The sequence below is a fragment of the Streptomyces sp. NPDC006393 genome (genome assembly GCF_040628575.1).
In the GTDB taxonomy this organism is placed as follows: Bacteria; Actinomycetota; Actinomycetes; order Streptomycetales; family Streptomycetaceae; genus Streptomyces.
In genome coordinates, this window is record NZ_JBEXZD010000006.1 from 57,025 (window position 1) to 113,870 (window position 56,846).

Genomic DNA, 56,846 nt, shown 5'->3' on the forward strand with positions numbered 1-56,846 from the left:
GGACCCCGCGCTGTGGCCCCGCGAGAGGTGAAGGGCATCCGCCCGTTCGGGTAACGTCGGAAGGACGAACCGTAGTCAGGAGTCCGCTATGAGCAGCGAAGAGCGCCCACCCTCCGACGCCGCTCGGGACGACGTCGCTCAGGAGCAGACCGCCGGGCAGACCGCCGAGCAGACCGCCGACGGGGCGCGGCACGCCGGTGACACCGACGCGTGGGCCACGGCCTGCGCCGAGGACCTCGCGGCGGAGCAGGCCCGGCGCCGCGCGCAGTACGGCCCGCCGCCGGGTTCGGCCGCCGAGGAGCTGCGCAAGTTCGTCGACACGGTGGCCGACAGGCTGTCCTCGTTGCAGGCGCCGCTGTTCGGCGCGGTCGCCGGCCCCGCCGCCCAGCAGGTGGTGCGGCAGGTCGTGCAGCAGGCGAAGGCGGCCGTGGAACCCGTCATCGAGCGCAACCCGGACGTCTTCGACCACCTGGCGGCGGCCGGCGGCGAGCTCCTCGCCGCCTACCGCTCGGCCGTCGAGGCCCAGGAGCGCCGCTGGACGTCCCGTGCGAGCGGCCTGGACGACGACCTGAGGGACGGCCTGCGCGACCGCGACGACCGCCGTGACGGGGACGAGGGCACCGGCGGCGGCGAGCGCATCGACCTGGACTGACCGTCCCGCCGTGCGGGACCGGCCGTCCCGCGGACCCGGGCCGGCCGTCCTGGCGTCGTGGACGGGGCGTCCCGTGCTTCCCGGACCGGTCGTCCTGCCGTGCGGGACCGGGCGTCCCGCGGACCCGGGCCGGTCGTCCTGGCGTCGTGGACGGGGCGTCCCGTGCTTCCCGGACCGGTCGTCCTGCCGTGCGGGACCGGGCGTCCTGCGGACCCGGGCCGGTCGTCCTGGCGTCGTGGACGGGGCGTCCCGTGCTTCCCGGGCCGGTCGTCCTGCCGTGCGGGACCGGGCGTCCCGCCGTCGTGGACCGGGCGTCCCGTCCTTTCCGGACCGGGCGATCTGCGGACTCGGGGCAGGCGTCCTGCCATGCGAGACCAGCATCCTGCCATCCTGGACCGGCTGTCCTGCCGTCCAGGGCCGTGCGTCCCGCGCTCGCGGGCCTGGCGTCCTGCGCTCGCGGGCCTGGCGTCCCGCCGTCCCGGGCCTGGCGTCCCGCCGTCCCGGGCCGGGCGTCCTGCCGTCCCGGGCCGGGCGTCCTGCGCTCGCGGGCCGGGCGTCCTGCGCTCCCGGGCCGGCCCCCCCTGCCGCGTCGTCCCGCCTGCCCAGCGGGTGGACGAGGCGAATCCGACGGCAGGGCCTCGGGTACGGTTGGCCGTAGCGGGGCTCGACCGAAACTGAGGGATTCATGGGACTCACCATCGGCGTCGACATCGGCGGCACGAAGATCGCGGCCGGCGTGGTCGACGAGGAAGGCAACATCCTCTCGACCTTCAAGGTGCCGACCCCCACCACACCCGAGGGCATCGTGGACGCCATCGCCTCGGCGGTGGAGGGCGCACGCGCGGGACACGAGATCGTCGGCGTGGGCATCGGCGCCGCCGGCTACGTCAACCGGCAGCGCTCGACGGTCTACTTCGCGCCCAACATCCACTGGCGCAACGAACCGCTCAAGGAGAAGGTCGAGGCGCGCGTCGGCCTCCCGGTCGTCGTGGAGAACGACGCGAACGCCGCGGCCTGGGGCGAGTACAAGTTCGGCGCCGGCAAGGGCCACCGCAACGTCATCTGCATCACGCTCGGCACCGGCCTCGGCGGCGGCATCATCATCGGCAACAAGCTGCGCCGCGGCCACTTCGGCGTGGCCGCCGAGTTCGGGCACATCCGGATGGTCCCGGACGGCCTGCTGTGCGGCTGCGGCTCGCAGGGCTGCTGGGAGCAGTACGCCTCCGGCCGCGCGCTCGTGCGGTACGCCAAGCAGCGCGCCAACGCCACCCCGGAGAGCGCCCAGGTGCTGCTGGCCCTCGGCAACGGCACCCCCGAGGGCATCGAGGGCAAGCACATCTCGATGGCCGCCCGCCAGGGCTGCCCCGTCGCCGTCGACTCCTACCGCGAGCTGGCCCGCTGGGTCGGCGCCGGCCTCGCCGACCTGGCCTCCCTCTTCGACCCGTCGGCCTTCATCGTCGGCGGCGGCCTGTCCGACGAGGGCGAGCTGGTCCTGGACCCGATCCGCAAGTCCTACAAGCGCTGGCTGGTGGGCGGGAACTGGCGCCCGGTCGCCGACGTGCTCGCCGCCCAGCTCGGCAACAAGGCCGGCCTGGTGGGCGCGGCCGACCTCGCCCGGGAGCCCGACCCGATCATGTGAGACGCCCGTGCGGTACAGGGGCGCGGGGAGCGGCGCGACGGGCCACGACGGACCGGTGGTCGCCCACGGACCTCGCGCCCCGGTCCTGGGCGTACATTGATCCACATGGCGCTGCTTCCCAACTCCCGCACGGAACCCGACGGTTCCGCCGTCATCCGCGTCCTGACCTACAACATCCGGTCCCTGCGGGACGACACCGACGCCCTCGCCCGGGTGATCAGGGCCTGCGCGCCCGACCTCGTCCTGCTTCAGGAGGCGCCCCGGTTCTTCCGCTGGCGCAAGAAGCTGGCACGGCTGGCACGGACGTCGGATCTGGTGGTCCTCACCGGCGGCGCCACGGCCGCGGGTCCGGCGCTGCTGTGCTCGTTGCGGGCCACCGTCGAGCGGACCGAGGACGTGCTGCTGCCGCTCACCCCGGGGATGCACCGCAGGGGCCTGGCCACGGCGGTCGTCCGGTTCGGCGGTGCCCGGCTCGGCGTGCTCGGCTGCCACCTCTCGCTCGACCGCGACGAGCGCTACGAGCAGGGCGGCATGCTCCTGGACCGGCTGGCCGGGATGGGCGTCGAGCACGCGATCGCGGGCGGCGACATCAACGAGGGACCGGACGGCCCCACGTTCCGCCGCCTGGCCGCCACCCTCCAGGACGCCCGGGCCACGGCCCCCTGGGGCGGCGAACTCACCTGGAACGCCACCGGCCCCGACCGCCGCATCGACGCGATCTTCGCCACCCCCGGCGTCGAGGTCCTCGCCTGCGGCGTCCCCCACGACCACCCCGGAGTGACCGAACAGGACCTCCGGTCCGCCACGGACCACCTCCCGGTCCTGGCCGCCCTCAAGATCCCGGCGACCACCTAGGGGGTGTCTACACCACCGCCCCGCGGCCCGGGTCGTCCTCGTCCTCGTCGCCGGGCTTCATGCGGGCCACCAGGGTCACGATGCCGCCGAGGAAGCCGCCGATGCTGAGGGTGGTCAGCCACCAGGTCATGTCCCAGCCGAGCAGCACGGCCAGCAGGAGCAGCACCGGGCCGCCGGTCACGCCCAGCCACGCGAACTTGGCGGTCGCGTCCGCGTCGGGCAGCGGCGGCGGCTCCGGCGGCACGAAGTGGCCCTCGTCGTCCTCGCCGAAGTCGTCGTCGGACGGCTCGCGCGGCGAGTAGTCGCGCGGGCCCGCGACGCCCGGCGCGAAGGAGACGGAGCTGCCGAGCGGCGGGCCGGCCGGGGCCGGCTTCGCCTCTGGCTCCTTCGGCCGCTCCGGCCGGGGAGGATCGTCGTCCTCGCCCGGCATGTCCGGCAGAACCAGGTCCTCGATCGGCCGGAACGGCCGCGCACCCGGCGGGTCCGGCGGCTCCTCGCCGTACCCGGCGACGATCGCCGCCCAGGCGGCCTCCTCGTCGATGGGCGTGCCGCCTTCCTGCCCGCCGGGCTCGTCGGATCCGGCCGCATCGGCCGCCGGCTTCACCGGCTCGACCGGCTCGCGGTTCTCGCGGCCCTCGCGGTCGGAGTCGTGCTCAGCCACCTGCCGCCGTCCCTTCCTTGCCGACACTGGGTGCGATCCGGCCGATGAAGCCGAAGCTCTCCCCGAAGATCCGGTCCGCGTCGTTGTCCAACGTCGCGACGTGGTAGCTGTGTTCCAGCAGCACCTCGGTGACGTCCACGGACGAGACGCGGCTGAGGATCCGCGCCGAGTCTGCCGGCGGCACCACATGGTCCTGGGGGCTGCGCAGCAGCAGCGGCTGCGTGACCTGCGGAAGCTCGCCGTCGACCAAACGGAAGAAGGCCCTGAGCGAGTGCGCACAGTGCAGCGGCACCCGGTCGTAGCCCAGTTCCGCGCTGTCCGCCTTGGCGATGTCGCTGGCGATGCCCTTCGTGGTGCGCACCAGGTGCCGGGCCACGGGCAGGGCGTACGCGGACAGGCCGTGCACCTTGTTCGCCGGGTTGACCACCACGACCCCGGCGACCGAGTCCCCGTGCCGCGCCGCCAGCCGGAGCGCCAGCGCGCCGCCCATGGACAGCCCGGCCACGAACACGTGCGCGCACCGCTCGCGCAGTGCGCGCAGTTCGCGGTCCACCTCCGCGTACCAGTCCTGCCACCCGGTGATCGCCATGTCCTCCCAGCGCGTCCCGTGCCCGGGCAGCAGCGGGAGCGAGACCGTCAGGCCGCGCTCGGCGAGATACTCGGCCCAGGAACGCAGCGACTGGGGGGAACCGGTGAAGCCGTGGCAGAGGAGGACGCCGACCTCCCCGCCCTCATGGCGGAACGGCTCGGCTCCGGGGAGGACCGGCACGTCGGTCTCCTGTTCGTGGAATCGGCTCAGCACGTCGATGACAGGTACTTCACCGTACGCGACGGCATTGACACCGACCAGGGTCGTCGGCTCCTTCGGCACCACTTGGGGTTATGGTCTGATCGACACACACAGGAGGCAGTCGGTTGTTCTACGGCACGATGAAGGTCGCCATCGGGGGACCGCTGAAGCTCGCCTTCAGGCCCTGGGTGGAGGGCCTGGAGAACATCCCGGCCGAGGGTCCCGCCATTCTGGCGAGCAATCACCTGTCGTTCTCGGACTCGTTCTTCCTGCCCGTGGTCCTCGACCGCAAGGTCACCTTCATCGCGAAGGCCGAGTACTTCACCACTCCCGGAGTGAAGGGCCGGCTGACCGCCGCGTTCTTCAAGGGCGTCGGCCAGCTCCCCGTGGACCGCTCCGGCGCGCGCGGCGCGGGCGAGGCGGCGATCAAGAGCGGCATCGAGGTGCTGGAGCGCGGCGAGCTGTTCGGCATCTACCCCGAGGGCACCCGCTCGCCCGACGGCCGTCTGTACCGCGGCAAGCCGGGCGGTCTGGCCCGCGTGGCGCTGGCCACCGGTGCGCCCGTCATCCCGGTCGCCATGATCGACACGGAGAAGATCCAGCCGCCCGGCAAGGTCGTCCCCAAGCTGATGCGTCCGGGCATCCGGATCGGCAGGCCGCTGGACTTCACCCGCTACCAGGGCATGGAGCAGGACCGCTTCATGCTGCGCGCGCTGACCGACGAGGTCATGTACGAGATCATGAAGCTGTCGGGGCAGGAGTACGTCGACATCTACGCGACCGCCGCCAAGCGGCAGATCGCGGAGGCGGCCAAGGCCGAGAAGGAGGCGGAGAAGGCGGCCAAGGCCGCCCTCGCCCAGGCCACGAAGGACCAGGCCGACAAGGAGAAGGCCGAGAGGGAGAAGGCCGAGAGGGAGAAGAAGGCGCAGTGACGCGGTAGGGGAGGAACGCGCAGAAGGGGACGGGCGGACCGCACAGCCGGCGGTCCGGGACCAAGGGGGGACATGCCCAGGCGCGAGCGTGTCATGAGGATGTCGGTCGAGCTGCCGCTGTGGCGTGCGCTCGCCGGCTACCGGGTGCTGACCATGCTCTACGCGGTCGGCCTGTTCGCCACCGCCTACGACCGCTTCCCGCGCCCCTGGGTCGCCGTCGCCTACTACTGCGTGCTGTGCGTGTGGACCCTCGCCACCCTGCCCAGGGTCGCGAACGCCGCGGGCTGCACCAAGCGGTTCCTCGCCGTCGACCTCGCCCTGGCGGTGACCGGCATCCTCCTCACGCCCCTGGCCGACACGCAGGCGCGGATCGCGGACGACGGTCCGACCCTGCCGTCGATCTGGACCGCCGGCTCCGTCCTCGCCTTCGCCCTCAAGGGCGGCTGGCGCTGGGCCGCCCTCGCCTCCACCCCGGTCGCCGTCGCCAATCTGATCGAGCGCGGCAGCCCCGCCCGCGACACCGTGCACAACGTGATCCTGGTCTGGGTCGCCTCGATCGCCATCGGCTACGTCGTCGAGGTCGCCCGCGCCTCCGAGCGCACCCTCGCCCGCGCCCTGGAGATCGAGGCCGCGACCCGCGAGCGGGAGCGGCTGGCCCGGGACATCCACGACGGCGTGCTTCAGGTGCTCGCCATGGTGCAGCGGCGCGGCGCGGTCATCGGCGGCGAGGCCGCGGCACTGGGCCGGCTGGCGGGGGAGCAGGAGGTGGCGCTGCGCACGCTGGTCTCCGGCGGGCTGGTTCCGCTCTCCCGGGTCTCGCAGGACGCGGCCGACGGCGCGGTCGTACGGATCGTGGACGACGAGGAGCACGACCGGATCGGCCCCGTCGACCTGCGCTCCCTGCTGGCCCGCTGGGCCGGCTCCCGGGTCAGCCTCGCCGAGCCCGGCGCCCCGGTCCTGCTGCCGCCCGCGGTCGCCCGGGAGCTGGCCGCGGCCGTCGGCGCCGCGCTGGACAACGTCCGCAGGCACGCGGGCGAGGACGCCCGGGCCTGGATCCTCGTCGAGGACGAACCGGAGTGCGTGCTCGTGACCGTACGGGACGACGGGCCCGGCATCCCCGAGGGCCGGCTCGCCCAGGCCGAGGGCGAGGGCAGGCTCGGCGTCGCCCAGTCGATCAAGGGCCGGCTGCGTGACATCGGCGGCACCGCCGAGCTGGTCTCGGTGCCCGGCCAGGGCACGGAGGTCGAGCTGAAGGTGCCCAGGAACCCGAAGAAGACGAGAGCGGAGAGCAGATGAGCGCACAGCAGGACCCGATCAAGGTGATGGTGGTCGACGACCACCCCATGTGGCGGGACGCCGTCGCCCGCGACCTGACCGAGTCCGGCTTCGAGGTGGTCGCCACCGCGGGCGACGGCGAGCAGGCGGTGCGCCGCGCCCGGGCCGCCGCGCCCGACGTGCTCGTCCTGGACCTCAACCTGCCCGCCAAGCCCGGCGTCCAGGTCTGCAAGGAACTCGTCGCGGTCAACCCGGCGCTGCGGGTCCTGGTGCTGTCCGCGAGCGGCGAGCACGCCGATGTGCTGGAGGCCGTGAAGTCGGGGGCCACGGGCTACCTGCTGAAGTCGGCCTCCACGGAGGAGCTGCTGGACGCGGTGCGCCGTACCGCGGTGGGGGACCCGGTGTTCACCCCCGGTCTGGCCGGACTGGTCCTCGGCGAGTACCGCCGGCTGGCCGCCGAGCCGGCCCCCGCCCCCGGGTCCGGTGCCGACGAGCCGAAGGCGCCCCGGCTCACCGAGCGCGAGACCGAGGTGCTGCGCCTGGTCGCCAAGGGCCTGAGCTACAAGCAGATCGCCGAGCGCCTGGTCATCTCCCACCGCACGGTCCAGAACCACGTCCAGAACACCCTCGGCAAGCTCCAGCTGCACAACCGTGTCGAGCTGGTCCGCTACGCCATCGAGCGGGGGCTCGACGGCGACTGAGGGCGCCGTCGAGGGACCTCGCCCAGCGATCCCGCCGAGCGGTCCCGCCGAGCGCTCGCGTCAAGCCGCGTACGCGGCTCATCCGCTCTTTCGGGTGGATTTGCCGTGATCAACTACCGGACATTTCACCGGAATTGGCTGTCCCACCCATGCCGAAGTGACGTGCGTCACCATTAGCGTGACCTTCACCAGGCAACCGCGGCGAAGGGACATTTCCATGCGGGTCGGAGTACTGACCGGAGGCGGCGACTGCCCCGGGCTCAACGCCGTCATCCGGGGCGTCGTCCGCAAGGGCGTGCAGGAGTACGGCTACGAATTCGTCGGCTTCCGGGACGGCTGGCGGGGGCCCCTGGAGAACGACACCGTCCGCCTCGACATCCCCGCGGTGCGCGGCATCCTGCCCCGCGGCGGCACCATCCTCGGCTCCTCGCGCACCAACCCGCTCAAGCAGGAGGACGGGATCCGGCGCATCAAGGACAACCTCGCCAAGCAGGAGGTGGAGGCGCTCATCGCGATCGGCGGCGAGGACACCCTGGGCGTCGCCGCCCGGCTGAGCGACGAGTACGGCATGCCCTGCGTCGGCGTCCCCAAGACCATCGACAACGACCTGTCGGCCACCGACTACACCTTCGGCTTCGACACCGCGGTCGGGATCGCCACCGAGGCCATCGACCGGCTGCACACCACCGCCGAGTCCCACATGCGGGTGCTGGTCTGCGAGGTGATGGGCCGGCACGCCGGCTGGATCGCCCTGCACTCCGGACTCGCCGGCGGCGCCAACGTCATCCTCATCCCCGAACAGCGCTTCGACCTCGACCAGGTGTGCGCCTGGATCACCTCCCGCTTCAAGGCGTCGTACGCCCCGATCGTGGTCGTCGCGGAAGGCGCCATGCCCAAGGACGGCCAGATGGTCCTCAAGGACGGGTCGCTGGACTCCTTCGGGCACGTCCGGCTGTCCGGGGTGGGCGAGTGGCTGGCCAAGGAGATCGAGAGGCGCACCGGAAAGGAGGCGCGGACCACCGTCCTCGGCCACATCCAGCGCGGCGGCACCCCCAGCGCCTTCGACCGCTGGCTGGCCACCCGCTTCGGGCTGCACGCCATCGACTGCGTCCACGACGGCGACTTCGGCAAGATGGTCGCCCTGCGCGGCACGGACATCATCCGCGTCCCGATCGCCGAGGCCACCGCCAGGCTGAAGACGGTCGACCCGAAGCTGTACGAGGAGGTCGGGGTCTTCTTCGGCTGACGGCGGCCCCGGACGGCTACACGGTCGTGCGGCGCAGCTGACCGATCAGCTCCCGCACGACCGCGGCCCCGTTCAGGCTCAGCACCGACTCCGGGTGGAACTGGACACCGGCGAAGCCCGGTCCACGTACGGCGTGCACCTCACCGTTCTCCGCCCGGCTCACCTCCACCCCGTGCGCGGCCAGCTCCCGTGCCGCCTCCTCGTCGCAGCGGGCCACGAAGCTGTTGTAGAAGCCGACGGTCTCCGCCCGCCCGAACAGGTCGACCTCCGTCTGCGCGCCCTGGTACGGCACTTCCTTCCGTACGATCTCGAGGCCGAGCTCCGCCGCGATCAGCTCGTGCCCCAGGCACACCCCGAGCACGCCGTGCCGGTGCTGCCGGATCACCTGGGCGGCCAGTTCCCGCAGGAACCGCATCTTCGGGTCGGCGAGGTCCGAGGGGTCGCCCGGACCGGGGCCGAGCACGACCGGTCCCTCGTGCGCGAGGACGGTCTCCCGCAGTCCCGGCTCGTCGAAGCGCCGTACGGTCACCTCCAGGCCGGCCGAGCGCAGCACGTGCGCCAGCATCGCCGTGAAGGTGTCCTCGCCGTCGACCACCAGGGCGTGCCCCTCGAGGGAGTCGGACCGCTCCTGCATCCGCAGCCAGAACGGCGCCAGCGAGGCCCGGCGCCCGTCCAGCGCCGCCCGCACCCGCGGGTCGTCGGCGAGGCGGGGCAGCGCCCGCTCCGCGCGCGGCCGGCCGGGACGTACGCCCAGCGCCGCCAGCACGCCCGCCGCCTTCGCGTGCGTCTCGGCGACCTCGCTCGCCGGGTCCGAGCCGCGCACCAGCGTCGCGCCGACCGGGACGCGCAGCCGTCCGCCCGCGTCGATGTCGGCGGTGCGGATCAGGATGGGGGAGTCCAGGGTCTGGGCGCCGCCGGAGTCCCGGCCGAGCAGGGCCAGCGCACCCGCGTAGTAACCCCGCCCGCCGACCTCGTGACGTTCGATGACCCGGCAGGCGTTCTGCACCGGCGAGCCGGTGACCGTCGCCGCGAACATCGTCTCCCGCAGCACCTCCCGCGCATCCAGCGAGGACCGCCCGCGCAGCTCGTACTCGGTGTGCGCGAGGTGCGCCATCTCCTTCAGCCGCGGCCCCACCACGACACCGCCCATGTCGCCGACGGTGCACATCATCTTGAGCTCCTCGTCGACGACCATCGACAGCTCCTCGATCTCCTTGCCGTCGGCGAGGAAGCCGAGCAGGTGCTCCGGGGTCGGGCCCTCGGCCGGGTAGCGGTACGTCCCGCTGATCGGGTTCATGACGACGGTCCCGCCGGACATCCGCACATGCACCTCGGGGCTCGCCCCGACCAGCGTCCGGTCGCCGGTGTGCACCACGAACGTCCAGTACGCCCCCCGCTCGCCCTCCAGCAGCCGCCGGAACAGCGCCAGCGCGTCGGACCTGCCGAAGCCGGGGATCCGGCCCTCGTACGTCCGCCGGATCACGAAGTTGGCGCCCTCGCCCGCGCCGATCTCGTCGCGCAGCACCCGCCCGACGATCTCCGCGTACTCCTCGTCGCCCACGTCGAAGCCGTCGCCCTCGACCCGGACCTCGTGCGCGGGCAGCTGCGCCAGCGCCTCGGCGATCGGGATCGCGTACGACTCCTCGGGCGCCAGCACCGTCAGCGGGGTGCCGTCGTCGCGGACGTCGAAGCCGCGCTCGCGGATCTGCCGGAACGGGACCAGCGCCAGGCCCTCCTCGGGCAGCTCGGCCAGGGTCTCCCGGGTGCTCACCGGGCCGAGCAGCAGCTCGACCAGATCGTGGTCGTGCCCTGGGGCACGGCGCCGGAGCAGGGCGAACGGGCGGGGATCGTGCAGCAGCTGTGCCAGGTCCATGGGGTCCTCTTCCGTCGGTGTCTGTCGGTGAGGAACGACCCGGGTGCCGCACACACCGAAGGCCGCCCCTCGGGCGGCCTTCGCGAAGTGTGGGATACGCGCAGTCAGCGGGCCGCCGGAGAAGCGGTCCACCACCAGTTCTGGTTCTGGGTCGAGTGCGCGAACATGCCCGGCACCCTACCGCACACCGTCCACGCCCGTGCGCCATCCGTCTCACTTGATGAGCGGATGAATGGCCCCGCGGAGCGACCCCGTAGTGTTGAGAAGGTGACCGTGAACGCTAAGACCAGCGCGAGCGCTGGCAACACCTGGCGAAACCTGCCCGCGGCGCAGCAGCCCGAGTACCCCGACCCCGAGGCTCTGCGCGCAGTGATCGCGGACCTCGAGTCGTATCCGCCGCTCGTCTTCGCGGGCGAGTGCGACCAGCTGCGCGCCCGGATGGGAGCCGTCGCCAGGGGCGAGGCGTTCCTGCTCCAGGGCGGCGACTGCGCGGAGGCCTTCGACGCGGTGTCCGCCGACCACATCCGCAACAAGCTCAAGACGCTGCTCCAGATGGGCGCCGTGCTCACGTACGCCGCCTCGGTGCCGGTGGTGAAGGTCGGCCGGATCGCCGGCCAGTACTCCAAGCCGCGCTCCAAGCCGACCGAGACCCGCGACGGCGTGACGCTGCCGACCTACCGCGGCGACTCCGTCAACGGCTTCGAGTTCACCGAGGAGGCCCGCGTCCCGGACCCCGAGCGGCTGAAGCGGATGTACCACGCCTCCGCCTCCACGCTGAACCTGGTGCGCGCCTTCACCACCGGCGGCTACGCCGACCTGCGCCAGGTGCACGCCTGGAACCAGGACTTCGTGAAGTCCTCCCCGTCCGGCCAGCGCTACGAGCAGCTCGCCCGGGAGATCGACAACGCGCTGAACTTCATGCGGGCCTGCGGCACCGACCCGGAGGAGTTCAAGACCGTCGAGTTCTACGCCTCGCACGAGGCGCTGCTGCTGGACTACGAGTCGGCGCTGACCCGGGTCGACTCGCGCACCGGGCAGCTGTACGACGTCTCCGGGCACATGGTGTGGATCGGTGAGCGCACCCGGCAGCTGGACCACGCGCACATCGAGTTCGCCTCGAAGATCCGCAACCCGATCGGCGTCAAGCTCGGCCCGAGCACGACGGCCGAGGAGGCGTTGCAGTACATCGAGCGCCTCGACCCGGACCGTGAGCCGGGCCGGCTGACGTTCATCGTGCGGATGGGCGCGGACAAGGTGCGCGACCGGCTGCCCGAGCTGGTGGAGAAGGTCACCGCCTCCGGCGCGACCGTGGCCTGGGTGACCGATCCGATGCACGGCAACACCTTCGAGGCCGCCTCCGGGCACAAGACCCGCCGCTTCGACGACGTGCTCGACGAGGTCAAGGGCTTCTTCGAGGTGCACAAGGCGCTGGGCACCCACCCGGGCGGCATCCATGTGGAGCTGACCGGTGACGACGTCACCGAGTGCGTGGGCGGCGGCGACGAGATCTTCGTCGACGACCTGCACCAGCGCTACGAGACGGCCTGCGACCCGCGGCTCAACCGCAGCCAGTCGCTGGACCTCGCCTTCCTCGTCGCGGAGATGTACCGCGACCAGTGAGGCGGTCGCCCGCTGACGGCCGATGAGTGGGGCGCGGATCACAGACGGTCCGCGCCCCATCCTCTTTTGCCGGTCCGGAGCTGCGGGTAAGGTTAGGTTTGCCTCACCGAGCAAGTCGGGATGGCACTACTGATCGATCCCGGCGGGAGGTGAGCCGCGCGTGTACGTGTGCAGTTGCTTCGGCGTCACCGAGCAGCAGGTCCAGCAGCACGCGGAGAACGGCGCATGCACGCCCCGCCAGATCGCCTCCGCCTGCAAGGCGGGCACGGACTGCGGTGGCTGCGTCCGGCGCATCCAGGCACTGCTCGGCCGGGGCGCCTGCCCGCGCCGGGAACTGGCCGACCGCGGAGCCTCGCCGTTCCCCCGCCTGCCCCGGCCGACCCCGGCGACGGAACTCGGCGACGCCGCCTAGAGCCGCTCGGCGCAGCCTGGAGCCGCTCGGCGTCCTAGTGCGTCGAGAAGCCGTGTGTGCCCGGGCCCGAGGGGTCGGGCTGGCTCTGCTCGATCACCGTGGACAGGTAGAGGGCCTCGCCCAGCTTGTCCACCAGCTCCAGCTGGGTGTCCAGGTAGTCGATGTGGTGCTCCTCGTCGGCGAGGATCGCCTCGAAGATGTTCGCGGACGTGATGTCGCCCTTGTCGCGCATCACGTCGACGCCCCGGCGCAGCCGGTCGATGGCCTCGACCTCGATCTGCCGGTCGGCCCGGAACATCTCCGTCACCGTCTGCCCGACCTGCACATGGAAGAGCCGCTGGTAATTGGGCAGGCCGTCCAGCAGCAGGATGCGGTCGGTGAGGATCTCGGCGTGCCGCATCTCGTCGAAGGACTCGTCCCGGGTGTACTTGGCGAGCGTCGACCACCCCTTGTGGTCCTGCAGCTTCGAATGCAGGAAGTACTGGTTGATGGCGGTGAGCTCGGCGGTCAGCTGCTCGTTGAGCAGTTCGAGGACCTCGGGGTCGCCTTGCATGCTGCGGGCTCCTTCCGGACGAGTCTGGGCCGATAGCGCCGCATGATTGCACCGGCATACAGAGCCGTCCAGTAAGTGCACACTTAGTGCGAGCTGCCCGAATCATCCCCGGGCTGGTCATGTGCACCCCGTCCGGTCTGTCAGGATGGAGTCATGGGTCAGCCGGTGGAACGCGCATCTGGGGACGCGTCTGGAGCGAGTGCGAAAGGAGCGTCCGAAGCGGCGTACGGGGGAGCGGCACAGCCGGAGCTCCCGCCGGGGCAGCGGTTGCAGCGCGGCTGGCCGGTCACGCACTACGGGCCCGTGCCCAAGTTCCGGCCGGAGCGCTGGGAGTTCCGGGTCTTCGGCGCCACCGCCGACGGGGAGAAGCACTGCTGGACCCACGAGGAGTTCACGGCCCTGCCGTACACCACCGTGGTGGCCGACCTGCACTGCGTCACGAAGTACAGCATGCTCGGCGCCGAATGGGGCGGCATCCCGGCCCGGACGATCCTGGACCTCGCACCGCCCGCGCCGAACGTCACCCATGTGATGGTGTGGGCCGAGTACGGCTTCAGCTCCAACCTCCGCCTCGCCGACTTCAGCTCCGAGCGCGCCCTCTTCGCCACCCACAAGGACGGCGAGCTCCTCACCGCCGAGCACGGCTTCCCACTCCGGCTGATCGTCCCCCACCTGTACGCCTGGAAGGGCCCCAAGTGGGTGCGCGGCGTGGAGTACATGACCGCCGACCGCCGCGGCTTCTGGGAGGAACGCGGCTACCACAACCTCGGCGACCCCTGGAAGGAACAGCGCTACTCCTACCAGGAGGAACCGGGCGACGGGCCCGAGCTGTGAGGTCCTCCGCCCGGCTGCCGCTCGACCTGCCGCTCAGCCGTCCCTGAGCTTCTTCAGCCGTTCCACGTCCGCCGCGTGCCCCTCCTTGCCGCCGGGGGTCTCGATGATCAGGGGGACGCCCTCGGTGGCGGGGTGGGTCAGCAGGGCGCGGAAGGGGTCCTCGCCGATGTGGCCGGCGCCGATGTTCTCGTGCCGGTCCTTGTGGGCGCCCACCACGTCCTTGGAGTCGTTGGCGTGGATCAGCTTCAGCCGGCCGGCGCCGACCGTGTCCACCAGCAGGTCCAGGGTCTGGTGCATGCCGCTCGGGCCGGTCAGGTCGTGCCCGGCGGCGAAGACGTGGCAGGTGTCCAGGCACACGCCCAGCCTCGGATGGTTCTCCAGCGCCTCGAAGTACGGCCCGAAGTCCCAGGTCCGGGAGCAGAGCGAGGCGCCCTGGCCCGCGGTCGACTCCAGCAGCAGGTACGGGTCGTCGTCGTGGGTGAGTTCGTCCAGCAGCGGCAGCAGGTGCGCGCGCACCTGCTCCAGCGCCACGGCCCGGTCCCGGCCGCCGGTCGCGCTCCCCGTGTGCACGACGACGCCCAGCGCGCCGATCTCCCGGCCGCGCCGCAGCGAGTGCCGCAGCGACGCCACCGACCGCTCGACGGTCGCCTCGGTGTGCGAGCCGAAGTTGATCAGGTACGGCGCGTGGACGTACGCCGGTATCGACTCCGCCGCGCAGGCCGCGCGGAACTCCTCGTCCTGCCGCGCACTGCCCGCGGGCGTGGCCCAGCCACGCGGATTGGCGACGAAGACCTGCACGGTCTCGGCGCCCAGCGCACGGGCGTAGGACAGGCCCACGGAGTGCAGACCGCCCGCGACGGGGACATGGCTGCCCACGGGATTGCGGGAGCGGCCCGGCAGGGCCTCAAGGGCGCGGGGAGAGGGGGAGTGCTCACTGCTCACCCGTTCAGGGTGTCACGTGACCGGCGGGCGGCGGCCAGGGGCCGCCGTGATCCCGGTCTCCCCACCGCCGGCGATGACGGCCGTCACCTGATGGTGATCGTTATCGTCGAGCCCTTCGGCGCCCGCTCGCCGCCGTCCACCGACTGCTTCTTGACGGTGTCGCCGAACAGCCCGAGGATCCCGCGGTCCTCGTCGACCTTGAAGCCGGCGTCCTGAAGCGTCTTCTTCGCGTCGTCGACGCTGTCGCCCGTCACGTCCGGCACCTCGACCATCTCCGGGCCCTTGGACAGCGTCAGCGTGACCGTGTCACCCTCGGCGGCCTTGCCGCCGCCCGCCGGGGTCTGCGCGGCGACCTGCCCCTGGTCGTACTCGGAGTTGATCCGCTGCGGCGCGACCGTCACCTTCAGACCCGCCTCCTGAAGGTCGGACCTCGCCTCGTCCAGGTCCTCGCCGGTGACGTCCGGCACGTCCACCGGGCGGCCCTTGCTGACGACGAGCGCGATCGCCGAGCCGGCGTGCCGCTCCGTGCCCGCCTCGGGGTCCGTGCTGATTACCGAGCCCTTGGGGATGCCCTCGCTGAACGCCCGGCTCACCATGCCCGGCTCCAGCCCGGCCTTCTTCAGCAGGCCCTGCGCCTCACCCAGCGGGCGCCCCTTCAGGACGGGCACCTCGACCGTCTCCGGGCCGTCGGAGACGGTGAGCGTCACCGAGTCGTGGCTGCGGATCCGGGCGCCCGCCTCCGGGTCCGTGCTGATGACCGTGCCCCGCGCGACCGTGTCGCTGTAGGCGTGCTTGACGTCCTTGACCCCGAGACCGGCCTCGTCGAGCCGCTGCCGCGCCTGCGCCTCCGTCTTTGCCAGCAGCGGCGGGACCTTGGTGAACTGGCCGGAGTTGATGTACCACACGCCACCGCCGACCCCGAGGACCAGCAGGACGGCGGCGACCACGGTCAGCAGGACGCGCCGGGGCCGGCGGGCCGGACGCCGCGGCGCGGGGGGAGTCTCCAGGCGGCTGGTGCGATGGAGCGCCGCATGGTCCGCGGAGGTCTCGTCGTCCTCGTTCACGGGCAGGGGGCGCGGCACCGTCAGCGCCCGGGGTATGACGCTCGTACGGTCCTCGGCGTTGTCGTGGCCATCGGTGAGCGCCTGCGGCGGCACCGCGTCCAGCTGCTCCGCGCCGAGCGCCGAGCGGGCCTCGCGGACCCGCGCGAGCAGCGCCACCGCGTCGTGCGGCCGTACCTCCGGGTTGCGGGCGGTGGCCGTCGCCACGAGCTCGTCCAGCTCGTACGCGAGCCCCGGCACGGCGGCCGACGGCGCGGGCACGTCCTCGTGGAGGTGCTGGTAGAGCACCTGGGCGGGGCTCTCCCCCTGATGGGGCTTGCCACCGGTCAGCATCTCGTAGAGCACGACCCCGCACGCGTAGACGTCGACCCGGGGGTCGGCGGTGCCCTGTTCGATCTGCTCGGGGGCGAGGTAGGAGACGGTCCCGAGGACCGTGCCGGTGGTGTTCGTCACCGTGTTCACGGCCCGCACCAGACCGAAGTCGGCGACCTTGACCCGGCCGTCGTCCCCTATCAGGACGTTCTCCGGCTTCATGTCGCGGTGCACGAACCCGGCGCGGTGCGCGGCGCCGAGCGCGGCGAGCACCGGCTCCAGGATGTCCAGAGCGGCGCGCGGCTGGAGCGCCCCGCGCTCGCGCAGCACGTCGCGCAGGGTGCAGCCGGAGATGTACTCCATGGCGAGGTAGACGTACGACCCGTCGGTGCCCTGGTCGAAGACCTGCACGACGTTGGGGTGGTCCAGGCGGGCCGCCGACTTGGCCTCCCGTATGAACCGTTCCACGAAGGAGCCGTCGGCCGCGAGCGAGGGGTGCATCACCTTCAGGGCGAGGACGCGGTCCAGGCGGGTGTCCAGGCCCCGGTAGACCGTGGCCATCCCGCCGACGGCGATCCGCGCGTCGACGCGATAACGGCCGTCGAGCACCTGCCCGACCAATGGGTCCTGAAGGGTCGTATCCACGCAGGCGAGTGTACGAGCCACGACGGACACCCACCCCTCCCAGCCGGGTTCGGCAGCGCGACTGAAGCCGACCTGTGACGGTGCCGCCGCCGTCTGCGGGCAGTCGTGCGCCACGGAGCCTGCGGGCAGTCCTGCCGCACGCCAGCCTGCGGGCAGTCGTGCCGCAGGGCGGCACGGGTGAGCGCAGGGCGGCACCCACCCGAGCGGCAAGCGAACGACGCACCGCAACCCCACGAGCACCTAGAAAGCCGGCCGCTCCGGATCCAGCACGGCCAAGCCCTCCGCAGGAGAGGACGCCTCGGCGAAGTGCCGCTTGGGGATCCGCCCCGCCAGCCGCGCCATCCGCCCCGCCGCCACCGCGTGCCGCATCGCCTCGGCCATCACCGCCGGCTCCTGCGCCCGCGTCACCGCGGAGGCGAGCATCACCCCCGCACACCCCAGCTCCATGGCCAGCGCCACGTCCGAGGCCGTGCCGGCGCCCGCGTCCAGGATCACCGGCACGCGCGCGTGCTCGACGATCAGCTGGAAGTTGTGCGGGTTGCGGATGCCAAGACCGGACCCGATCGGCGAGCCCAGCGGCATGATCGCCGCACAGCCCACGTCCTCCAGCTTTCGCGCCAGCACCGGGTCGTCGTTGGTGTACGGCAGCACCGTGAAGCCGTCGTCGACCAGCGTCTCCGCCGCGTCCAGCAGTTCGATCGGGTCCGGCAGCAGCGTCCGCTCGTCGGCGATGACCTCCAGCTTGATCAGGTCGGTGCCCAGCGCCTCGCGCGCGAGACGGGCCGTGAGCACCGCCTCGCCCGCCGTGAAGCAGCCCGCCGTGTTGGGCAGCACCCGGATGCCCAGCTTCTCCAGCACCGACAGCACGGAGCCGTGCACCGAGGGGTTCACCCGGCGCATGGCGACCGTGGTCAGTTCCGTGCCGGACGCCACCAGGGCCCGCTCCAGCACGTCCAGGCTGGGCGCACCGCCCGTGCCCATGATCAGCCGGGACGCGAAGGACGTGGCACCGAGGACAAGGGGATCGTCGGCCATGGGTCAGCCTCCCTGCACCGCGGTCAGCACTTCGACGCGGTCGCCCTCGCTCAGGGTCGTGGACGGCCACTGCGCGCGCGGGACGACGGTCTCGTTGAGGGCGGCGGCCACCCCGGAGGGCGCCGCGGTCAGGCTCCGCACGACGGTGTCCAGAGCGGTGCCGGGCGAGAACCGGTGGGGCTCGCCGTTGACGGAGATGTTCATGCGGGCTGCTCCGTGAGGGCGGCGGCGAAGCGCCGCGGGGTGAAGGGACGGGCCTCGTCCGGGAGTTCGCCGGTGGCCAGGGCGTGCGCCATGGCGTCACCGGTGACCGGGGTGAGCAGCACGCCGTTGCGGTAGTGGCCGGTGGCCAGCAGCAGCCCGTCCAGCTCGGTCGGGCCGAGCAGCGGCGCGTTGTCGGGTGAGCCGGGGCGAAGCCCGGCCCGGGTCTCGGTCAGCGGCAGCTCGGTGATCCCGGGGACCAGTTCGTGGGCGTCGCGCAGCAGTTCGTACACCCCGCCGGCCGTCACCGTCGTGTCCCAGCCCAGCTCCTCGCTGGTGGCGCCGACGACCAGCTCGCCGCTCACCCGCGGCACCAGGTAGACGTGGCTGCCGCGCACCACGGCCCGCACCGTGCGGCTCAGGAACGGCGCGTACCGCTTCGGCACGGTCAGCCGCAGGACCTGCCCCTTGACCGGCCGCACCGGTGGCAGCACCTCGTCCGGCACCCCGGCCAGCTGCCCGCTGCGGCTGCCCGCGGCGAGCACCACCTGTCCCGCGCCGAGCTCCGTGCCGTCGCGCAGCACACAGCCGGCGGCCCGGTCCCCGCGCACGGTGAGCCGCTCGGCCCACGCGCGGTGGACGACCACCCCGGCCCGCTCGCACGCGGCCACCAGGGCGGCGGCGAGCCGTCGCGGGTCGATCTGGTGGTCGCCGTCGACCCGCAGCCCGCCGCGCACGCCCGGCGCGAGCATCGGCTCCAGGCGCCGGCAGTCCCGCCCGGACAGCCACTCCGACTCCAGGCCCGAGGCGCGCTGGAGGTCGTGCAGTTCCCGCAGGTGGGCGCGGTCGTCGGCGTCCAGCGCCACGGCGAGCGTGCCGCAGCGGCGGTAGCCGAGGTCGTGGCCGGTCAGCTCGGTCAGCTCGGCCGCGAAGTCCGGGTAGCGGCGGGCCGAGGCGAGGTTCAGCCCGAGCAGCGTCTGCTCGCCGTAGTGCAGTTCCGTGACGGCGGCCAGCATTCCGGCCGCGACCTGCGCGGCCCCACCGCCCGGTTCGGGGTCCACCACGGCCGTGGTGAACCCGCGCTGCGCGGCCCGCCAGGCCGTCACGAGTCCGATGATCCCGCCCCCGATGACGAGGACGTCTGACGTACGTGGCAACGACATGGGCGTCCAGCCCCTCCCTTCGCCGGCATGACCCGGATCAGGTTCGTACGGTCGGAGGCCGCCAGCCTCCCTCTCAGCCCGGTGCGTCCGGGCTCCCGCGAGTGCTTGTCGGAGGCCACCCTAGCCCCTGGGGCGGAGCACTCGTAAGGGAGCCTCTCGCATGCCCCCTGACCGACCGAACCGTCGGTGACTATGGTGATCAGGTGAGCGAGCAGACGCAGGAACAGGGCATGTCACAGCCGCGGCGGGTGGTCGTCGTCGGTGCGGGCATGGCCGGTGTGCAGACCGCGGTCGCCCTGCGCGAGCAGGGCTTCACCGGCACCGTCACGCTGATCGGCGCCGAACCCCACCAGCCCTACGACCGGCCGCCGCTGTCCAAGGCGGTGCTGCTCGGCAAGGCCGAGGGCTCGGCCTTCGACGTCGACTTCGAGTCGCTCGCCCTCGAACTGCGGCTCGGCTGCGAGGCGCTCGCCGTCCGCCCCGAGGCCCATGTGCTCGACACCTCCGAGGGGCCGGTGCCCTACGACGTCCTCGTCGTGGCCACCGGCGCCGAACCGGTCCGGCTGCCCGGCGCCGAGGGCGTCCCCGGCGTCCATCTGCTGCGCACCCTCGACGACGCCGAACGGCTGCGGCCCGTGCTCGCCGAGCAGCACGACATCGTGGTCGTCGGCGCGGGCTGGATCGGCGCCGAGTTCGCCACCGCCGCCCGCGAGGCGGGCTGCGCGGTGACCGTCGTGGAGGCGGCGGACCGGCCGCTCGCCGGGGCCCTGCCCGCCGAGGTGGCCGCGCCGATGACCACCTGGTACGCCGACAGCGGGGCCGAGCTGCGCACGCACGCGCGCGTGGAGCACGTCGAGCCCGGTGCGGTGGTGCTCGACGACGGCTCACGGCTGCCCGCGGGCGCCGTCGTGGTCGGCATCGGCGCACGCCCCGCGACCGCCTGGCTCGCCGGTTCCGGCATCGCGCTGGGGGAGCAGGGGGAGGTGCTCGCCGACGACCGTCTGCGCACGTCCGTGGCGGACGTGTACGCGGTCGGGGACTGCGCCTCCTTCCCCTCCGGGCGGTACGGCGAGCGGCTGCTCGTCCACCACTGGGACAACGCGCTCCAGGGTCCGCGCACGGTCGCCGCCAACATCATCGGCCTGACGCCCGCCGTCTACGACCCGGTGCCGTACTTCTGGTCCGAGCAGTTCGGCCGTTTCGTGCAGTACGCCGGTCACCACACGTCCGCCGACGCCACCGTCTGGCGCGGCGAGCCGTCCGGCCCGGCGTGGACGGTCTGCTGGCTGCGCGGGGACCGGCTGGTCGCCCTGCTGGCGGTCGGCCGGCCGCGGGACCTGGCACAGGGCAGACGGCTGATCGAGGCCGGCACGCCGATGGACCCGGAGCTGCTGGCGGACCCGGCCAGGCCGCTGAAGGCGGCCACGGCGTAGCGCCGCGGGGCGCGCCACGGGGCGTGTCGCGGGGTTTCGCGGGGGCGTCGCAGGGCGCCGTACGTGCGATGTTCTCCCGCGGGTTCTCCCAGGTGGACGGGCCTGACTTCCGACTGTCAGTGGCGGATGGCAGGCTTGGATCCGTGACCGAGATTGACGCGAAGATCGATGCTCTCGTCCCCGACTGGCTCACCCTGCCCGAGATCGCCGAGATGTTCGGCGTCGAGGTGACGAGGGTGCGGCAGCTGGTGAAGGAGGGCCAGCTCATCGCCGTACGCCGTGGTGAGAACCGCGCACTGCACGTCCCCGCCGCCTTCATCGACGGGGACAAGGTCGTCAAGGGCCTGTCCGGGACCCTGACGCTCCTGCGGGACGACGGTTTCACGGTCGAAGAGATGATCGAGTGGCTCTTCACCCCCGACCCGAGCCTGCCCGGCACCCCCGCGCAGGCCCTGAGCGAGAATCGCGGCACGGAGGTGAAGCGCCGCGCCCAGGCGCTCGCCGTCTGACCGGTACCGCCTGAACAACCCGATCCGGCGTACGGGCCACGGCCGGGCGGCCACGGCCGCTTCGCCACAGCCGCCCCGCCGCGGCCCGTACGCCCTCGACACACCGCGCCGACAACGCAGCACCGCACCCAACCGGGGGGATCCACCCATGCCCGTGCCCGCCACCGACACCGCCGCAGTCGCAGCCACCGCCCGTGACCGGCTCGCCGGCGCGCGCCTGTACCTGTGCACGGACGCCCGCACCCGCCAGGGCGACCTGCCCGAGTTCCTCGACGCGGTGCTGGCCGGCGGGGTCGACATCGTGCAGCTGCGCGACAAGGGCATGGAGGCGGGCGAGGAGCTGGAGCACCTCCAGGTGTTCGCCGACGCCTGCGCCCGCCACGGCAAGCTGCTCGCCGTCAACGACCGCGCCGACGTCGCCCACGCCGCCCGCGCGGACGTGCTGCACCTCGGCCAGGGCGATCTGCCGGTGCCCGCGGCCCGCGCGATACTCGGCGACGGTGTCCTGATCGGCCGCTCCACGCACGCCGAGTCCGAGGCCGCCGCGGCCGCCGTCCAGGACGGCGTGGACTACTTCTGCACGGGCCCCTGCTGGCCCACCCCCACCAAGCCCGGACGCCACGCGCCCGGCCTCGGCCTGGTCCGGTACACGGCGTCCCTCGGCACCGACCGCCCCTGGTTCGCCATCGGCGGCATCGATCTCGGCAATCTGGACGAGGTCCTCGACGCCGGCGCCCGCCGCGTCGTCGTGGTCCGGGCGATCACCGAGGCCGAGGACCCCGGCGCGGCGGCGGCGGAGTTCGCCAAGCGGCTGCGGCAGGATCCGCCGGACACCCTCTAGCCAGAGGGGGTCGCCGCGGACGGACGGCGGGAGGAGTGGTTCCCGCCCTCTTGTCCGGTGGTTGTCCGATGGGTGGACAAGAATCCGGCAATTCCGGCAAATTCCCGGCGTTCGGTTGGGGGACCGCCGCCCCCTGGCTAACCTGCGAGTATGGCCCTCGGCACCGCATCCACCAGGTCGGACCACGCCCGCACCGTGCGCGACATGCTCGCGACGGGCAAGACGACGTATTCGTTCGAGTTCTACGCCCCCAAGACCCCGAAGGGCGAGCGGAACCTGTGGAACGCGCTGCGCCGGGTCGAGGCCGTGGCGCCCGACTTCGTCTCCGTGACCTACGGCGCGGGCGGCTCGACGCGCGCGGGCACGGTCAAGGCGACCGAGGCCATCGCCTCCGACACCACGCTCACCCCGATCGCCCACCTCACCGCCGTCGACCACTCGGTGGCCGACCTGCGCAACATCATCGGGCAGTACGCCGACGCCGGGATCCGCAACATGCTGGCGCTGCGCGGCGACCCGCCCGGTGACCCGATGGGCGACTGGGTGCCGCACCCCCGGGGCCTGACCTACGCCGCCGAACTCGTCGAACTGATCAAGACCTCCGGTGACTTCTGCGTCGGCGTCGCGGCCTTCCCCGCGATGCACCCGCGCTCCGACGACTGGGAGACCGACGTACGCCACTTCGTCGACAAGTGCCGCGCGGGCGCCGACTACGCCATCACGCAGATGTTCTTCCAGCCCGAGGACTATCTGCGGCTGCGCGACCGGGTCGCGGCCGCCGGCTGCGACACCCCGATCATCCCCGAGGTCATGCCGATCGCCAGTGCGAAGACCCTGGCGCGGATCCCGTCCCTCACCAACGCCGCCTTCCCGGCCGCCCTGAAAGAGCGGATCCTCACAGCACAAGACGATCCGACGGCGGTACGCTCCATGGGCATCGAGTTCGCCACGGAGTTCTGCGCGCGGCTGCTGGCCGAAGGGGTGCCCGGACTGCACTTCATCACGCTCAACAACTCCACGGCGACGCTGGAAATCTACGAGAACCTGGGCCTGCACCACCCGCCGCAGGCCTAGACCGGCCGTATCCGCGTACGACAGACTGCGAAGCGGCCACTGGGAGAGGGGCGTACATGGGCTGGACGGTCCTCTACATCGCGTTCGGCATCGTCGCGCTGTGGCTGCTCGGTGAGGTGCTGCTGCAGTACAAGGCGCGCCTGCGCTGGCGGTTGCTCGCCTTCGCCGGCTTCCTGTGTGTCGTGCTCGGTGTGCTGATGCCGTCCGTGGTGGTGATCGGCCTGGGCGCGGCCGCGTTCGCGGTCGGGCAGACGTACGTCACGCTGTCCTTCCGCCGCGGCTTCGCCGCCGGCTGGGCGGTCAGGCACCCGAGTGGCGAAGCGCCCAAGCGCCGCCGCGGCAAGGCCGAGCGTCAGGACCCGGCTCTGGAGGACTCCGGCCTCGAAGCCCCCGACGGCGGCCACATCGGTGACGACGGCCCCCACGGTCAGGAAGCCACGGACGGTGCGGACGGCATGGGCAGCCCGGCCGGCCGTGACGGACTGGCGTACGGGTCCGACGACTACGACCAGGACGACGTCTTCGCCCCCGCCCGCGCCGCCGACCCCACGGCCGCCGAGACCACCGCCGTGTACCAGCCGCAGCCCCTGCCCGACGACACCGGTTCCTACGGCGTCTACGGCGACTCCCCGCAGCCGGCCGGCCTGCCCCAGGACCAGTACGCCACCGCGGCCCAGGCCACCGACCAGGGCTACGGGTACGACTACTCCGGCTACGGGCAGCAGGCCTACGGCTACGACGGCTCCGGCCAGCAGGGCTACGCCGCCTACTCGGATCCGTACGCCGGCACCCAGACCTACGGCGGCGCCTCCTACGACACCACATACGGTGGCCAGCAGGGTTACGGGCAGCAGGGCTACGGCGTCCAGGACCCGTACGCCACGGGCGGCTACGGCGGCGAGACCCCGGCCGGCGGGGTATGGGTCCCGCAGCAGCGCACCGACGACTCCTACGGCGGCGAACTCCCGCCCGAGCAGTCCTACCCGTACCAGGGCGACGGCCAGGGCGGCCAGGGCTACGGACAGGCGCAGCAGGGCGCCGGTTTCGACGAGCAGTACCGTTTCTGAACCGGTCCGAACCGGTCCGAATCGGTCCCGGGATGCGGGCACGTCCGCGCCCCGGCTCACTGCGAGCCGCGGAACTCCGGCCCCTCCACGACGAGTCCGGCCACCAGCGCACCCGACATCCCGGCGTGCGGCAGCCCGCCCCCCGGGTGCGACCAGCCGCCCACGGTGAACAGGCCGTCGATTCCCGTCGAGTTCGCCGGATGCAGCAGCCGGCCCCCCGCCGCGGCCAGCGACGGCGCGGGAACGGCCCCGCCCGCCGCGCCCGTTGCCCCGGCGATGTCGGCCGGGGTGCGGGTCTCGCGCCACAGGACGCGGTCGCGAAGCCCCGGCACGGCCCGTTCCGCGACGGTGATCATACGATCGGCCTGCGCCTCCAGGGCCTCCCCGCCGGCCTGTTCGCCCACCCCGGGCAGCAGCGCGGGAACCGTGGCCGTGAGGGTGATCGCCTCGTGCTCCCCGTCCGGGACCAGGGCCGGATCGCCGGGGCGCAGCACCGTGACCGTGGGCCGCGCGGGCATGCCCGGGGCCGTACCGAACAGGGCGTCCAGCTCCGGCTCGCGGTCCTCGGTGTGCACCACGGTGCGATGGGCCGTCCCCTCCGGGCGCCCGCCGCGCAGCGCCAGCAGCACGGTCAGGCGGCTAGGCAGGCCATGCCGGGCGGGCACCTGGCCCTCGCCGCGCAGGGTCGCGTCCCCCACGAAGCCGCTCAGCGTCTCCGGCGCCACACCGGCGACCACGAACTCCGCCTGAGCGGCGCCGCCTTCGGCGAACTCCACCCCCGTCGCCCGGCCGTCCTTCTCGACGATCCGCGCCACCTCGGTGCCGAAGACGAACTCGACCCTGCGGGCCACACACCGCTCGTACACCGCGCGCGCCAGTTCGCGCAGGCCGCCGCGGACGTACCAGATGCCGAAGGCGTGCTCCATGTACGGCAGCACGGCCGCGCTCGCCGGAGCGGTGCGCGGATCGAGGCCGTGGGCGAGCGCATGGCTCTCCAGGAGCGCGGCGAGACGCGGATCGCGCAGCTCCCAGGCGCCGACCTCGGCGAGCGTGCCGGCCCGCCGGGTGCGCAGCAGACGCTTGTGCGGAACCGCCGGATAGGGCTCGCGCTCGGCCAGCACGGACCAGTTGGGCCACAGCGGCTCCTCCAGGAGCGGCCGGCGGGTGCGGTCCCAGGCCTCGCGCGCCCGCACCAGGAAGTCGCCCCAGCGCTGCCCGGCGCCCGGCCCGAGTGCCGCGTCCAGGGCCGTGACGACGCCCGCGCGGGAGGCGTTGGGCAGCGACACCTCGGTGCCGTCCGCGAACAGGTGCCGCGCCGCCGGGTCGACCTGGACGAGTCCGACGCGGTCCTCCAGCGGTTCCTTGCCGGTCTTGACGAACAGATCGCGGTAGACCGCGGGCAGCGGGAGCAGCCCGGGCCCGGTGTCGAAGGCGAAACCGTCCCGCTCGAGGCGGCGCACCGCCCCGCCGTACGTCTCCGTACGCTCGTACACCGTCACCCGGTGGCCCGCGACGGCCAGCCGGGCGGCGGCCGCCATCGCGCCCATCCCGGCGCCGATCACCGCAATCCGTGCCATGCCCGCGACTTTATCGACCACCGCCGACAACGCCCGCTCCGGGGCGATGACCAGCGCCTTTCCGGTCGGTGGCGTGCCGCCCCCGGGTGCGGGCGCGCAGGGCTGAGTACAGGTACTCAGGCGAGGAGATGAGTACGCGCGCGGATGGGGTCCCACCTGCGTGAACGAGAGAGTGGAGGCACGGGACGGGGCACGGCGCCGGCACCGCCGACACGGGGCGGCGGAACGGCGCCGCCCTGGACCGCTCCTTCCGCCGGCCCGCGTCGGCGGGAGCGAGCCACGGGGGAACCCGGGGAACGACCACACGGGGGCCACCAGGGGGCGGGGGACCGGGGAAACGGGGAAACGGGGAAGCGGAGAGGCGGGGCGAGGGGATACGGGGGAGCGGAGAAAGCGCCGGTGCGCGGTGGCCCGGGGGACGTGGCCACGGCGGACCGGCGCTTTCCCGTGCGAGCCCCGCCATGAGCCATGCCCTTGCCCTGCCCTTGCCCTTGCCCTGCCCTGTCCTGCTCTGCCCTGCCCTGCCCTGTCCTCGGGACGTCCTCGGCCGCGCGCGCCCCCGCGAGCGGCCTCAGCGGGTGCCGCTCACCCGGCCCTGGAGGAGCCGCGACAGCGCCGCGTGGACGTCGTCCAGGGAGCGCTCCGGCTGGAACGACTTCCAGTCGAGGGCGGCCACCAGCACCATGCCCACCAGCGCGGACGCGGTCAGCGGCACATCGATCTCCTCGCTGAACTCGCCGCCCGCCACGCCCTCGCGCAGTACGCCCTCGACGACCGCGACCGCCTGCTGCCGGACCACCATCAGCGTGGACTGCCAGGCGCGGTTGGTGCGCCACAGCTCGGCCACGTACAGCTGGGTGAAGGCCGGGTAGCGGTCGATGAAGACCAGTCCGGCCCGGATCATCGCGTCCAGGGCGTCGACCCGGCTGCCGCCCTCCCGGTCCGTCCGCTCGGCCGCCTCCCGCAGGGAGGCGGCGAGGAGGCCCACACCGTGCCGCAGCAGCTCCTCGAAGAGGTCCGACTTGCTGGCGAAGTTGTAGTAGACCGTGCCCTTGGCGACCCCGGCCCGCTCGGCGATCTCGTCCACGGTGGTGGCGGAGAAGCCCTGCTCGGCGATGAGCGTGACGGCGGCCTCGTAGAGCTTCTGCCGGGTGACCTCGCGGCGGGTCCGGCCGCCCGGCGTGGTGCTGCTGCTTTCCATGGCCCTGATTCTCACAGGAACGGCGTCCGGCTCCTCGGCCGGTACGGCCGCCGGGGCGGGTGGCGGCGGCGTCGGCGGTACCGGTGATGCGGGTGGCGGCGGCGCGGGGGGTGGCGCCGGTGGCGCGGGCGGTGACGGGCTCACAGGGTCAGCTCCGGGTGCAGCCGGTCCAGGGTCCACACCTGCCGGCGCCGGGCCGCCACGGCGGTCAGCGCGAGCGCGGCGGCGGTGAAGCCCGCCAGCACCGCGCAGGCCGTCCAGACCGGGGCGAGACCGCCGCCCGTGATCAGCCTTCTGAGGGCGTCGACGACGTAACTCATCGGCAGGAACGGGTGGAGCGCGTTGAAGAAACCCGGACTGGTCTGCACGGGATAGGTGCCGCCGGCGGACGTCAGCTGGAGCATCAGCAGGGCGAGGACGAGGATCCGGCCCGCGGGACCGAACCGCGCGTTCAGCCACTGCACGATCGCCGCGAAGCACGCCGCCACCAGGAACAGGAAGGCGATCGTGCCGCCCGCGCGGGCCGACTCCAGGCCGATCGCCCAGTGCAGCACCGCCATCAGGGCCGCCGTCTGGAGCAGCCCGACCGCGGCCACCGGCAGCCAGCCCGCCAGCGCGATCCGCCACGAGGAGGCGCCCACCGCGAGCGCGCGCCGGTTCATCGGCGGGATGAGCATGTACGCCACCATGGCGCCCACCCACAGGGACAACGGGATGAAGTAGGGGGCGAAGCCGGTGCCGTAGTTGGGCGCGTGGTGCAGGTCCTGCGCGGCCAGCCGCACCGGGTCGGCCATGACGCCGGTGCGCCGGTCGCGGTCCTTCTTGTCGTAGTCCGGGATCCGTTCCGCTCCGTCGTGCAGCCCGCCGGCGAGCTTGCCGGAGCCGTCGACCAGCTTGTAGATGCCCCCGTTGAGATCCTCGGCGCCCGTCTTCAGCGTGCCGACGCCCTTGTCGAGGCCCGCCGCTCCGGACTTGGCCGTGCCGAGCCCGGTGTGCAGCTTCTTCGCGCCCGCGGCGACCTTGCCGGCGCCCTCGTTCAGCTTGTTGATCCTCTTCACGGCGTCGTCGACGTCCTCGGAGAGGTGGGGTGCGCGGTCGGCGAGGGCCTGGGCCTGCTTCTGGAGGCCGGCGAGGTTCGTGTCGAGCTTCTTCAGGTCGCCGTCGTTGTCCGCGATCAGTGTGTTGACGTCGTCGGCGATGCCCGCCACGTCGGCCGCGGCCTCCTTGGCCTTCTTCAGGTCGGGGCAGGCGGGGTCGGGCAGGACGGCGGCCCGCGCGCAGCGCCGCGCGTAGACGTCGTCCAGGACGGTGGAGGCCGCGTGGGCTCCCTTCGCGGCGCCCGGAGCGCTCTTCACCAGCGTGTCGAGGTTGTGGCGGATCGCCTTGGCCGAGTCGGCGACCAGCCGGGCGGAGTCGCCGATCGTCTTCTCGTTGTCCTTCAGGAAGGGGCCCACCGTGCCGTGCACGGTGTTGACCCGGTCGGCCAGGGTCCGCGTGCCGTCGGCCACCTGCCGGGAGCCGTCCTCCAGGTCGTCCGCCCCGGTGTCGAGCTTCTTCAGGCCCTTGGACAGCTTGCCGCTGCCCTTCTTGGCGTCGGCCAGCCCGTCGGCGAGGTCCTTGGAGCCCTTCTCCGCCTTGCCGATGCCGCCGCTGAGCTTGTCGGCGCCCTTCGCGGCCTTCACCGTCTCGCCGTGGATGCCGGAGAAGGAGACGAAGATCCGGTCCAGGAAGGTGCGCGAGGCCTTGGTGGAGGCGGCCGCGCGCACCTCGTTGAACACCGTCCTGGAGATCTGCCCGACGATGTAGTTGTTGGCGTCGTTCGTACGGACCTGGAGGGCGCCGGTCTCTGGGGAGTCGCCCGCGCTGGAGGCGATGCGCCTGCTGAAGTCGGCGGGCACGGTCAGCGACAGGTAGTAGGTGCCGTCCTCCACGCCCCGGCGGGCCTCGTCGGCGCTCACCCGGTGCCAGTCGAAGACCTCGCTCCTCAGCAGCCCCTCGGCCAGGTCGTCGCCGGCCGTGATCCTCCGGCCGCCGGCGGTGGCCCCCTGATCGTCGTCGACGAGGGCCACGGGGACGCGGTCCAGGTGGCCGTACGGGTCCCAGAAGGACCACAGGTACAGGGCGCCGTACAGCAGCGGCAGCACCAGGAGCGCGACCAGCGCGGCGCGCGGCAGCCTGCCGCGGCCGAACCGCCTCAGCTCAAGAGCGGCCAGTCTCGGCGGGCGCATCGGCCGCCTCCTTCTTCTTCCGGGACGTCCCGGTGGAGACGGTCCGTGTCCCCTCCGGTGCCGCCGCGCAGACCGCGAGTACGGTCGTCCCGGACTCGGCGAGGGACCCCAACAGCGCCCAGGTCTCGGACTGTTCGGACGGCCGGAGCTTGTAGTCGGTGTCGTCGACGGCGAGCAGTCGCGGTCCGGACATCAGCGCGAGTGCGACGGACAGGCGCAGCGTCTGAGCGCGCTCCAGGTCGCGTACGGCGGTGCGGGCGCCCTTGGGCAGTGTCCCCACGTCGAGACGGGCGGCGTCCAGCGCGGTGTCGATCAGCCGCTTCCCCTCGGCCTGCCGCCGGCCGGGCGAGCGCAGCAGCGCGCGCGGAGCGGAGCCGAACGCGCCCCGCAGCAGCGCCCGTTCACGCAGGTGCTCCCCGACCGTCAGGGCGGGTTCCAGGTCGGTGACACCGGAGACGTTGGCGAGCGCGCTGACCCGGCGCAGGGCGGACATGTGCCGGGGCGGCCTGAAGCCGCCCACCTCGGCCACCCCGTCCGTGGGCCTCATCCGCCCCGTGAGCGCGAGCAGCAGGCAGGTACGGCCGGAGCCCGACGGGCCCTCCACCGCGATCAGCGAGCCGGGCTCCGCGTCGAGGTCCACGTCGCGGAACGCCCAGCCGCGGGGCCCGCGCAGTCCGAAGCCGCGGGCCCTGACCCCCAGGCCGTGCGCCGTGTCGTCCACGGCTCCCCCTCCCCGAGTTTTTGAACTGACTGGTCAGTGCAAAAAGCTATACCGAATGTGCGATCGAAGCAAAAGCCCAGGTCAGAACGGATTGTCAGTGGCATACCTCACGATGGGCACATACGGCACCCGTGCCGTCACCCAGACGACAGGAGGTTCGTCATGGCCAACCCGTCCGCAGCCGCCGCCCGCCGGCGCCGCGCCGCCGGCCCTGCCCCCTCACTGACCGGCCCGGCGAGCGACGTGCACCCCGTGCTCCGCCGGGCGACGGCCCCGCCCGCCGCTCTCGATCTGCTCGCCAAGGCCCGCGCGGGGCTGGAAGAGGCCGCCGTCCTGGAAACACCCAACGAGCGCTACGCGACCGCGCACCTGGCCGCCCTGCGCACCGCCGCCGCCGTGCTCGCCGCCCGGGCGCGCCCCGAGCCCACACCCCGGCGCCGGGCGCGCATCCGCAGCGCCTGGGAAGTGCTCCCCGAGATCGCACCCGAACTCACCGAGTGGAGCGCGCTGTTCGCCGCGGGCGCGCGCCGCCGCGCCCTGGCCGAGGCCGGGGTCCATGGCGCGGCCGGCCGGCGCGACGCCGACGACCTGATACGGGACGTGGCGATGTTCATCCGCATCGTCGAGCGGATGCTGGTCCTCCAGCCGGTGCTGCCCCAGCCGCGCCAGGACGCCGCCGAGCCCGGCACGGCCCGCCCCGCGCACGACCCCCGGCAGGACATGCCGGACGCGGGCTGAGCCGTCCGCGGGCCGCGGGGTCACCGGAGCCGGCAGGGCGCACGCGGCGGGCGGACAGGGCGCCGGAGGCAATGGGCGTACAGGGCGTCGGAGGCAATAGGGTGGAAGACGCCTGAAGCCTCCCGCCTCCCGTGCCCCGGGCGGAGGGGGCAGCCCGATCGCCCCGCCGTGCAAGAGGCGGTGCCGCCTCGAGGAGTCAACTGCCGTGTCGGACCCGATGCGCCCTCCCGTCTCCCACCACCACCCCCAATCGGCGTCGCTGCGCTCCGACCCCTCCCGGACCCGCGCCTCGCTGCGTACCGCCGTGGTCTGGGAGGTCCTGCGGGAGGCCCTCGACCGGCTGGTCAAGGCCACGGGCCGGGAGTCGCTGGACGTCCTCGACACCGGCGGCGGCAGCGGCAACTTCGCCGTGCCCGTCGCCCGCCTCGGCCACCGGGTCACCGTCGTCGACCCCAGCCCCAACGCGCTGTTCGCGCTGGAGCGCCGCGCCGCCGAGGCGGACGTGGCCGACCGGGTGCGGGGCGTGCAGGGCGACGCCCACGGCCTCTTCGACGTGGTCGAGCGCGGCGGGTACGACGCCGTGCTCTGCCACGGGGTCCTGGAATACGTCGACGACCCCGCCGAGGGCGTGCGCAACGCGGTCGCCGCCCTGCGCGAGGAGGGGGTGCTCAGCCTGCTCGCGTCCGGTCTCGGCGGTGCCGTGCTCGCCCGCGCCCTGGCCGGCCACTTCACGGACGCCCGGCGGGCCCTCGCGGACCCCGACGGGCGCTGGGGGCAGGGCGACCCGATGCCGCGCCGCTTCACCGCCGAGCAGCTCACCGCCCTCGTCGAGGGCGCGGGCCTGCGCATCGGCGCGGTGCACGGCGTGCGGGTCTTCGCCGACCTGGTGCCCGGCGTGCTCGTGGACACCGAGCCCGCGGCGCTGGACGCGCTGCTGAAGCTGGAGGCGGCGGCGGCCGAGCTCCCCGCCTTCCACTCCGTGGCCACACAGCTCCACGTCCTCGGCGAGACCCGGGGCGCCACCGGGTCCTGAGCGGCCTCCGGGCGTCCCGAACCGGCTTTCGCGGTGGTCACCGCCGTGGTTCGGGGCGGGGACCGGGGCGCGGTCCGGGCGGGCATGGAGTCCGCCACAGGCCCCCCGATCCTGGCCTGTGCGCCGTATGATCGAGGGAGACCGCCCGGCATGACGGGTCGGCCGCCGGGGAATGGAAGCCTCAGCGAGCCGGGTCCGTCGTGGCGGGTGCGGTTGGCCAATTGGCGCAGAGGGGCGGGTTTCACGGGGGCGATTCCCTGCCTATCCTGAAGGGACCCCCCGGGTCGCCCCGGCGACTGCACGATGAGGAGGACTCCGTGCCGCTCTCGGAGCACGAGCAGCGCATGCTCGAGCAGATGGAGCGAGCGCTGTACGCCGAAGATCCCAAGTTCGCGTCGGCGCTCGAGGGAAGCGGGCTGCGTACGTACACCCGGCGGCGGGTCTACCAGGCGGTCGCGGGCTTCCTCGTGGGTATCGCGCTCCTCATGGCAGGCGTGATCGTCCCGTACTACTGGGTGAGCGTGGTGGGCTTCCTGGTGATGCTGGGCTGCGCCCTGCTGGCCGTGACCGGCTGGCGCAAGGCACCCAAGCCGGGCGAGCGGCCCGTCGGCGGCCCGCACGGCCGCGCTCAGGCCCGTCCGAAGCGCTCCATGATGGACCGTATCGAGGAGCGCTGGCAGCGCCGCCGCGACGAGCAGCAGGGGCACTGACCCCGCAGGCAGAACTCCAGCCGTGCCGGTGAGGGGCCGGCCACCGAGGGTGGCCGGCCCCTCACCCGTGTCCCGCCGTGGTCCGTCGTGTCCTACCGCCGTCCGTCGTGTTCCGCCGCGGTCTGTCGTGTTCCGCCCAGGTCCCTCCCACGGCTCTTCCACACATCCGCCCGGGGGCACCGGCCGGTGCCCCCGGACGCGCTCAGCCCCCGCGCGGTCAGCTCTGCTGGCCCGACGGCCGCCTGCGTGGGGTCGGGCGCAGGGCGGCGGCGCGGGACTTCACCGCGGCCCAGCGGGCCGAGAGGGTCCAGGCCAGGCGGGCGGCCGAGCGGGGAGCGAGGACGGCACGGAGCCTGGTGCCGCGGGAGGCCGTGGCGCGCAGGCCCGCGGTGACGCGGCGGACGTCCTCGGCGAGACCCGGGACCGGACGCGGACGCGGCGCGTAGAGGGCCTGTTCCACGGCAGCGGCCAGCCGGTGCACGGACTCGGCCGTCACCGGGTCGAGGCGCCCGAGACGGACGATCCGCGCGGCCGTCCTGCGCGGCGTCTGCGACTCGTCCGGCAGGATCCCGAAGTCCCAGGCGGTGTCGGTGAGTTCCTGCCAGACGGCCAGGGTGTGCGGCGCCGCGTCCGCCTCGCCCCGCCCGTGCGCGCCGAGCCGGACGGACCGCGCCCGTCTGCGCCAGAGCATCGGCGACAGCGGCAGCACGACGAGGAGCAGTCCGGCCAGCGCCCAGGCCGCGACCGCGCCCCACCCGGGGCCGCCGCGGTCGACGGGCAGCGCGGCCTGCGCCGACGGGCTCGGGCACTCTCCCAGCCGCTTCAGCTGCGGCGGGCAGCCCGCGCTCGCCGAGGGGGCGGCCGACGGTGCCGTGCTCGCCTGCTGGGACGGCTCCGCCGGGTTCGGCAGGGTCGTGCCCGGGGTGTCCGGCTGAGTGTAGGAGGGCATCGTGCCGCGGGTCGGAGTCGGCTCGAAACGGGTCCAGCCGACGCCCTCGAAGTACAGCTCGGGCCAGGCATGCGCGTCCTTCAGCCCCACCGCGATCGTGCCGTCGCCCTGCACCGAGCCGGGCGCGAAGCCGACCGCGACCCGGGCGGGAATGCCGAGCGTGCGGGCCATCGCGGCCATCGCGAAGGAGAAGTGCACGCAGAAGCCCCGCTTGGAGCTCAGGAACCGCGCGATCGCGTCGCGGCCGCTGCCCACGTCCACCTGGGTGTCGTACTGGAAGCCGCCGTCCACGGCGAACCACTGCTGGAGCTTGACCGCCTGCTCGTAGTGGTTGGCCGCCCCGTCGGTGACCGCCCGCGCGGTGCGGGCCACGATCCCCGGCAGTGTCCCGGGCACCTTGGTGTATTCGCGCCTCAGGGTCTCGGGCGGCTCCGGCGCCGCGGCCAGCTGCGCGGCCGTCGGCTGCACGTCCAGGCTTCTGACCTGGTACGACAGCCCGCGCGTGTTCTGTCCGTGGTCACCGACCAGGGTCATGCCCACGGGTTCGTAGCGCCAGCTTCCCTTGACCCGCACACCGCTGGGCGGATACGGCATCGGCAGCCAGTCCTGGGCGTACCAGTCCGCCGTGGAGACGGACGTGGTGATCTCCGACCGGCGGACGTCGCCGCCGAGCCCGGAGGGGGTGGGGAAGGGGTCGGGCACGCCGACGATGTGCCGCTGGGACGGCTTCCAGGTGGTGCCGTCGAAGTCGTCCAGGGACACGATCCGCAGATACAGGCCGGAGGAGTCCTCGGAGGTCGTGCGCAGGCTCAGGACCATGCGGTCCTCGTCCACGTTCAGGCTGTCCCGCAGCGACACCAGCGGGTTCACCGCCGAGATCGTGCCGCCGCCCCCGACGCCCGTGCCGACGCCGGTGCCCGCGGGGCCCAGCAGCCCGCCGCGCATGCCCGGCAGGGCGAGCGGCACCACCAGGGCGACGCCCAGCGCGACCGCGCCGATACGGCGCCCCGTGCGCACCGGTGCCGTCGCACCGCCCGGATCGCCGCCCGCCGCGCGGGACGCCCCGCTGAACACCCGGCCCCACTGCGAGAGCCGGTCCCGGCCCTCGGCCAGCAGCAGCATCAGATAGCCGGCGGCCGCGACCAGGAACCACAGCCAGTCCGTCCCGCCGTTGGACAGCCCCGCTGCCACGGAGTACAGCGCGAGCAGCGGCAGGCCGGCGGGGGCCGCGCTGCGCAGGGTCACCGCGACGGCGTCCACGATCAGCCCGATCAGCAGCACACCACCGACCAGCATCAGCCGGATACCGTCGCTCAGCGGTGCCGGGATCGCGTACCGGCTCACGTCGTCCCCGCCCTGCTGGAGCAGCGCGGCCAGGTGCCGGAAGGCGTCCGGCCCGGGGATCAGCCCGGCCACGGCCTGGGCCCGGGCGAAGACCAGGGTCAGCAGCAGCAGCGTGACCAGCGCCTGCGCCGCCACGGTGAGCGGCCGGGCCAACGGCACCCGCCGGGCCGCCGCGCCCACCGCCGACTGCACCGCCAGCAGCAGCGCGGCCTGCACCATCCACGCCACGGAGGAGACCAGCGGCAGCAGCGCGCACGCCGCCATCAACGTGGCCACCGCCGCGCACAACGCCAGCCGCGTCCGCCCGCTCACGCCCCTGCCCCCCACTCGCGCCAAGTCTCCGGTACGGCTCCTGCGGTCGTGCCGTTCATGACCGTCCCTCCCCGAGGGCCGCGCCCCGCGCCGCCGCGCCGAAGGCGGCCGCGCCCGCCGCGCCCACCCCCGGTGTGCTGATCAGGCCTGCGCTGGTGCGGTCGCGGTCCGCCTGGCGCCACACCTCGGTCAGCGAGGCGCCCCGGGGGACGCTCACGGCCGTCCAGCCGGCGTCGCGGAGCAGCCGGAGCCGCTCCTCGCCCGGCGCGGCCGGGCCGGGCACGTCGGCCGGCTCCCGCAGCCAGGTGTCGCTGTCCAGCAGGAAGGCCACCGCGCCGCCGCTGCGCTGCCGCATCTTGGCGGCCACCGCGGCCTGCGCCTCGTCGAGGTCTCCGAGGAAGGCGACCAGCAGCCCCTCGTTGCCGCCGCGCAGCACGTCGTAGGCGCGGGACAGACCCGCCCCGTCCGAGTGGTCGATCACCGCGAGGGTGTCCATCATCAGCCCGGCCGCGTCCGCCGACTCAGGCCCGGTGCCCGCGAACCCGTCGGAGCCCTCGCCCGGCACCGAGCTTCCGGTGTCCGTCAGCAGCCGTACCGAGAAGCCCCGCTCCAGCATGTGCACCAGGACGGAGGCGGCGCCGGACACCGCCCACTCGAAGGCCGAGTCGGGGCCGCCGCCCCGGAAGGCGATGGCCCGGGTGTCCAGCAGCACCGTGCAGCGGGCCCGCTGCGGCTGTTCCTCGCGGCGCACCATCAGCTCGCCGTAGCGCGCGGTGGACCGCCAGTGCACGCGGCGCAGGTCGTCGCCGTAGCGGTACCCGCGCGGGATCACGTCGTCCTCGCCCGCCAGCGCCAGCGAACGCTGCCGCCCGTCGCCGTACCCCTTGGCCTCACCGCTCAGGCGCACCGGCGGCAGCGGCTCCACGCGCGGGATCACCGTCAGGTTGTCGAACGTCGAGAAGGACCGGGTCAGCTCGCACATCCCGAACGGGTCGCTCAGCCGCAGCTGGAGCGGGCCCAGCGGATAGCGGCCGCGCAGGTCGGAACGGACCCGGTAGGACACCTCGCGGCGGCCGCCGGGCTCCACCCGGTCGAGCACGAAGCGGGGGCGCGGGCCGAGCACGTAGGGCACCCGGTCCTGGAGCATCAGCAGGCCCGTGGGCAGCCGGGAGACGTTGTCCATCCGCAGATGCACCCGCGCCTCGCCGCCCGCGGGCACGCGCGCGGGGGAGAGCCTGCGGTTGCCGGCGACCCGGTAGCGCGTGCGGTAGAGCACGGTCGCGCAGGCCAGCGGCAGCACGGCGAGCAGCAGCCCGACCCGCAGCAGGTCGGGCTGGCCGAGGACGTAGGCGCAGACCGCGGCCGCGACACCGGCGGCCAGGAAGGAGCGTCCGCGGGTGGTCAGACCGGCCAGCGCGGTGCGGACGCCGCCCCGCTCGCCCCGCTCGTCCTGCGCGCGCGGCGTCCCCGCGGTGCTCATCACAGCCTCCGCGGCTGCCGGCGGCCGAACTCGGGCGCGGTGCCGCCCAGGCCGAGGCCGCCGGCCTGCTGCGAGGTGGCGGGCACCGGCGTGTGCTGAAGGATCTCCTCGACGACCTGCTCGGCCGTACGCCGGTTGAGCTGGGCCTGCGCGGTGGGCAGCAGCCGGTGGGCCAGCACCGCCACGGCCAGTGCCTGGACGTCGTCCGGCAGCGCGTACTCCCGGCCGCTCAGGGCCGCGGACGCCTTCGCCGCGCGCAGCAGGTGCAGCGTCGCGCGCGGCGAGGCGCCGAGTCTGAGGTCGGGGTGGGCGCGGGTGGCGGCGACCAGGTCCACCGCGTAGCGCCGCACGGAGTCCGCCACGTGCACCCCGCGCACGGCCTCGATCAGCTTGACGACATCGTGCGCGTGCGCCACCGGCTGGAGGTCGTCCAGCGGGCTCACCCCGCCGTGCACGTCCAGCATCTGCAACTCGGCCTCCGGGCTCGGATAGCCGATGGAGACGCGCGCCATGAAGCGGTCGCGCTGTGCCTCGGGCAGCGGGTAGGTGCCCTCCATCTCGACCGGGTTCTGGGTGGCCACCACCATGAACGGGCTGGGCAGTTCATAGGTCTGCCCGTCGATGGTGACCTGGCGCTCCTCCATGGACTCCAGCAGCGCCGACTGGGTCTTGGGCGAGGCGCGGTTGATCTCGTCGCCGATCACGATCTGCGCGAAGACGGCGCCCGGCTTGAACTCGAAGTCACGCCGCTGCTGGTCCCAGATGGACACGCCGGTGATGTCCGACGGCAGCAGGTCGGGCGTGAACTGGATGCGCCGCACCGAGCAGTCGATGGACCGCGCCAGCGCCTTCGCCAGCATGGTCTTGCCCACCCCGGGAACATCCTCGATCAGAAGGTGCCCCTCGGCGAGCAGTACGGTCAGCGAGAGCCGTACGACCTCGGGCTTGCCCTCGATCACTCCCTCCACCGAACTGCGGACACGCTCCACAGTGGCGGTCAGATCAGTGAGGCTCGCTCGATCGTCATAGGTCGTCACCCGGCCCTCCTCGGCCCGTCCCCTGCCCTTGGAAGGACAGGGGATTCCCCAACTTTCCGGACCGACGCGCCGCTGAGCGGACCGGCCCACCCCGAACACGGACACCGCGCCGGAGAAGTTCCGCGCGACGTCACACCGGCATTCTTGCCGCCGTTACCGATTCGTGTCACTCGCCTGTGGACAACTGGCCGCGATATGTCGGGGCTTACGCCCTTTCGCGGTGCGGAACGGGCGCGGCGGCCCCAGGGGGTGTCTCCCCTGGGAACGGGCGGGCCGGTCAGGCGGCGGGGTCGATCTCGCGCAGCCGCCCCGTCCTGACGTCGAACACGAAGCCGCGCACGTCGTCGGTGTGCGGGAGGAACGGCGAGGTGCGCACGCGCTGCATCGACTGCCGTACGTCCTGGTCGACGTCCCGGAACGCCTCGACGGCCCACGCCGGGCGCTGCCCGACCTCCATCTCCAGTTCGTGCCGGAAGTCCTCGGTGATGGACTCCATGCCGCAGTTGGTGTGGTGGATGAGCACGACCCGGCGGGTGCCGAGCGCCCGCTGGCTGATGGCCAGCGAGCGGATCACGTCGTCGGTGACGACGCCGCCCGCGTTGCGGATGGTGTGGCAGTCGCCGAGCTTCAGGCCGAGCGCGGCGTGCAGGTCGAGACGGGCGTCCATGCAGGCCACCACCGCCACCTGGAGGACGGGGCGGGCGTCCATCCCAGGGTCGGTGAACGCGTCGGCGTAGGCCTCGTTGGCCGTCACGAGGCGGTCGGTGACGGCGCCCGGCGCTATGGCGCCCTCGGATCCGGCGGGAACTGATGCGGAAGTCGTCATACCTATGACGGTACTGGTCATGTGCGCTCCGGTCCTGCTGTGAGAAAGGACAAAGAACGCCACGGTGGCCTGTTGTGAGCGACTCCACACGCACCGCAGCGCACCTCCTTACGGATGAATCACGCCGCAATGCCGTGTCGCGGACACTCCGCCGGGCGACGCGCAGGCCGGTTGATTGACCGGGAGACAGGGTGGACTAAAGTGACGCGAAGCGGGAGGCGTGGCCTCCCGAACTGCATTCCCGGAGGCCTGGGCACACACCCGAACGGTCTCCCCGCGTGCGCGGCGCGTACGTACGGCTCGGCCTCCACCCGCTCCCGGTCGGCTGACGCTTTTGGCGCCGGCAGGACTTCTCGTCCGCGAGCGGTCGGGGACCCGGCGGTGCGTGCGGGGCGCGCCGGACCTGAGAGGGCCCCTTGAGCAACAGCCGACACGTCCCCGTGATGCTCCAGCGGTGCCTGGATCTGCTGGCGCCCGCCCTGGAGCGGCCGGGAGCGGTGGCCGTCGACTGCACCCTCGGCCTCGGCGGACACAGCGAGGCGCTGCTCACCCGGTTCCCCGAGGCCCGGCTCGTCGCCCTGGACCGCGACAAGGAGGCGCTGCGTATCGCCGGTGAGCGCCTCGCCCCGTTCGGCGAGCGGGCCACCCTGGTGCACGCCGTCTACGACGAGCTGCCCGACGTGCTTCAGCGGCTGGGCACCCCGCGCGTCCAGGGCGTCCTGTTCGACCTCGGCGTCTCCTCCATGCAGCTCGACGAGGCCGGCCGCGGCTTCGCCTACGCCCAGGACGCGCCCCTGGACATGCGCATGGACCAGTCCACCGGCATCAGCGCCGCCGAGGTCCTCAACACCTACCCGGCCGGCGAACTGGTGCGCATCCTGCGGGCGTACGGCGAGGAGAAGCAGGCCAAGCGGATCGTGGCCGCGATCGTGCGCGAACGCGAGAAGGAGCCGTTCACCACCAGCGCCCGGCTGGTGGAACTGATCCGCGACGCGCTGCCGCAGGCAGCCAAGCGCACCGGCGGCAACCCGGCCAAGCGCACCTTCCAGGCGCTGCGCATCGAGGTCAACGGCGAACTCGCCGTGCTGGAGCGGGCGATCCCGGCCGCGGTGCAGGCGCTCGCCCTGGGCGGCCGGATCGCCGTACTGTCGTACCACTCGCTCGAAGACCGTCTGGTCAAGCACGTGTTCGCGGCCGGAGCCGCCTCCACCGCGCCCCCCGGCCTGCCCGTCGTCCCCGAGCGCTACCAGCCCCGGCTCAAGCTGCTCACGCGCGGTGCCGAACTTCCCACCGAGGAAGAGATCGCCGAGAACCGGCGGGCGGCACCGGCCCGGCTGCGCGGGGCCGAGCGCATCAGGGAGTCCATCGAATGAGGGGCGTGAGGCATGCGAAGGGGGACAGTTGAGCAGGAAACCCGAACTGAGGGGCCGTGCCGCCCGGCTGGCGGGGCTCCTCCCGGAGGGCGGCCGGCAGGCCGCCCGCACGCCCTTCGTCCTCCTCGTCGTACTGCTCCTGGGCGGCGGCCTCATCGGGCTCCTGGTGCTGAACTCCGCGCTCAGCGAGGGCGCGTTCCAGCTGGACGACCTCCAGAAGGACACCAAGAACCTCACCGATGAGGAACAGGCCCTGCAACGGGACATCGACTCCTACTCCGCCCCCGACGCCCTTCAGCGCCGCGCCCGCGAACTCGGCATGGTGCCCGGCGGCGACCCCGCCTTCCTCGACCCCGGCGGCACCGTGAAGGGCGTCCCCTCCGCCGCACCCGCAGAACGGTCCTCCCTCCAGGACGAGCCGGTCTCCGTCGTGCCGCCCGAAGCCCTCCCCACCACACCGTCCGTACCGTCCCCCACGGACGGCCCCCTCCCGGCCGCCGGGCAGACCGTGCCGTCGCCCACGCCGCCGCAGAGCGCCCCGGTCACCGGCCCGGCCGGCTGGACCACCCCGCAGCCCGCCACGACCCCGACCCCCGGCAGGTGACGGAAGTGCCAGACACTTCTGGAGAAAGGCAACCGCCGCGCCGCCGTGTGCCCGGCCCCGCGCGGCCCGCCCGCCCCGGCAGCGGCAGCGGCCGCCCGCGCCCAGGCCCCGGCAGCCGCCCGGCCCGCCGCCCGAACTCCACCTGGCGGCCCCCGCCCGTGCGCGTCCTGCGCCTGGGCAGCCCCCGGCCACGGCTGCGCATGGTCGCCGTCGCGCTGACCCTGGTGATGCTCGTCTTCGTCCTGCGGCTGCTCCAGGTGCAGGCCGTCGACGCGAGCGCCTACGCAGCCAAGGCCGACGAGAACCGCTACGTCGTGCACACCATCGCCGCCGAGCGGGGCGGCATCACCGACCGCAACGGCGTGGCCCTGGCGGCCAGCGTGGACGCCGAGGACATCACGGCCGACCCCACCATGTTCACGCGCGAGCAGCTGAAGATCGGCGACGGCCCCGAGCGGGCCGCCGCGCTGCTCGCCCCGATCCTCGGCCAGGACCAGGCGCAGCTCGCCAGGAAACTCCGGACGCAGAACACCCGGTACGTGCTGCTGGCACGCCGGCAGACCCCGCAGGTCTGGAAGCAGATCAAGGACCTGAAGGCCGCCCTCACCAAGAAGGGCCAGGCCGACGGGACCACCGTCAACGTCCTCGCCGGGGTCTTCTCCTCGCCCAGCAGCAAGCGCGTGTACCCGGGCGGCGACCTGGCCGCCGGGATACTGGGCTGGGTCAGCGCCGACGGAAAGGGCGGCGGCGGCATCGAGCAGCAGCTGGACCGGCAGCTGTCCGGCAAGCCCGGCAAGGTCCGCTACGCCCAGTCCGGCGGCCGGGAGGTGCCCACCGCGGGCTCCGACGAGACACCGGCGGTACCCGGCTCCGACGTCGAGCTCACCATCGACCGGGACATCCAGTGGGCCGCCCAGAACGCCATCACCGAGCAGGTGCGCAAGTCCGAGGCGGACCGCGGTTACGTCATCGTGCAGGACACCCGGACCGGTGAGATCCTCGCCATGGCCGACTCCCCGGGCTTCGACCCCAACGACCTGGCCCACGCCGACCCGGCCGCGCTGGGCAACGCCGCGGTCCAGGACGCCTACGAGCCCGGCTCCACCGCCAAGGTCATGTCGATGGCCGCCGTACTGGAGGAGCACGCGGCCACGCCGCTCACCCATGTCGTCGTGCCCAACCGGCTGCACCGCGGCGACCGGCTCTTCCAGGACGACGTCGACCACGACACCTGGTACCTCACGCTCAACGGCGTGCTCGCCAAGTCCAGCAACATCGGCACCATCCTGGCCACCGGCCAGCTCGGCAGGACACAGCCCGAGGCCAACAAGGTGCTCTACTCGTACCTGCGCAAGTTCGGCATCGGCAGCTACACCGGCATCGGCTTCCCCGGCGAGACCAAGGGCATCCTCGCCCCCGCCGACAAGTGGTCCACCTCCCAGCAGTACACGATCCCCTTCGGCCAGGGCTTCTCCATCAACGCCTTGCAGGCCGCGTCCATCTACTCGACGATCGCCAACGGAGGGGTCCGGATCGAGCCGTCCCTGGTGCGCGGCACCAAGGACGCCGACGGCCGCTTCACGCCCGCCCCCAAGCCCGCGAAGAGCCGGGTCGTGAGCGCGAAGACGGCCAGGCAGGTGGCCCAGATGCTGGAGTCGGTCGTGGACGACGAACAGGGCACCGGCCTGAAGGCGCGCATCCCCGGCTACCGCGTCGCGGGCAAGACGGGCACCGCCAACCGGGTGGATCCGGCCACCGGCAGGTACCACGGCTACACCTCCTCCTTCGCCGGGTTCGCGCCCGCCGACAACCCCCGCATCACCGTCTACTGCGCGATCCAGAACGCCACCAAGGGCAGCTACTTCGGCGGCCAGATCTGCGGCCCGATCTACAAGCAGGTCATGGAGTTCGCGCTGAAGACGCTCCAGGTCCCGCCGACCGGGGCGCGGCCCGCGAACCTGCCCGTCGACTTCAAGCCGTGACACCCGCCCGAGCCTGAGCGTCCCGTCCGGCGCACCGCGCCCGCGTACGGGACCCGAACGACCGCCCCGTGGGATCCTTGCGCCCCGCAAGACCCCCAGGACCCGCAAGCCCGCAAGCCCGTACCACCGGAACAGAACCACCAGGACACAGCCCGTGACAACGATCACCCCGGATCCCGGGAACCATCACCCGCCCCGGCCCTCACTTCGCCCGCAGGCCGCTGCGCCCGGTACGCTCACGGCCGTGCCACACCCTGATCAGTCCCAAACCGCCCAGAAAGGCGCTTCCGTGACATACCCGGGACCGCCGCGACCGGTCCAGGTCTCCGCCACACCCCTCGCGGAGCTCGCCGATCAGCTGGGTGCCGCGCAGCCGGACGGCGCCGCCGAGGTCACGGGCATCACCCATGACTCGCGTGCCGTGCGCCCCGGCGACCTGTACGCCGCGCTGCCCGGAGCCCGTGCCCACGGTGCCGACTTCGTCGCCCAGGCGGCGAGCCTCGGCGCCCTCGCCGTGCTCACCGACCCGTCCGGCGCCGAGCGCGCCGCCGCGACCGGGCTGCCGGTCCTCGTGGTCGACGACCCGCGCGGGCGGATGGGCGAGCTGGCCGCCACGATCTACGGCCGCCCCGGCCGCGACCTGCTCCAGATCGGCATCACGGGCACCTCCGGCAAGACCACCACCGCCTACCTCGTCGAGGGCGGCCTGAAGACCGCGCGGTCCACCGGGCTGATCGGCACGGTGGAGATGCGCATCGGCGAGGAGCGCATCAAGTCCGAGCGCACCACCCCCGAGGCCACCGACCTCCAGGCCCTCTTCGCGGTCATGCGCGAGCGCGGTGTCGAGGCGGTCGCCATGGAGGTGTCCAGCCACGCCCTGGTGCTCGGCCGGGTGGACGGCTGCGTCTTCGACATCGCCGTCTTCACCAACCTCAGCCCGGAGCACATGGAGTTCCACTCCGACATGGAGGACTACTTCCGGGCCAAGGCGCAGCTGTTCACGCCGCGGCGCAGCAGGCTCGGGGTGATCAACCACGACGACGAGTACGGCCGCCGGCTCGCCAAGGAGGCCACCGTCCCGGTGGTCACCTTCTCCGCCGAGGGCGACCCCGACGCCGACTGGCGCGCCGAGGACGTCCAGGTCGGCCCGATGGACTCCACGTTCACCGTGATCGGCCCCGAGGGGCAGCGGATCGCCGCCAGGTCGCCGCTGCCCGGCCCGTTCAACGTGGCCAACACCCTCGCCGCCGTCGTCGCCCTGGCCGCCGCCGGCCTCGACGCTCAGGCCGCCGCCGACGGGGTGGCCGCCGTACCGGGCGTGCCCGGCCGGCTGGAGCGCGTCGACGCCGGGCAGCCGTACCTCGCGGTCGTCGACTACGCGCACAAGACGGACGCCGTCGAGTCGGTCCTCAAGGCGCTGCGCAAGGTCACCAAGGGCCGGCTGCACGTGGTGCTCGGCTGCGGCGGCGACCGCGACCGCACCAAGCGCGCCCCGATGGGCGCCGCCGCGGCCCGGCTCGCCGACACCGCCGTGCTGACCTCCGACAACCCCCGCTCCGAGGACCCGCTCGCGATCCTCGCGACCATGCTCGAGGGCGCCGCCTCGGTGCCCGCGCACGAGCGCGGCGAGGTGCTCCTGTTCGAGGACCGGGCCGCCGCGATCGCCGCCGCCGTGGGCCGCGCGCAGGCCGGGGACACCGTGCTGGTCGCGGGCAAGGGCCACGAGCAGGGCCAGGACATCGCCGGGGTGGTCCGTCCCTTCGACGACCGCCAGGTGCTTCACGAAGCAATCCGGAAAACCCAGGGATGAAAATCCAGAAGACCCAGGGGATGAACTTGTGATCGCCCTCTCCCTCGCCGAGATCGCAGCAGTCGTCGGCGGGCAGACGCACGACATACCGGATCCGTCCGCCCAGGTCACCGGACCCGTAGTCCGGGACTCCCGGGAGGCGGTCCCCGGCAGCCTCTTCGTCGCCTTCGCCGGCGAGCGGGTGGACGGCCACGACTTCGCGCAGGACGTCGTCGAGGCGGGCGCGGTCGCCGTACTGGCCTCCCGCCCCGTCGGCGTGCCCGCGATCGTCGTCGAGGACGTCCAGAGCGCCCTCGGCGCCCTCGCCCGCCATGTCGTGCGCCGGCTCGGCGCGACCCTCGTGGCACTGACCGGCTCCGCCGGCAAGACCAGCACCAAGGACCTGATCGCCCAGGTGCTCCAGCGCCAGGCGCCGACCGTGTTCACACCCGGCTCGCTCAACAACGAGATCGGGCTGCCGCTGACCGCCCTGAGCGCCACCGAGGAGACCAGGTTCCTCGTGCTGGAGATGGGCGCCCGCGGCATCGGCCACATCCGCTACCTCACCGAGCTGACCCCGCCGAAGGTCGGCCTCGTGCTCAACGTCGGCTCCGCCCACATCGGCGAGTTCGGCGGCCGGGAGCAGATCGCCCAGGCGAAGGGCGAGCTGGTGGAGAGCCTGCCACCGGCCGAGGAGGGCGGCGCCGCGATCCTCAACGCCGACGACCCGCTGGTGCGGGCCATGGCCTCCCGTACGAAGGCGAAGGTGGTCCTTTTCGGAGAGTCCGACGAAGCGGACGTACGCGCCGAGAACGTGAGACTCACGGACAGCGGACAGCCCGCATTCAGGCTTCACACACCCTCCGGTGCAGCCGATGTGACCATGCGCCTGTACGGTGAGCACCACGTGTCGAACGCGCTCGCCGCGGCCGCCGTCGCCCATGAGCTGGGCATGTCCGCGGAAGAGATCGCCACCGCGCTCTCCGAGGCGGGCTCCCTCTCCCGCTGGCGCATGGAGGTCACCGAGCGCCCGGACGGCGTGACCATCGTCAACGACGCCTACAACGCCAACCCCGAGTCCATGCGGGCCGCCCTGCGCGCGCTGGTGGCCATGGGCCGCGGGCGGCGGACCTGGGCGGTGCTCGGCAAGATGGCCGAGCTCGGGGACGAGGCGCTCGCCGAGCACGACGCGGTCGGACGGCTCGCCGTCCGGCTCAACGTCAGCAAGCTCGTCGCGGTCGGGGGCAGGGAAGCGTCCTGGCTGCAACTGGGCGCATACAACGAGGGTTCGTGGGGTGAGGAGTCGGTGCACGTGTCCGACGCACAGGCGGCGATCGACCTGTTGCGCAGCGAGTTGCGCCCGGGGGACGTGGTGCTCGTGAAGGCGTCCCGTTCGGTCGGTCTGGAGGGCATCGCCCAGGCGCTCCTCCAGGCCGGGACCGAGGGTGAGGTCGCCGCCCGATGATGAACCAGATCCTCTTCGCGGGCGTCATCGGCCTCTTCCTGACCCTGATCGGCACCCCCCTGCTGATCAAGCTCCTGGCCCGCAAGGGCTACGGTCAGTACATCCGCGACGACGGACCGCGCGAGCACGCCAGCAAGCGCGGTACGCCGACCATGGGCGGCATCGCGTTCATCCTGGCCACGGTCGCCGCCTACTTCCTGTCCAAGGTGATCACCGGCAAGCCCCCGACGTACTCGGGTCTGCTGGTGCTCGGCCTGATGGTGGGCATGGGCATGGTCGGCTTCCTCGACGACTACATCAAGATCGTCAAGCGTCGTTCGCTGGGCCTGCGCGCCAAGGCGAAGATGGCCGGCCAGCTGATCGTCGGCATCGCCTTCGCGGTGCTGTCGCTGCAGTTCTCCGACAACCGCGGCAACACCCCGGCCTCCACCAAGCTGTCGTTCATCACCGACTTCGGCTGGACGATCGGCCCGGTGCTGTTCGTGGTCTGGGCGCTGTTCATGATCCTGGCGATGTCGAACGGCGTGAACCTCACCGACGGTCTGGACGGTCTGGCCACGGGCGCCTCCGTCCTGGTCTTCGGCGCCTACACCTTCATCGGCGTCTGGCAGTACCAGGAGTCCTGCGCCAACGCCATGACGCTGACCAACCCGGGCGCCTGCTACGAGGTGCGCGACCCACTCGACCTCGCGGTCGTGGCCTCCGCGCTGATGGGCGCCTGCCTCGGCTTCCTGTGGTGGAACACCTCGCCGGCCAAGATCTTCATGGGCGACACCGGTTCGCTCGCGCTCGGCGGCGTCCTCGCCGGCCTCGCGATCTGCTCGCGCACCGAGCTGCTGATCGCGCTGCTGGGCGGCCTGTTCGTGCTGATCACCATGTCGGTGGTCATCCAGGTCGGCTCCTTCCGGCTCACCGGCAAGCGCGTCTTCCGGATGGCGCCACTCCAGCACCACTTCGAACTCAAGGGCTGGTCCGAAGTGCTCGTCGTGGTCCGTTTCTGGATCATTCAGGGCATCTGTGTCATCGTCGGACTCGGCCTCTTCTACGCGGGATGGGCAGCGGACAAGTGACCTCATCGGTGCCTTCTGAGTTCCAGGGCAAGCACGTCACCGTCGCCGGACTCGGCGTCTCCGGCGTCCCGGCGGCCAAGGTGCTGCACGGCCTCGGCGCGCATGTCACCGTCGTCAACGACGGCGACGACGAGCGTGCGCGGACGCAGGCGGCCGAGCTCGAGGCGCTCGGTGTCACCGTGCGCCTCGGCGACGGCGACACCCTCCCCGAGGGCACCGAGCTGATCGTCACCGCGCCCGGCTGGAAGCCCGGCAAGCCGCTGTTCCAGGCCGCCGAGAAGGCGGGTGTGCCGGTCTGGGGCGACGTGGAGCTCGCCTGGCGGCTGCGCGGCCCCGGCGCCGCCCCCTGGCTGTGCGTGACGGGCACCAACGGCAAGACCACGACCGTCCAGATGCTGGCGTCGATCCTGAAGGCGGCCGGGCTGCGCACCGCGGCCGTCGGCAACATCGGCGTCTCGCTGCTGGACGCCGTGCTCGGCGAGGAACGGTACGACGTGCTCGCCGTCGAACTCTCCAGCTACCAGCTGCACTGGGCGCCGTCCCTGCGAGCCCACTCCGCCGCGGTGCTCAACCTCGCCCCGGACCACCTCGACTGGCACGGCTCCATGGAGGCCTACGCCGCCGACAAGGGCCGCGTCTACGAGGGCAACCGCGTCGCCTGCGTCTACAACGCCGCCGACAAGGCCACCGAGGACCTGGTGCGCGAGGCGGACGTCGAAGAGGGGTGCCGGGCGATCGGGTTCACGCTGGGCGCGCCGGGGCCGTCCCAACTCGGCGTCGTGGACGGCATCCTGGTCGACCGCGCCTTCGTCGAGAACCGGCAGCGCAACGCCCAGGAACTCGCCGAGGTCTCCGACATCACCCCGGCCGCCCCGCACAACATCGCCAACGCCCTTGCCGCGGCGGCCCTCGCGCGCGCCTACGGCGTGCCCGCGGCGGCCGTCCGGGACGGTCTGCGGTCCTTCACCCCGGACGCCCACCGCATCGCGCACGTGGCGGACGTGGACGGCGTCGCCTACGTCGACGACTCCAAGGCCACCAACACCCACGCGGCCGAGGCGTCGTTGGCGGCATATGAGTCGATCGTATGGATTGCGGGCGGTCTGGCGAAGGGCGCGACCTTCGACGAACTGGTCGCGAAGTCGGCGCCGCGGCTGCGCGGTGCCGTGCTCATCGGCGCCGATCGCGCCCTGATCCGTGACGCCCTCGTGCGACACGCCCCCGAAGTCCCCGTCGTCGACCTCGACCGGACCGACACTGGGGCGATGCTCCAGGCTGTCCAGGAAGCGCGGCGGCTCGCACGGCCCGGTGACACGGTACTGCTGGCCCCGGCCTGCGCCTCCATGGACATGTTCACCAACTACAACAAGCGTGGTGACGCGTTCGCGGAGGCCGTTCGCGAACTCGGCGCCCGCTGACCCCGGCCGCCCCCGCCGCCGGGCGACCTCGGGAGGGACACGTGGGACCCGCGAGCCGAGTCAGTGCCTGTGCCTGCCCGGGCCCTCGCCCTGTGCGGCCGACGTACCGCGGAGGTGGAGATGGCCGCTAGCCCCGGCAGCCGCACCGGGCGGCCCCCCGTGCGGCGGACCGGCGCACGGCCCGCCGCCGGCCGGGGCGCGCCCGACAACCCCGTACGCCGGCTCGTCACGCGCGCCCGCAAGGCCTGGGACCGTCCGCTCACCGCGTACTACGTGATTCTCGGCGGCAGCTCGCTGATCACCGTGCTGGGTCTGGTGATGGTCTACTCGGCCTCCCAGATCACCGCGTTGCAGATGGCGCTGCCGGGGTCGTACTTCTTCCGCAAGCAGCTGCTGGCGGCCGCCATCGGCGGCGGGCTGCTGCTGGCCGCCGCCCGGATGCCGGTGAAGCTGCACCGGGCCCTGGCCTACCCGATCCTGGCGGGCGCGGTGTTCCTGATGGCACTGGTGCAGGTGCCCGGGATAGGGATGTCGGTCAACGGCAACCAGAACTGGATCGCGCTGGGCGGCTCCTTCCAGATCCAGCCCAGCGAGATCGGCAAGCTGGCGCTGGTGCTGTGGGGCGCCGACCTGATCGCGCGCAAGCAGGAGAAGCGGCTGCTGACCCAGTGGAAGCACATGCTGGTGCCGCTCGTCCCGGTCGCCTTCATGCTGCTCGGCCTGATCATGCTCGGCGGCGACATGGGCACCGCGATCATCCTCACCGCCATCCTGTTCGGCCTGCTGTGGCTCGCGGGCGCGCCCACCCGTCTCTTCGTCGGCGTCCTGTCGGTCGCCGCCCTGATCGGCCTGGTCCTCATCAAGACCAGCCCCAACCGCCTGGACCGGTTCGCCTGTGTGGGGTCCGGCGACGTCACCAAGTGCTGGCAGGCGGTGCACGGCATCTACGCCCTCGCCTCCGGCGGACTCTTCGGTTCCGGCCTCGGTGCGAGTGTGGAAAAATGGGGGCAACTCCCCGAGGCCCACACCGACTTCATCTTCGCCGTCACCGGTGAGGAACTGGGCCTGGCGGGGACGCTGTCGGTGCTCGCCCTGTTCGCGGCTCTAGGCTATGCGGGCATCCGCGTGGCCGGACGCACGGAGGACCCCTTCGTGAGGTACGCCGCGGGAGGAGTGACCACCTGGATCACCGCTCAGGCGGTGATCAACATCGGTGCGGTGCTCGGTCTGCTGCCGATCGCCGGCGTCCCCCTCCCGCTGTTCTCCTACGGGGGATCCGCCCTGCTGCCGACCATGTTCGCCATCGGGCTGCTGATCGCCTTCGCGCGGGACGAACCCGCTGCGCGGGCGGCGCTTGCCATGCGGCAGCCTCGCTTTGGTAGAAAGCGGGCGGGAGGCTCCGCGGCCGGCCGGAAGTCCGGACGCAAGCCCGACCGGAGTGCCGGCCGGAAACCCGGCCGTGGCTCCGGCCGGGAGCCCGGCGGGGGATCGGGCCGTGGCTCGGGCCGGGTGTCCGGTGCAGGATCGGGCCAGGGGTCCGGCCAGGGGCCTCGGAGATGGAACACGATGCGACGGCGTGCCTCGGCGGCGCGTCCGTCCGGAGAGCGGTGAATTTCGGTGCATGTCGTACTCGCCGGCGGAGGTACCGCGGGCCACATCGAGCCCGCGCTCGCCCTCGCGGACGCCCTGCGCAGGCAGGACCCGACCGTGGGAATCACGGCCCTGGGCACGGAGCGCGGCCTGGAGACCCGGCTCGTACCCGAGCGCGGCTACGAGCTCGCGCTGATCCCGGCGGTGCCGCTGCCGCGCAAGCCCACCCCTGAGCTGATCACCGTCCCGGGCCGGCTGCGCGGCACGATCAAGGCCGCCGAGCAGATCCTGGAGCGCACCAAGGCCGACGCCGTGGTCGGCTTCGGCGGCTATGTCGCCCTGCCCGGCTACCTCGCCGCGAAGCGGCTCGGCGTGCCCATCGTGATCCACGAGGCGAACGCCCGCCCCGGCCTGGCCAACAAGATCGGCTCGCGCTACGCCGCCCAGGTCGCCGTCTCCACCCCGGACAGCAAGCTGAGGAACGCCCGCTACATCGGTATCCCGCTGCGCCGCGCCATCGCCACCCTGGACCGGGCCGCCGTACGCCCCCAGGCGCGCGCCGCGTACGGCCTGGACCCCAACCTGCCCACACTGCTGGTCTCCGGCGGCTCCCAGGGCGCCCGCCGGCTCAACGAGGTGGTCCAGCAGGTCGCGCCCTGGCTCCAGCAGGCGGGCATCCAGATCCTGCACGCGGTCGGGCCGAAGAACGAACTGCCGCAGGTGCACCAGATGCCGGGGATGCCTCCCTACATCCCGGTAAGTTACCTGGACCGGATGGACCTCGCGTACGCCGCGGCCGACATGATGCTCTGCCGCGCCGGCGCGATGACCGTCGCCGAACTCTCCGCCGTCGGGCTCCCGGCCGCCTACGTCCCGCTGCCCATCGGCAACGGCGAACAGCGGCTGAACGCCCAGCCGGTGGTGAAGGCCGGCGGAGGACTCCTGGTCGACGACGCGGACCTCACCCCGGAGTGGGTGCAGCACAATGTCCTGCCCGTGCTGGCCGATCCGCACCGGCTGTACCAGATGTCCCGTGCCGCCGGGGAGTTCGGCCGCCGGGACGCCGACGACCTGCTCGTCGGCATGGTGTACGAGGCGATCGCCTCGCGCCGTTAGGACCATATGACCGAAGGGGCTTGAGAGCGTGGCCGGACCGACGACCGCCGAGCGCGGTGAACGCCAGCAGGAGTCGTCCGGCCCGCCCCTGGTCCGCCGGTTCAGGCCGCCGCGCCTTCGTACGATCGTCATCCTGGCTCTGGCCCTGCTGCTCCTCGCCGCCGGCTCCCTCTGGCTCCTGTACGGCTCCGCGTGGACGCGGGTGGAGCGGGTGTCCGTCTCCGGGACACGGGAGTTGACGCCCGCCCAGGTGCGCGCCGCCGCCGCGGTCCCGGCGGGGGACCCGCTCATTTCCGTCGACACCGACGCGGTCGCCGCCCGGCTCCGTCGTCAATTGCCCCGAATTGACACGGTTGACGTCACACGTTCATGGCCGCACGGAATCGACCTGAAAGTGGTCGAACGTACCGCGGTCATGGTGGAGGAAAAGGGCGGAAAGTTCATCGAAGTGGACCGCGGCGGCGTCCGGTTCGCCACGGTTTCGCAGGCGCCGAAAGGCGTGCCCGTCCTGGAATTGTCGCTTTCCCGCGACGGCTCGGCGGCGGCGAGCCTGCGGCGCTTCGACGAGAGCAGGCTCGTGCGCGAGGCGGTCACCGTCGCCGGAAGGATCCCGGCGGCCGTCGCCCGCGAGACCCGGGTCGTCAAGGTCCGTACCTACGACGACATCTCGCTGGAGTTGAGCGGTGGCCGCACCGTCGCCTGGGGCAGCGCGGAGAACGGCGCCGAGAAGGCCCGCGCGCTCACCGCGCTGATGAAAGCGGCCCCCGGTGCGCGGCACTTCGACGTCAGCGTCCCCACCGCCCCTGCCTCTTCGGGGAGTTGACGCACATCCGCGCAGGCCAGCACCCTGGTTGGGCAGCGCTATGCCTGATCACATAGGGTGAAAAGAAAAACGGGAGGTTCGGCGTGTTCGTTGAACGGGCGCCACTTGTCGACTTAGTGTCCTGTTCAGAAGACTTCAGGGAACAGACACACTGGTAACCCTAAACTTCAGGGTTAGGGTTCGGGTCGGCACTACGGACCGTCCCATTCGGCATCAGTCGTCGGACCGCGAGGCAGCAGTGCTTCGACGATTCGGCGACACGTAACTCGAGGCGAGAGGCCTTCGACGTGGCAGCACCGCAGAACTACCTCGCAGTCATCAAAGTCATCGGTGTCGGCGGCGGTGGTGTCAATGCCATCAACCGGATGATCGAGGTCGGTCTCAAGGGCGTCGAGTTCATCGCCATCAACACCGACGCACAGGCGCTGTTGATGAGCGACGCCGACGTCAAGCTCGACGTCGGCCGCGAACTCACCCGCGGACTCGGCGCCGGAGCCAACCCGGCCGTCGGCCGCAAGGCCGCCGAGGACCACCGCGAGGAGATCGAGGAGGTCCTCAAGGGGGCCGACATGGTCTTCGTGACGGCCGGTGAAGGCGGCGGCACCGGCACCGGCGGCGCGCCGGTCGTGGCCAACATCGCGCGCTCGCTGGGCGCCCTCACCATCGGCGTGGTCACCCGCCCGTTCACCTTCGAGGGGCGGCGCCGGGCCAACCAGGCCGAGGACGGCATCGCCGAGCTGCGCGAAGAGGTCGACACCCTCATCGTCATCCCCAACGACCGGCTGCTGTCCATCTCGGACCGCCAGGTCTCGGTCCTGGACGCCTTCAAGTCGGCCGACCAGGTCCTGCTCTCCGGTGTCCAGGGCATCACCGACCTCATCACCACGCCCGGCCTCATCAACCTCGACTTCGCCGACGTGAAGTCGGTCATGTCGGAGGCCGGTTCGGCGCTCATGGGCATCGGCTCGGCCCGCGGCGACGACCGCGCGGTGGCCGCCGCCGAGATGGCGATCTCCTCGCCGCTGCTGGAAGCGTCCATCGACGGCGCCCGCGGCGTGCTGCTGTCCATCTCCGGCGGGTCCGACCTCGGCCTGTTCGAGATCAACGAGGCCGCCCAGCTGGTCAGCGAGGCCGCCCACCCCGAGGCCAACATCATCTTCGGCGCGGTCATCGACGACGCCCTCGGCGACGAGGTCCGGGTCACCGTGATCGCGGCCGGCTTCGACGGCGGCCAGCCCCCGGCCCGCCGGGACAACGTCCTCGGTGCGACCACGCCCGCGCAGCGCCGCGAGGAGCCCACCCCGGTACGGCAGTCCGAGAGCCGTCCGACCTTCGGCTCGCTGGGCAGCGTGACCCCGAAGGAGGAGCCGGAGCCCGTGACCCCGGAGCCGGTCAACGAACTCCCGGTCTCGCCGCCGGTCCCCCCGGCGCCGCGGAGCTACTCGGACAGCGCGGCCGAGGAACTGGACGTACCGGACTTCCTCAAGTGATAGGACAGCGCGACACCGTGAACGGCGCGCACTTCGCCTTCACCGACCGGTGGGGCGGGGTGAGCGCCGTTCCGTACGAGGAGCTCAACCTCGGCGGCGCGGTCGGCGACGACCCCGGCGCCGTACGCACCAACCGCGAACGGGCGGCCGGCTCCCTCGGACTCGACCCGGCTCGGGTGGTCTGGATGAACCAGGTGCACGGGACGGACGTGGCCGTGGTGGACGAACCCTGGGGAACGGCGGCCGACATCCCGTCCGTCGACGCGGTCGTCACCCGCCGGCGCGGGCTCGCCCTCGCCGTGCTCACCGCCGACTGCACCCCGGTGCTGCTCGCCGACCCCGTCGCCGGGATCGCCGCCGCGGCCCACGCGGGACGGCCCGGGATGGTGGCCGGAGTGGTTCCCGCCGCCGTGCGCACCATGGTCGAACTCGGCGCCGAGCCGGGCCGGATCGTCGCCCGCACCGGACCCGCGGTGTGCGGCCGGTGCTACGAGGTGCCGGAGGCGATGCGCGCCGAGGTGTCCGCCGTCGAACCTGCGGCGTACGCCGAGACGAGTTGGGGCACGCCGGCCGTGGACGTGAGCGCCGGGGTGCACGCGCAGCTCGAGCGCCTCGGGGTGCACGACCGGGAGCAGTCGCCGGTGTGCACGCGGGAGTCGAAGGACCACTTCTCGTACCGCCGCGACCGCACCACCGGCCGGCTCGCGGGCTATGTCTGGCTGGACTGATGGGGCATGACGGACCGTAGGGAAGAAATCGCCGGGAATCTGGCGAGGGTTGAGGAGCGCATCGCCGCCGCGTGCGCGGCCGCGGGGCGCCCGCGTCAGGAGGTGACCCTCATCGTGGTCACCAAGACCTACCCGGCCGCGGATGTGCGGATCCTGTCCGAACTCGGTGTGCGCCATGTCGCCGAGAACCGCGACCAGGAGGCGGCGCCGAAGGCCGCCGAATGTGCGGATCTGTCCCTCAGTTGGCATTTTGTCGGTCAACTCCAGACCAACAAGGTGCGATCCGTGGTGGGTTATGCGGATGTCGTGCAGTCCGTCGACCGTTCCCGGCTCGTCACCGCGCTCTCGAAGGAGGCCGTACGGGCCGGGCGCGAGGTGGGCTGCCTGATCCAGGTCGCCCTGGACGCGGGTGAGAGCGGCCGGGGGGAGCGGGGTGGCGTGGGACCCGGCGGAATCGAAGAGTTGGCCGACCTCGTCGCCCGTTCCGAGGGGCTCCGGCTCGACGGGCTGATGACCGTCGCGCCGCTGACCGGCGAGTACGCCGGACACCAACGGGCGGCGTTCGAACGGCTCATGGATTTGTCGACCTCCCTGCGCGGGAGCCATCCGACTGCCACCATGGTCTCGGCAGGGATGAGCGCGGACCTCGAACAGGCCGTGGCCGCCGGAGCGACACACGTACGCGTCGGCACTGCGGTACTCGGAGTCCGCCCCAGGCTCGGGTAACGTCGCCAGGAAGTCGGACCACAGCAGAAAATATGGTCAATACCGCCGAAGAAGGCGCAACGACCTCGTGGATCGCGGGGACTTGGCGGTCGTCAGCGGATCCACCACAGAGCGGAGGACTCAGAGCATGGCCGGCGCGATGCGCAAGATGGCGGTCTACCTCGGCCTCGTGGAGGACGATGGGTACGACGGCCGGGGTTTCGACCCCGATGACGAGTTCGAGCCCGAACTGGACCCGGAGCCCGAGCGGGACCGCCGACGGCACGAACCGTCGCATCAGTCACTTGGGACACACCAGTCACAAAGGGACGAACCGGTACGCGTGGTGCAGCCTCCGGCACCCCGCGAACCCGTGTCCCATTCCACTTCGCTTCCGGCGGAATCGGGGCGTCCGGCGCGCATCGCGCCCGTGGCGTCCATCACACAAGAACGCGCAAGCCTGGAGAAGAACGCACCGGTGATCATGCCCAAGGTCGTGTCCGAACGTGAGCCGTACCGGATCACCACGCTGCACCCCCGGACCTACAACGAGGCCCGTACCATCGGGGAACACTTCCGTGAGGGCACCCCGGTGATCATGAATCTCACTGAGATGGATGACACAGACGCGAAGCGACTTGTCGACTTTGCCGCCGGATTGGTGTTTGGTCTTCACGGCAGCATCGAGCGGGTGACGCAGAAGGTGTTTCTGTTGTCGCCTGCTAACGTCGATGTCACGGCGGAGGACAAGGCCCGCATCGCAGAGGGCGGGTTCTTCAACCAGAGCTGAGACACAGACCGGACGACAGGCACGGAACAGGGGAGAGGGAAGCACCGATCATGGGCGTGGCCATGGAGGTTCTCTACATCGCGCTGATGGTGTTCCTCATCGTGCTGATCTTCCGGCTCGTCATGGACTACGTGTTCCAGTTCGCCCGCTCGTGGCAACCCGGCAAGGCGATGGTGGTCGTTCTTGAGGCCACCTACACTGTCACCGATCCACCGCTGAAGCTTCTGCGGCGGTTCATCCCGCCGCTGCGTCTCGGGGGCGTGGCGCTCGACCTGTCCTTCTTCGTACTGATGATCATCGTCTACGTCCTGATCGCCATCGTGGGGAACCTGGCGACGTGACAGTGGACGATACGGTCTTGCCGACTGCCGATGACTACGTTGAGGTGAAGAGATGCCGTTGACCCCCGAGGACGTGCGGAACAAGCAGTTCACGACCGTCCGCCTCCGAGAAGGCTATGACGAGGACGAGGTCGATGCCTTCCTCGACGAGGTCGAGGCCGAGCTGACCCGTCTGCTCCGCGAGAACGAGGACCTGCGCGCCAAGCTGGCCGCGGCCACCCGCGCCGCTGCGCAGAACCAGCAGAACATGCGCAAGCCCCCGGAGCAGCAGGACCAGCCGCAGCATCCGCAGGGCGGTATGCCTCAGCAGGGCGGTATGCCTCAGCAGGGTGGCATGCCTCAGCAGGGCATGCGAGGTCCGGGCGCTCCGGTTCCCGCCGGGATATCGGGCCCGCCGCAGCAGCAGATGGGTGGCCCCATGGGTGGCCCGCCCCAGCTGCCGAGCGGTGCCCCGCAGCTGCCCGCCGGCCCCGGCGGACAGGGCCCGCAGGGTCCCGGCCCGATGGGCCAGGGTCCTGGTCCGATGGGCCAGGGTCCGATGCAGGGCCAGATGGGTCCGGGCCCGATGGGCGGCCCCGGTCCCATGGGCGGTCCCGGCCCGATGGGTCAGGGTCCCGGTGGCGACAGCGCCGCGCGCGTCCTGTCGCTGGCCCAGCAGACCGCCGACCAGGCGATCGCCGAGGCCCGTTCCGAGGCCAACAAGATCGTCGGCGAGGCGCGTTCGCGTGCCGAGGGCCTCGAGCGCGACGCCCGCGCCAAGGCCGACGCGCTGGAGCGGGACGCGCAGGAGAAGCACCGCGTCGCGATGGGCTCCCTGGAGTCCGCCCGCGCCACGCTGGAGCGCAAGGTCGAGGACCTGCGCGGCTTCGAACGCGAGTACCGCACGCGCCTGAAGTCGTACCTCGAGTCCCAGCTGCGCCAGCTGGAGACCCAGGCCGACGACTCCCTGGCCCCGCCGCGCACCCCCGCGACGGCCTCGCTCCCGCCGTCCCCGGCGCCCTCCATGGCCCCGGCCGGCGCGAGCGCCCCGTCCTACGGCGGCAACCAGACGATGGGCGGCTCGCCCGGCCCGTCCGGCCC

Annotated in this window: 53 protein-coding genes and 1 riboswitch (2 of these 54 only partly in view); of the genes, 35 read left to right on the forward strand and 18 right to left on the reverse strand. The window is 72.7% G+C overall.

The genetic code is table 11. From position 1 onward, the window contains the following. The 4 genes from ABZ484_RS04775 to ABZ484_RS04790 all read left to right on the forward strand — a co-directional run. Positions 1-31 carry the 3' end of an ArsA-related P-loop ATPase gene (locus tag ABZ484_RS04775; protein WP_358864451.1) on the forward strand. The gene continues 1,139 nt to the left of window position 1, outside the view, so 31 of the gene's 1,170 nt are visible here — the last part of the coding sequence; the start codon falls outside the window, past its left edge; it ends in the stop codon at positions 29-31. A 57-nt stretch (positions 32-88) separates the two neighbouring features. Further along, positions 89-652: a DUF5304 domain-containing protein gene (locus ABZ484_RS04780; protein ID WP_358864452.1), complete on the forward strand. Its 564-nt coding sequence runs from the start codon at positions 89-91 to the stop codon at positions 650-652. A gap of 685 nt (positions 653-1,337) precedes the next feature. After that, positions 1,338-2,291 (forward strand): ROK family glucokinase, encoded by a 954-nt coding sequence (locus ABZ484_RS04785; RefSeq protein WP_358864453.1) that lies wholly within the window; start codon positions 1,338-1,340, stop codon positions 2,289-2,291. Positions 2,292-2,396: 105 nt separating this feature from the next. Continuing rightward, a complete protein-coding gene (locus ABZ484_RS04790; protein ID WP_358864454.1) occupies positions 2,397-3,146 on the forward strand; it encodes an endonuclease/exonuclease/phosphatase family protein in 750 nt (249 codons plus the stop codon). A gap of 7 nt (positions 3,147-3,153) precedes the next feature. Here the strand turns inward: ABZ484_RS04790 and ABZ484_RS04795 are convergent, their stop codons facing one another. Next, a complete protein-coding gene (locus tag ABZ484_RS04795; RefSeq protein ID WP_358864455.1) occupies positions 3,154-3,807 on the reverse strand; it encodes a hypothetical protein in 654 nt (217 codons plus the stop codon). Further along, positions 3,800-4,576 carry an alpha/beta fold hydrolase gene (locus ABZ484_RS04800; protein WP_358864529.1) on the reverse strand — a complete coding sequence of 259 codons (777 nt, stop codon included), beginning with the start codon at positions 4,574-4,576 and terminating at the stop codon, positions 3,800-3,802. The genes ABZ484_RS04795 and ABZ484_RS04800 overlap by 8 nt, the downstream gene beginning before the upstream one ends. Before the next feature lie 161 nt (positions 4,577-4,737). Here ABZ484_RS04800 and ABZ484_RS04805 point away from each other — a divergent pair, with 161 nt between their 5' ends. The 4 genes from ABZ484_RS04805 (at position 4,738) to ABZ484_RS04820 (ending at position 8,751) form a co-directional block, all read left to right on the forward strand. Continuing rightward, positions 4,738-5,529, forward strand: coding sequence for a lysophospholipid acyltransferase family protein (locus tag ABZ484_RS04805; protein ID WP_358864530.1), 792 nt, complete (start codon positions 4,738-4,740; stop codon positions 5,527-5,529). A 72-nt stretch (positions 5,530-5,601) separates the two neighbouring features. After that, positions 5,602-6,825, forward strand: coding sequence for a DUF5931 domain-containing protein (locus ABZ484_RS04810; RefSeq protein ID WP_358864456.1), 1,224 nt, complete (start codon positions 5,602-5,604; stop codon positions 6,823-6,825). Continuing rightward, the gene (locus ABZ484_RS04815; protein ID WP_358864457.1) at positions 6,822-7,505 is read left to right on the forward strand and encodes a response regulator transcription factor; all 684 of its coding nucleotides are present in this window, start codon (positions 6,822-6,824) and stop codon (positions 7,503-7,505) included. The genes ABZ484_RS04810 and ABZ484_RS04815 overlap by 4 nt, the downstream gene beginning before the upstream one ends. 217 nt (positions 7,506-7,722) lie before the next feature. Continuing rightward, positions 7,723-8,751, forward strand: a complete 1,029-nt coding sequence (locus tag ABZ484_RS04820) for a 6-phosphofructokinase (RefSeq protein WP_358864458.1) — start codon at positions 7,723-7,725, stop codon at positions 8,749-8,751. Between the two features lie 16 nt (positions 8,752-8,767). On the opposite strand, the gene ABZ484_RS04825 is transcribed toward ABZ484_RS04820, so the two are convergent. After that, positions 8,768-10,624, reverse strand: coding sequence for an anthranilate synthase family protein (locus ABZ484_RS04825; protein WP_358864459.1), 1,857 nt, complete (start codon positions 10,622-10,624; stop codon positions 8,768-8,770). Between the two features lie 104 nt (positions 10,625-10,728). After that, the gene (locus ABZ484_RS04830) at positions 10,729-10,791 is read right to left on the reverse strand and encodes a trp operon leader peptide (protein WP_358864531.1); all 63 of its coding nucleotides are present in this window, start codon (positions 10,789-10,791) and stop codon (positions 10,729-10,731) included. A gap of 100 nt (positions 10,792-10,891) precedes the next feature. Between ABZ484_RS04830 and ABZ484_RS04835 the strand changes: the two genes are divergently transcribed. Both ABZ484_RS04835 and ABZ484_RS04840 read left to right on the forward strand, forming a co-directional pair. Continuing rightward, positions 10,892-12,244 carry a class II 3-deoxy-7-phosphoheptulonate synthase gene (locus ABZ484_RS04835; protein WP_358864460.1) on the forward strand — a complete coding sequence of 451 codons (1,353 nt, stop codon included), beginning with the start codon at positions 10,892-10,894 and terminating at the stop codon, positions 12,242-12,244. A gap of 160 nt (positions 12,245-12,404) precedes the next feature. Next, on the forward strand, positions 12,405-12,656 hold the full coding sequence (locus ABZ484_RS04840; RefSeq protein ID WP_358864461.1) for a (2Fe-2S)-binding protein: 252 nt from the start codon (positions 12,405-12,407) through the stop codon (positions 12,654-12,656). A gap of 34 nt (positions 12,657-12,690) precedes the next feature. Here ABZ484_RS04840 and bfr read toward each other — a convergent pair whose 3' ends face one another. Then, on the reverse strand, positions 12,691-13,209 hold the full coding sequence (gene bfr, locus ABZ484_RS04845; protein ID WP_358864462.1) for a bacterioferritin: 519 nt from the start codon (positions 13,207-13,209) through the stop codon (positions 12,691-12,693). A 153-nt stretch (positions 13,210-13,362) separates the two neighbouring features. Here bfr and ABZ484_RS04850 point away from each other — a divergent pair, with 153 nt between their 5' ends. Further along, positions 13,363-14,043, forward strand: coding sequence for a sulfite oxidase-like oxidoreductase (locus tag ABZ484_RS04850; protein WP_358864463.1), 681 nt, complete (start codon positions 13,363-13,365; stop codon positions 14,041-14,043). Between the two features lie 33 nt (positions 14,044-14,076). On the opposite strand, the gene ABZ484_RS04855 is transcribed toward ABZ484_RS04850, so the two are convergent. From ABZ484_RS04855 to thiO, 5 genes are all read right to left on the reverse strand, one after another. Then, entirely contained in the window at positions 14,077-14,985 is a 909-nt protein-coding gene (locus ABZ484_RS04855; protein ID WP_358864464.1) for a deoxyribonuclease IV, read from the reverse strand. A gap of 83 nt (positions 14,986-15,068) precedes the next feature. After that, on the reverse strand, positions 15,069-17,003 hold the full coding sequence (gene pknB / locus ABZ484_RS04860) for a Stk1 family PASTA domain-containing Ser/Thr kinase (protein WP_358864465.1): 1,935 nt from the start codon (positions 17,001-17,003) through the stop codon (positions 15,069-15,071). Positions 17,004-17,243: 240 nt separating this feature from the next. After that, a complete protein-coding gene (locus ABZ484_RS04865) occupies positions 17,244-18,038 on the reverse strand; it encodes a thiazole synthase (RefSeq protein WP_358864466.1) in 795 nt (264 codons plus the stop codon). Between the two features lie 3 nt (positions 18,039-18,041). Beyond that, positions 18,042-18,242, reverse strand: a complete 201-nt coding sequence (gene thiS / locus ABZ484_RS04870) for a sulfur carrier protein ThiS (RefSeq protein ID WP_358864467.1) — start codon at positions 18,240-18,242, stop codon at positions 18,042-18,044. Beyond that, positions 18,239-19,402, reverse strand: a complete 1,164-nt coding sequence (gene thiO, locus ABZ484_RS04875; RefSeq protein WP_358864468.1) for a glycine oxidase ThiO — start codon at positions 19,400-19,402, stop codon at positions 18,239-18,241. Before thiO ends, thiS begins: the two co-directional genes overlap by 4 nt. Further along, a riboswitch (TPP riboswitch) is annotated at positions 19,400-19,511 on the reverse strand. (Overlaps the previous gene by 3 nt.) A gap of 94 nt (positions 19,512-19,605) precedes the next feature. Here thiO and ABZ484_RS04880 point away from each other — a divergent pair. From ABZ484_RS04880 to ABZ484_RS04900, 5 genes are all read left to right on the forward strand, one after another. Then, positions 19,606-20,835: an FAD-dependent oxidoreductase gene (locus ABZ484_RS04880; RefSeq protein ID WP_358864469.1), complete on the forward strand. Its 1,230-nt coding sequence runs from the start codon at positions 19,606-19,608 to the stop codon at positions 20,833-20,835. A 143-nt stretch (positions 20,836-20,978) separates the two neighbouring features. Then, on the forward strand, positions 20,979-21,344 hold the full coding sequence (locus tag ABZ484_RS04885; protein WP_358864470.1) for an Rv2175c family DNA-binding protein: 366 nt from the start codon (positions 20,979-20,981) through the stop codon (positions 21,342-21,344). Positions 21,345-21,492: 148 nt separating this feature from the next. Beyond that, a complete protein-coding gene (gene thiE, locus ABZ484_RS04890; protein ID WP_358864471.1) occupies positions 21,493-22,185 on the forward strand; it encodes a thiamine phosphate synthase in 693 nt (230 codons plus the stop codon). Positions 22,186-22,335: 150 nt separating this feature from the next. Further along, positions 22,336-23,259 carry a methylenetetrahydrofolate reductase [NAD(P)H] gene (metF, locus tag ABZ484_RS04895; RefSeq protein ID WP_358864472.1) on the forward strand — a complete coding sequence of 308 codons (924 nt, stop codon included), beginning with the start codon at positions 22,336-22,338 and terminating at the stop codon, positions 23,257-23,259. Between the two features lie 56 nt (positions 23,260-23,315). Beyond that, positions 23,316-24,326 (forward strand): hypothetical protein, encoded by a 1,011-nt coding sequence (locus tag ABZ484_RS04900; RefSeq protein WP_358864473.1) that lies wholly within the window; start codon positions 23,316-23,318, stop codon positions 24,324-24,326. 56 nt (positions 24,327-24,382) lie between these two features. Here the strand turns inward: ABZ484_RS04900 and ABZ484_RS04905 are convergent, their stop codons facing one another. From ABZ484_RS04905 to ABZ484_RS04920, 4 genes are all read right to left on the reverse strand, one after another. Next, complete coding sequence (locus ABZ484_RS04905; RefSeq protein WP_358864474.1) at positions 24,383-25,903, reverse strand: NAD(P)/FAD-dependent oxidoreductase; 1,521 nt, start codon at positions 25,901-25,903, stop codon at positions 24,383-24,385. A 571-nt stretch (positions 25,904-26,474) separates the two neighbouring features. After that, the gene (locus tag ABZ484_RS04910; RefSeq protein WP_358864475.1) at positions 26,475-27,104 is read right to left on the reverse strand and encodes a TetR/AcrR family transcriptional regulator; all 630 of its coding nucleotides are present in this window, start codon (positions 27,102-27,104) and stop codon (positions 26,475-26,477) included. A gap of 140 nt (positions 27,105-27,244) precedes the next feature. Next, a complete protein-coding gene (locus tag ABZ484_RS04915; RefSeq protein ID WP_358864476.1) occupies positions 27,245-29,332 on the reverse strand; it encodes a YhgE/Pip domain-containing protein in 2,088 nt (695 codons plus the stop codon). Continuing rightward, a complete protein-coding gene (locus ABZ484_RS04920; protein WP_358864477.1) occupies positions 29,304-30,053 on the reverse strand; it encodes an ATP-binding cassette domain-containing protein in 750 nt (249 codons plus the stop codon). The genes ABZ484_RS04915 and ABZ484_RS04920 overlap by 29 nt, the downstream gene beginning before the upstream one ends. A 162-nt stretch (positions 30,054-30,215) precedes the next feature. Here ABZ484_RS04920 and ABZ484_RS04925 point away from each other — a divergent pair, with 162 nt between their 5' ends. The 3 genes from ABZ484_RS04925 to ABZ484_RS04935 all read left to right on the forward strand — a co-directional run bounded on the left by ABZ484_RS04925 (position 30,216) and on the right by ABZ484_RS04935 (position 32,534). Beyond that, a complete protein-coding gene (locus tag ABZ484_RS04925; RefSeq protein WP_358864478.1) occupies positions 30,216-30,791 on the forward strand; it encodes an SAV_6107 family HEPN domain-containing protein in 576 nt (191 codons plus the stop codon). Positions 30,792-30,996: 205 nt separating this feature from the next. After that, complete coding sequence (locus ABZ484_RS04930) at positions 30,997-31,824, forward strand: methyltransferase (RefSeq protein WP_358864479.1); 828 nt, start codon at positions 30,997-30,999, stop codon at positions 31,822-31,824. A gap of 317 nt (positions 31,825-32,141) precedes the next feature. Next, positions 32,142-32,534, forward strand: a complete 393-nt coding sequence (locus ABZ484_RS04935) for a DUF3040 domain-containing protein (RefSeq protein ID WP_358864480.1) — start codon at positions 32,142-32,144, stop codon at positions 32,532-32,534. Positions 32,535-32,751: 217 nt separating this feature from the next. Here ABZ484_RS04935 and ABZ484_RS04940 read toward each other — a convergent pair whose 3' ends face one another. The 4 genes from ABZ484_RS04940 to ABZ484_RS04955 form a co-directional block, all read right to left on the reverse strand. Further along, positions 32,752-35,139: a DUF3488 and transglutaminase-like domain-containing protein gene (locus ABZ484_RS04940; protein ID WP_358864481.1), complete on the reverse strand. Its 2,388-nt coding sequence runs from the start codon at positions 35,137-35,139 to the stop codon at positions 32,752-32,754. Positions 35,140-35,194: 55 nt separating this feature from the next. Further along, positions 35,195-36,619 carry a DUF58 domain-containing protein gene (locus tag ABZ484_RS04945; RefSeq protein ID WP_358864482.1) on the reverse strand — a complete coding sequence of 475 codons (1,425 nt, stop codon included), beginning with the start codon at positions 36,617-36,619 and terminating at the stop codon, positions 35,195-35,197. Continuing rightward, on the reverse strand, positions 36,619-37,656 hold the full coding sequence (locus ABZ484_RS04950) for a MoxR family ATPase (RefSeq protein ID WP_358864483.1): 1,038 nt from the start codon (positions 37,654-37,656) through the stop codon (positions 36,619-36,621). The genes ABZ484_RS04945 and ABZ484_RS04950 overlap by 1 nt, the downstream gene beginning before the upstream one ends. Positions 37,657-37,933: 277 nt before the next feature. Beyond that, on the reverse strand, positions 37,934-38,482 hold the full coding sequence (locus ABZ484_RS04955) for a carbonic anhydrase (protein WP_358864484.1): 549 nt from the start codon (positions 38,480-38,482) through the stop codon (positions 37,934-37,936). Between the two features lie 416 nt (positions 38,483-38,898). On the opposite strand from ABZ484_RS04955, the gene rsmH reads away from it, so the two are divergent. From rsmH to ABZ484_RS05035, 16 genes are all read left to right on the forward strand, one after another. After that, a complete protein-coding gene (gene rsmH / locus ABZ484_RS04960; protein ID WP_358864485.1) occupies positions 38,899-39,855 on the forward strand; it encodes a 16S rRNA (cytosine(1402)-N(4))-methyltransferase RsmH in 957 nt (318 codons plus the stop codon). Positions 39,856-39,883: 28 nt separating this feature from the next. After that, a complete protein-coding gene (locus ABZ484_RS04965) occupies positions 39,884-40,459 on the forward strand; it encodes a septum formation initiator family protein (protein ID WP_358864486.1) in 576 nt (191 codons plus the stop codon). Further along, on the forward strand, positions 40,456-42,441 hold the full coding sequence (locus ABZ484_RS04970; RefSeq protein WP_358864487.1) for a penicillin-binding protein 2: 1,986 nt from the start codon (positions 40,456-40,458) through the stop codon (positions 42,439-42,441). The genes ABZ484_RS04965 and ABZ484_RS04970 overlap by 4 nt, the downstream gene beginning before the upstream one ends. A 154-nt stretch (positions 42,442-42,595) precedes the next feature. After that, positions 42,596-44,251 (forward strand): UDP-N-acetylmuramoyl-L-alanyl-D-glutamate--2,6-diaminopimelate ligase, encoded by a 1,656-nt coding sequence (locus ABZ484_RS04975; protein WP_358864488.1) that lies wholly within the window; start codon positions 42,596-42,598, stop codon positions 44,249-44,251. A 28-nt stretch (positions 44,252-44,279) separates the two neighbouring features. Continuing rightward, on the forward strand, positions 44,280-45,695 hold the full coding sequence (murF, locus tag ABZ484_RS04980) for a UDP-N-acetylmuramoyl-tripeptide--D-alanyl-D-alanine ligase (RefSeq protein ID WP_358864489.1): 1,416 nt from the start codon (positions 44,280-44,282) through the stop codon (positions 45,693-45,695). Next, a complete protein-coding gene (gene mraY, locus ABZ484_RS04985) occupies positions 45,695-46,765 on the forward strand; it encodes a phospho-N-acetylmuramoyl-pentapeptide-transferase (protein WP_107473262.1) in 1,071 nt (356 codons plus the stop codon). The genes murF and mraY overlap by 1 nt, the downstream gene beginning before the upstream one ends. After that, on the forward strand, positions 46,747-48,183 hold the full coding sequence (murD, locus tag ABZ484_RS04990) for a UDP-N-acetylmuramoyl-L-alanine--D-glutamate ligase (protein ID WP_358864490.1): 1,437 nt from the start codon (positions 46,747-46,749) through the stop codon (positions 48,181-48,183). The genes mraY and murD overlap by 19 nt, the downstream gene beginning before the upstream one ends. A gap of 120 nt (positions 48,184-48,303) precedes the next feature. Next, positions 48,304-49,794 carry a putative lipid II flippase FtsW gene (gene ftsW / locus ABZ484_RS04995; RefSeq protein WP_358864491.1) on the forward strand — a complete coding sequence of 497 codons (1,491 nt, stop codon included), beginning with the start codon at positions 48,304-48,306 and terminating at the stop codon, positions 49,792-49,794. A gap of 6 nt (positions 49,795-49,800) precedes the next feature. After that, positions 49,801-50,889 carry an undecaprenyldiphospho-muramoylpentapeptide beta-N-acetylglucosaminyltransferase gene (gene murG, locus ABZ484_RS05000; RefSeq protein WP_358864492.1) on the forward strand — a complete coding sequence of 363 codons (1,089 nt, stop codon included), beginning with the start codon at positions 49,801-49,803 and terminating at the stop codon, positions 50,887-50,889. Between the two features lie 28 nt (positions 50,890-50,917). Next, entirely contained in the window at positions 50,918-51,712 is a 795-nt protein-coding gene (locus tag ABZ484_RS05005; RefSeq protein WP_358864493.1) for an FtsQ-type POTRA domain-containing protein, read from the forward strand. Between the two features lie 287 nt (positions 51,713-51,999). Next, positions 52,000-53,202, forward strand: coding sequence for a cell division protein FtsZ (gene ftsZ / locus ABZ484_RS05010; protein WP_358864494.1), 1,203 nt, complete (start codon positions 52,000-52,002; stop codon positions 53,200-53,202). Beyond that, entirely contained in the window at positions 53,199-53,930 is a 732-nt protein-coding gene (gene pgeF / locus ABZ484_RS05015; protein ID WP_358864495.1) for a peptidoglycan editing factor PgeF, read from the forward strand. The genes ftsZ and pgeF overlap by 4 nt, the downstream gene beginning before the upstream one ends. Positions 53,931-53,936: 6 nt before the next feature. Next, on the forward strand, positions 53,937-54,656 hold the full coding sequence (locus ABZ484_RS05020) for a YggS family pyridoxal phosphate-dependent enzyme (RefSeq protein WP_358864496.1): 720 nt from the start codon (positions 53,937-53,939) through the stop codon (positions 54,654-54,656). Between the two features lie 127 nt (positions 54,657-54,783). Then, positions 54,784-55,425 carry a cell division protein SepF gene (gene sepF / locus ABZ484_RS05025; protein WP_358864497.1) on the forward strand — a complete coding sequence of 214 codons (642 nt, stop codon included), beginning with the start codon at positions 54,784-54,786 and terminating at the stop codon, positions 55,423-55,425. Between the two features lie 50 nt (positions 55,426-55,475). Next, the gene (locus tag ABZ484_RS05030) at positions 55,476-55,766 is read left to right on the forward strand and encodes a YggT family protein (RefSeq protein ID WP_030167740.1); all 291 of its coding nucleotides are present in this window, start codon (positions 55,476-55,478) and stop codon (positions 55,764-55,766) included. A gap of 52 nt (positions 55,767-55,818) precedes the next feature. After that, a protein-coding gene (locus tag ABZ484_RS05035) for a DivIVA domain-containing protein (RefSeq protein ID WP_358864498.1) crosses the window boundary here: on the forward strand, positions 55,819-56,846 show its 5' portion. It continues 136 nt past the right edge of the window; the window shows 1,028 of its 1,164 coding nt (coding positions 1-1,028); it begins with the start codon at positions 55,819-55,821; the stop codon falls past the right edge of the window.

Excerpts from the sequence above, each read along its gene's own strand:
- ABZ484_RS04900 (WP_358864473.1), top strand. The coding sequence starts at position 23,316 with ATGGGCTGGACGGTCCTCTACATCGCGTTCGGCATCGTCGCGCTGTGG.
- ABZ484_RS04805 (WP_358864530.1), top strand. The coding sequence starts at position 4,738 with ATGAAGGTCGCCATCGGGGGACCGCTGAAGCTCGCCTTCAGGCCCTGG.
- ABZ484_RS05020 (WP_358864496.1), top strand. The coding sequence starts at position 53,937 with ATGACGGACCGTAGGGAAGAAATCGCCGGGAATCTGGCGAGGGTTGAG.
- ABZ484_RS04810 (WP_358864456.1), top strand. The coding sequence starts at position 5,602 with ATGCCCAGGCGCGAGCGTGTCATGAGGATGTCGGTCGAGCTGCCGCTG.
- thiE (WP_358864471.1), top strand. The coding sequence starts at position 21,493 with ATGCCCGTGCCCGCCACCGACACCGCCGCAGTCGCAGCCACCGCCCGT.
- ABZ484_RS04925 (WP_358864478.1), top strand. The coding sequence starts at position 30,216 with ATGGCCAACCCGTCCGCAGCCGCCGCCCGCCGGCGCCGCGCCGCCGGC.
- murD (WP_358864490.1), top strand. The coding sequence starts at position 46,747 with ATGGGCAGCGGACAAGTGACCTCATCGGTGCCTTCTGAGTTCCAGGGC.
- ABZ484_RS04790 (WP_358864454.1), top strand. The coding sequence starts at position 2,397 with ATGGCGCTGCTTCCCAACTCCCGCACGGAACCCGACGGTTCCGCCGTC.
- metF (WP_358864472.1), top strand. The coding sequence starts at position 22,336 with ATGGCCCTCGGCACCGCATCCACCAGGTCGGACCACGCCCGCACCGTG.
- ABZ484_RS04815 (WP_358864457.1), top strand. The coding sequence starts at position 6,822 with ATGAGCGCACAGCAGGACCCGATCAAGGTGATGGTGGTCGACGACCAC.
- ABZ484_RS04865 (WP_358864466.1), bottom strand. The coding sequence starts at position 18,038 with ATGGCCGACGATCCCCTTGTCCTCGGTGCCACGTCCTTCGCGTCCCGG.
- ABZ484_RS04850 (WP_358864463.1), top strand. The coding sequence starts at position 13,363 with ATGGGTCAGCCGGTGGAACGCGCATCTGGGGACGCGTCTGGAGCGAGT.
- ABZ484_RS05030 (WP_030167740.1), top strand. The coding sequence starts at position 55,476 with ATGGGCGTGGCCATGGAGGTTCTCTACATCGCGCTGATGGTGTTCCTC.
- mraY (WP_107473262.1), top strand. The coding sequence starts at position 45,695 with ATGAACCAGATCCTCTTCGCGGGCGTCATCGGCCTCTTCCTGACCCTG.
- ftsW (WP_358864491.1), top strand. The coding sequence starts at position 48,304 with ATGGCCGCTAGCCCCGGCAGCCGCACCGGGCGGCCCCCCGTGCGGCGG.
- ABZ484_RS04825 (WP_358864459.1), bottom strand. The coding sequence starts at position 10,624 with ATGGACCTGGCACAGCTGCTGCACGATCCCCGCCCGTTCGCCCTGCTC.
- ABZ484_RS04785 (WP_358864453.1), top strand. The coding sequence starts at position 1,338 with ATGGGACTCACCATCGGCGTCGACATCGGCGGCACGAAGATCGCGGCC.
- thiS (WP_358864467.1), bottom strand. The coding sequence starts at position 18,242 with ATGAACATCTCCGTCAACGGCGAGCCCCACCGGTTCTCGCCCGGCACC.
- ABZ484_RS04955 (WP_358864484.1), bottom strand. The coding sequence starts at position 38,482 with ATGACGACTTCCGCATCAGTTCCCGCCGGATCCGAGGGCGCCATAGCG.
- ABZ484_RS04820 (WP_358864458.1), top strand. The coding sequence starts at position 7,723 with ATGCGGGTCGGAGTACTGACCGGAGGCGGCGACTGCCCCGGGCTCAAC.
- ABZ484_RS04910 (WP_358864475.1), bottom strand. The coding sequence starts at position 27,104 with ATGGAAAGCAGCAGCACCACGCCGGGCGGCCGGACCCGCCGCGAGGTC.
- thiO (WP_358864468.1), bottom strand. The coding sequence starts at position 19,402 with ATGTCGTTGCCACGTACGTCAGACGTCCTCGTCATCGGGGGCGGGATC.
- ABZ484_RS04915 (WP_358864476.1), bottom strand. The coding sequence starts at position 29,332 with ATGCGCCCGCCGAGACTGGCCGCTCTTGAGCTGAGGCGGTTCGGCCGC.
- ABZ484_RS04945 (WP_358864482.1), bottom strand. The coding sequence starts at position 36,619 with ATGAGCACCGCGGGGACGCCGCGCGCGCAGGACGAGCGGGGCGAGCGG.
- bfr (WP_358864462.1), bottom strand. The coding sequence starts at position 13,209 with ATGCAAGGCGACCCCGAGGTCCTCGAACTGCTCAACGAGCAGCTGACC.
- sepF (WP_358864497.1), top strand. The coding sequence starts at position 54,784 with ATGGCCGGCGCGATGCGCAAGATGGCGGTCTACCTCGGCCTCGTGGAG.
- ABZ484_RS04905 (WP_358864474.1), bottom strand. The coding sequence starts at position 25,903 with ATGGCACGGATTGCGGTGATCGGCGCCGGGATGGGCGCGATGGCGGCC.
- ABZ484_RS04780 (WP_358864452.1), top strand. The coding sequence starts at position 89 with ATGAGCAGCGAAGAGCGCCCACCCTCCGACGCCGCTCGGGACGACGTC.